Genomic DNA, 57,671 nt, shown 5'->3' with positions numbered 1-57,671 from the left:
GCCGTTTTATGGTACAACAGCTCGACCCACTGGCCAGTGAATTGCTTTATCAGGAACTACTCGACCGCGGTATAGATTGCTATTTCAATGATGAGGTCACTACTTTCACCGGATCGGATACCGTAGAAGGGATCAGGCTAAAATCGGGGCGGAAGATCGACTGCCAGGTGGTTGTACTGGCAATCGGCACCGTCCCGACCATCGATCTCGCCAAAGATGCCGGACTGGAATGCAAGCGCGGCGTGGTGGTGAACGACTATATGCAAACCTCCGACCCGGATATTTACACCGCAGGCGAAATCGCCGAGTGGAACGGCCAGATGTGGGGCATTACGCTCGCGGCCGAGCAACAGGCCGAGGTGATTGCCAATTACCTTGCGGGCGATATTTCGCAACCCTACAAAGGCAGCACCTCGATGAACATCCTGAAAATGGATGGCTTGCATCTTTGCAGCATCGGCATGACCGACGCCCCGGCCAACGACCCGACTTACGAGCAGATCGTATTTATCGATAAATCAAAGCGTTATTACAAAAAATGCATCGTGCACCGGGATAAACTCGTGGGCGCGATCCTGATCGGCGACAAAAACGAATTCCTAGAATTCCGCGACCTGATCGCGGGCGGCGTGGAGCTTTCCGAAAAGCGACTGCAACTCTTGCGAGCCAGTCAGAAAGCGGAGCCTATGATGGGAAAACTCGTATGCTCCTGCAACAATGTAGGCCAGGGAAACCTCGAAAAGGCCATTACCGGCGGCTGCAACGACTTTCAGAAGCTCTGCCAAACGACGGGCGCGGGAACCGGTTGCGGCTCGTGCAGGCCGGAAGTGAGGTCGATACTTGAAAACGCGTTGGAAGCAAGTTTGGTAACGAATTGAAATTAAGTCAGGGTGTGGTCAAGTATGGTCAGGTGTGGCCAGGTGTGGTCAAGTATAGTCAGGTGAGGTCTGGTGTGGTCAAGTATTAATTACCGTACCTGACTACACCTCACAAATCCTGACCAATCCTGACAACTCTTAACAATACCCGGCCACACCTGACAAATCCTGACCACAAAACCGTAACTACCATGCGCGATTATTACCACATCAAAATCAACCTGCCGGGCGGGATCGCTTCGCCGGGGTACCTGAAAGACATCCTTTCGGCGGCGTGGAATGCGAATGTCCGCAAGGTACGGTTCGGATCGCGGCAGCAGCTGCTCATGACCGTGCATTACGAGGATATGCGGTTTCTGGAAAGCGATTTTAAAAATCTCGGCATTTTTTACGAGATCAATACCGACCGCCGGCCGAACATTGTCAGTTCTTATTGCGGCGAGGAAGTTTTCAGGACCGGGCAATGGCTCAATGCAACCGAGTACCATTCCGTACTCGATAGTTTTGACTTCGAGCCGGGCTTAAAAGTCAATATTTCAGATTCCAATCAGAGTTTTACCCCTTTTTTTACAGGTAACCTCAATTTCATATCCTCGCCTGAGCCGCATTTCTGGTATTTATATGTGCGTTTAAAGCAAACCAACACGGTTTTCAAATGGGATGACCTCATTTATACCAATGAAATCGGGCGGTTGTCGAAAGTGGTGGAGGAATGCATGCTGGATGAAGGACTTAATGATGAAAACGCATTGAAAGCCGCCGTGAGCGAGCGCATTCGCTACGTTTTCCAGCCCTCGCAGCAGGAGCTCGAACTGCCTTCTTTCTCCCTGCCCTATTACGAAGGTTTCAACCGCTATGAATCGCGTACCTGGCTGGGACTGTACCGCCGCGACGAAGAGTTTACCATCGAATTCCTGCTCGACGTGTGCACCCTTTGCCTCAACACGCGGGTCGGGGAAATTTGCACCACACCCTGGAAATCACTGGTTATCAAAGGTATCGAGGATCAGTACCGCGAAGCATGGAGCAATATTCTCGGGAAACACAATATCAACGTCCGCCATGCCGCCAACGAACTTGCCTGGCAGACCGAGGACCACAATGGCGACGGGGCAGAATTGAAAAACGATCTGATCCGCCACTTTTCCAAGAACGATACCCGCACTTTCGGGCTATGCTTCGGCATTCAGACCCGCCCGAAATCGGAAGTTTTCGGCTCGGTGCTCATCCGGAAACGGCCGTTACTGCGGATCGGACAGCTGCCGTTATTCAGCGTTTACGACCTTTATTATACCGAAAATTTCAACCCCAACAGCCGCGCGCTCGTGCCGTTTGAAAAGGGTTTATTCAAAATACATTTGCCTGCCCAGCTGGAACGTCTTTGCAGGCGGTTTAACAATCAGCGATCGAGGGATACTCTGAAAACTATGCTGTCCGAGCCCGACGAAGCCAAAACGGCCGTCAAACCGGTGAAGACGGCGCACCAATGCCCCGATTGCATGACCATTTATGATCCCGAGTTTGGCGACATCCTCGGCGATATCCCACCCGGGACCGCCTTCGAAGACCTTCCGGCCGACTATTGCTGCCCTACCTGCGACAATAGCAAGGCCGTTTTCACGACCGTCGAATTCTCCCGGTCATCACACCTCGAACCAGCCTGATTATGACGACCCTATCCGCCATCGAAACCCGTTTTTTCGCATTTGAAAGCGATTTTGTAGATAGCCTGCGCTGCATTCCGATGATCGTCCGGTACAAGCTCGATACCTGCCGTGTAAAACTCCAACTATCGGAGTGGGCCAAATTCAATTTCGACGAAAAGGATTTCCTCGCTGAAATGCCTTGCCACACGGACCGGGAGGTTGAAATGTATGGGGATTACGTGCATGAACTGGTATGGAAATATACCAGCAAAGTGCCCAGCCTGCTCAAAACTCTCGACCCCGCGTGGGTACATACGCACGTACCCGCGGAGGTATGCGAGAAGGCGCAGGAATGGAAATGCCCGGTCATTTCGGCCAGCCAATGGATGGGGCTCGACGTGCTCGAACGGTTTGCATTGGTAAAACTCAGCCGCTCCGGGCATGAAGGACGGAATTTCCCACGGGCAATGGCGGAGTTTGGACTGGCGGTGGCTTGCTAGTTTTGCGCTAATTTATTGGTAACCAGCAACCTTTTAAGTTCGTCTGCTACATTGCCGGAAGACGGTCGTTCGGCATTTGCGGACACCATTCGTCCTTGCGCGTCGATCAGCAGATAGCGCGGGATTCCCGAAACATTGTACAAATTCCAGATGGAGCCAGAAGTACTGTTGCTGTTGAGCATGTGAAGCCCGGCAGGCACTTTTTTGGCCGCCATCATCTTCTTCCAGGCCAGCGTATCCTGGTCCACAGACACATACAGAAAAGCGACCCGATCATCTGCTTTAAACTCCGCCTGTAATTTTTTGGAATCCGGAAACTCGTCGATACAGTAACCGCACCAGGTCGCCCAGATATCTACGTAAACAACTTTCCCGCGCAAGTCGGACAGGGCCAGCTTCTTACCCTCGGGCGTCATCCCTGCAAAGTCCGGCGCAGGTTTACCCGGTCCGATTTTCTCCCAGCGGTCCACGTCCTCCCGGATCACTTTTCTAAAATCCTCGGAAGCTATTTCCTTTTCGAGCGTGCCGGCAATTTTTAGCCCGCTGGGCGTAAGGCCACCCGACCCGATGTGAATGTGAGCGCTCATAGCCCGAACCAGGTCTTCAACCGGCTTCGGATAACCAGCGGCTTTTATTTTCTTTTCTACCAAAAATGGAAAAATAGATTCCAGGCTATCCCCATCCATCTCTTCATGCGCTTCGTAAACCGCGTTGTTAATCTGTTGCCGGCAAAAATAGGACGCAAGCAAAGCATAATGAAACATCCCTGTTTGCACAGCAATTGTATCAACCGGCAATTTCTTAACCGCTTCCCAAATCGAAGCCGGAATTTCGGATGAATCTTTCCCTGCCGCATAATTGTATTGATAAAAGGCAACCTGCATATCGGTTTGCCGCTTTACCACATCTAATCTTTCGGCGGATTCTTTGCTATCTGGTTTCGCCCGGGCGAATAATTGATCGTAAGATTTTTGGAGAGAATCTTTTGCTTTGATGAATTTGTCTGGCTCCAATTGCAAATAGTGCTTACCATTCCATTTCTCAAAGCCTTGGTTCACCTGGTGCGCTTCATTGTAAATCTGATTGGCAGCCGCTCCATCTCCTTCAAACTGGATTGTAAACTTTGCGCCCTGTGGAGACGGCACGATAGCAACATTGTCGCCAGGATGAAGCAATACACCTGTTGCCAAATGATTGCCATTTACAAAGGCAAATACGGGACCTGCCACATCCACTTCCACAACCCCTTTTCCTGCGCTGTCGAGCAGAACTTTACCCAGCTCGATGGTTCCGAAATCGATCATACTCTCCCTTCCAACACGTATCGTATCACCGGCCGCCTTGGGGTAGTAAATGGATATTTTTACCGAATTATTTTTCTTCTTATCGCAGCCTGCCAGTTGAAAAACAATACCGGCAAACAGAAGATAAACGTAAATGGAATAGCGCATTGGATTTGAGTTTGGTAGGAAAATTAGCCGTTCAAACCAGTTTACGCTAATAAAATAACTTTTGTGGAGACTGGGATTATTCTTTTAAAAATTTATAATGTTTTAACTCTTTAAAACTTTCAGTACTAACAGATAGCACATATAACCCAGGAGGCAAATGCGAAACGTCAATCGAATTCACGGCCTTCGATTTAACTATTTCATTTTCATTTAATTGATATTTTCTTCCGGAAATATCTGTAATGAAAACTGGTTTAATATCGAAACCTCGACTTGCATTTTGTATTTGTAAAACAGATTGGACGGGGTTAGGTGCCAGTACCAAAACACCGGCTTCATTGCCGCATTGTGCAGTTACCACCCTCGTTTCCTGCGTCTTTCCATCTTTATCATATTCTTTAATGCGGTAATAACCCTGGTTATATGCATTTTCCACATTAAAGTAATAATCATTCGTTTGCTTCGAATCACCAACCGCCGGCACCGTACCAACCGCATTCCAATGCCGGGCGTTGTTGCCGGCAAGTATTTCAAAATAAACGGCATTCACTTCTTCCGTCGTCTGCCACGTCAGCCGCGCACTTGTACCGCTGCATGCTACATCAAACTTGCTGAACGTCACCGGCAACGGCCCCGACGTTTTGGTAAGCGTGTTATTGCGTGTGATCAGCCATACGTCCGGGTCGAATATCACTTCCGTGGCCTCAAAACCAAGGTTATCTAAGAACAGCTGGCCATTAGAAGTATTGTTGAGCACCACCAGCTTTTGCTGATTGGTAATTGCATTACGGAAAAGCAACGGAACCGGCAGCTGAAAAAAACTCACCGAAGCATGTGACTGCGTCTGGCTCAATTTTACCTGTACCGAATTTCCCGACGGATACCATTCCACCTGGTACGACGGGTAGCCCTGGCCCGTATACCACTGGTTGAAAAAATAGGTCAGATCCTTTCCGCTTGCCGTTTCCAGGTGACTTTTGAGGTTCGCCGTAGTTACGTATCCGTATGCCAGCGCCGGGTCATTGATGTAATTGCTGGCCCCCGCAAAAAAAGTAGCATCGGTAAGTATCCAACGCAACATATAAAGCAAATGCGACCCTTTGAGGTAGCTCAGGCGGTTGCTGAAAATCCGGTTTACATCATTTACATTATCCACCCAAACCGACCCGTCGGGTAGCGAAGTAATGGTATTGATTTCATTGGTACGCGTCGTCTTCGTATTGCCCGGGTATTTCGCCTCCGTGTAAATACTTGCCAGGTGCGTCGCGAAGCCTTCGTTCAGCCAGATATCCTGCCAGCTCGCACACGTCACCTTATCACCAAACCACTGATGACCAAGCTCATGCGCGATCAGCGTCTCCGCCATACTGCCCATGAACGAACAGGTTTGATGCTCCATTCCCCCACCCCAGCCAAACTGCACATGGCCATACTTTTCGTTTTTGAAAGGGTAATCGCCAAACAGGTTGCTGAATTGCACCATCGCATTCAATGTATTCTGCACGCCGTTCTGAAACGTAAACTGGCTCTCCGGATAGCAGTAGGTCTTGAAAGGCACGTTGGTAGCGCCTATCATCACACTGTTGTCCAGCACATTATAGTTGGTAACCGCAAATGCCACGAGGTAGCTCGCAATCGAGTAGCGGTGCTTCCAATGCGTACGGGTTTGCGTGCCCCCTATTGCCGTTTCGCTTTTCAGCAGGCCATTGGAAGCGGCCTTGTAGATCGCAGGATGCGTAATGTAAATATCGATCGAATCGGCCTTGTCGTCGAGACCGTTTTTGCAGGGCCACCAGTCGCGGCTGCCGTAAGGTTCGCTTAATGTCCACATCACGGGCGTGGAGGCAGGCCCGTGCGTGCCCACGATGAACGCGGCGTTCACACTCGTCGGTGCCCCGCCATAGCTGATCGTCACGGAATCCTTCGTCCCTTCCGCCAACGGGTTTTGCAATGTGATCGTCAGCGCATCGCCGGCATGCGAAAAAGGGACATTGCTACCGCGTTGCTGCACAGCGGAAACCGCCAATGCGCTCGACAGGTCCAGGGTAATGCTGTTACCGGCACTGGTCATCACGAAATGTGAAGTCACATTCCCCTGGATATTGTACGATGCAGGGTTCACTTCCCATTCACAACGATAGTATTTCACATCGAAGTTGTTGGAAGCCAGCACGCGCATTGCAGGTCCGTTGATCCGCAACCCGGCGCGCCGGCTTTCGAACGCAGCAATGTCGGAAGTGGACAGATCGGCGGCTGGTTCCTGGGCAAACGCCCAACCGGCAAGTAGTAAAAGGAATAGCAGAAAAGGTGTTTTCATAGCGCGCAATTAGCGGTAAGCACATCATCGTCAATGCGCTAACTTAACCAATTGCGGACAATTCCAGCCCGTTTTCCGGACAAATGTTCAAACGGTGGATTTCAGCTAAAACGTGGTAAGCCCTGCACAAAATCCGATCAGCTTTCGGAGGTCGTCCGAATTCTCGAAATCGATCCGGCTCTCCCGCATGTAACGCACGAGCTGGCGCCTGTTGCGCCCGTACACGTGCAGGAATGCGCGCCGCGACGCGGGGTGCGCGATCTTGTTCTTATCGATCAGGAAATAGCTGGTTTTGACCTTCCAGCTGTGACCGGACGCATTGTTCTCCCATTGAAAATTCCCGTTCTGGTTACTCACCATCGATGCATGGGAAGCGCTGCCCTCTGATGCCGAAAAGTGCTGTCCCGAATGGCTGAGGCTATTTCCCACCGCCTCGGGCTGCGTCCTGGCCGCCAATAAAACTGGCCCCGCATCGCCTACTACCTCCATATCCGAATGGGTATCGGTGAGGACAAACCGGCGCTCGCCAATTTCGACGTGATCGATCAGGTACTTGCCCGTAAATTCAAGCGTGTCCGCCCTCGGGTTCAGAAACTGCATCTGCCCTACCTGATAATGGTAATTCACCAACGCATCGCGTTTCGTCCCATTCCGGAAATAAATGGTCCCTTTAACGAACGACGGAAACAGGTAACTGGCAGGAAGCTTCCCCTGCGCATTGACGTTTTCAGATACGAGCGGTTCAGGTACTACCGGGCGCGATGCAACGTTTAAAGGCACGTTCACAAGGTCGGTTTGACGCAGGAGAAGCGTAGCGAGCAGCAGCGTTTTCATAACGGGTTCAGGAAAATCATGGAAGATATAAACACCGTTATAAGGATGTTAGCATCTCATTCTCATACTCTTATATTCTCCCGAATTTTTACAAAAATTTCACGGTATAAGTCCGTAAAACTTATTATAATGAAACACTGTGCAGAATTTTTCTACAACATAGTATCCGAAAAACAGTCAGTTTCTAATTTTTTCGTAATACTACTACTACATTTCGATTTTAAAACGTATATATTGCCGTTCAAACGGTGCAATACCGCCAACCAACGTTATTTAATATTCAAATAGGGCACATCGGCATAATTTTGGTGCTCGATCTGTCCTACATCAAAGGGAACTCATGATGGAAATCGGAACGATCAAGGCGGTACATATATATACCCACCGGCGATTATATGTTACGGCCGAGCTGGAATTGAACCTGAAAGGAGTAAAATATACATTTGGCGGGCGCGACGTTTTTGTATCCGGCATGAATGGCGGCGGGTCCGCGGACGCCCCGTATCTCGGCCGGTTTCTTTTCAGATGCATGGAAATCTGTCACGTCGATAACTGGGATCAGCTAAAAAGCTCTAAGGTCCTGGTCGAAATACAGCACGGCAAGGTGGTTGCCATCGCCAACGTTTCGGGCAGCAACTGGTTTAACCCTGCGAAAGAATTCGAGGCGATGGAGCAGGAAAAAGAGCAGATCGAATCTGCATTCAGGGATAACCCCAAGTCTTAATAGCGCTAACACCCGGTATTCCACACAAAACCGGTAACCTCTTGCCCGCCCCCTATTCCAGCCGCACCTCATAAGTACCATTCTCGCATTTCTCCGGCACCGCCAGTTCGAGATGCTCTTTCTGGTTCACACGAAGAAAATTCTCGATCGCAAGTACCGCATCATTTTCCGACTCCGTCCCCGACACCGTCAGAACCACTCCCGGTTCCAGCCGGCCCGTCTCATCACGATTTGTTATGCTTGGCATGTTTTGGTTTGGTTTTTAGGTTGAGAAGTGGTTTTAAAATTATGCCAGGGTTCACCGAAAGAACGAAGTTTTACATATATTTAACCCGGAAACCCGCTGTAACCAAGCATTTCCGGAACGTTTCTCCATCGTTAGCCGAAATTCGGCATCTAAATCTAACTTTTATGAAGAAACCAGCCGTCATCCCGCAGGCACCCACTGCATTCGAAAAAAAGATCAATTTTCAGCGAATCATCCAGAAAATGAGGGATGATAAGGAGGCTGTAAACCGGTTCTTTGACGGCGAAATATCCGGAGAACAATTACATGCACGAGGGATTAAATTCGTTAAGGCCTTATAGCTATCGGGAAACCGGATTCAATGAAGAGGTTTCCTACCAATTTCCCAGAAGATCGATACTGGTTATGTTCGGATACCCGGGATCGCAGGCCGCGTCATCGAAAAGTCATTTTCAGCAAGTGGTTTAAAGAGTTTTGCGAGATTTTCCGACTGCATGTTACGAGGATGTCATTGAGCATTCCTTCGGAAGATGAATCTGCAAGCGTTTATGTCTGTATGTTTGTCCCACCCACTTCACCTGATATTGTAACTATCAAAGATGCATTTGTTGATATACGCGACGAGCTTATATCCAAAGGCCATCCTCCTACGACAACAGAATTTGAATGCCATGAATAAAGCCGGACATCCAAAAATGCCCGGCTCTCTTCTATCCTTTTACTATTAACATTCTACTTTCGAAACCACCTCATGGAATCCTTCCCGGTGTGGTGGAGCTACCTGGCACGGTCGACGACGGTACGGTCGTACTTTGCGGCACTTGTGACGGACTGGTTGTTGCGCCCGGAATGGTGCTTCTTGGTACGTTGCTATTGTTCGGGTTTGTGCCTTGTTGCAGATTGCCCGGAGTGGTTGTGCGCGGAACGGCGTTCGGGTCGGTCGGGGTTACGGGAACTGTCGATGGCTGCGTGGTAGAGCCTGGCGTCGTTACGCTGCCTGGGACGGTGCTGGATGGCACGGTCGATGGCTGCGTGGTGCTGCTTGGGACGGTGCTATTGGGCACGGTCGATGGTTGCGTGGTACCACTCGGCGACGTAGTGGTGCTGCCGGGCCTCACTCCTCCGGGGAGTTGCGACGGCTGAACGGTGGCACCGGGAACGGTTTTCGGTTGCGTGGTATTGCCCGGGTAGGTCGATGGCTGTGTTGTGCTTGGAACCGTAGCGGGCTGTGTGCTCGAAGGCGTGGTCGCGGGTGTGGTTGTCTGCGCAAAAGCGGCACCGGTGCCCAATGCGGCACTGCCTAAAATAGCTAACGCAATGATATTCAACTTCAAAGGCTTCATGACAATGTATGTTTGGTTGATGAATATTTCAATTATGTGGTCAGATTAGAAAAGAATCGTACCAGAAACGAATATGTCTCAAACACCCCCTTAAATAGACGTTTTTACACGCGTTGTTTCCCTGTTTTTTTCGGGAGTTTTGTATAAACTAAATCCAGACACCAATGGAAAAACAATTGGAAAGCATGGCCGGCCGCTTGGAAGAAAGCCTCGCAACGCACCGGGTCGTATCGGAGGAAGAATGGACCAAAGCGCGGAAAGACCTGCTCAAAAAGGAAAAGGAGCTCACCCGGCTGAACGACGAACTCGCCCGTCAGCGGCGCGCATTGCCGTGGGTAAAGGTCGATAAATCCTACGTTTTTGAAAGCACGGAGGGAAAAGCCTGGCTATCAGACCTTTTCTATGGCAAGAGCCAGCTCATCGTTTACCACTTCATGTTTGCCCCGGAATGGGAAGAAGGTTGCCCGGGCTGTTCGTTCCTGGCCGACCATATCGACGGCGCCAATCTCCATTTGCAGCACCACGATGTGTCGGTGGTAGTGGTATCCCGGGCGCCCCTGGAAAAGCTGCTGGCATTCAAAAAGCGAATGGGATGGAAATTCAACTGGGTGTCGTCGAATGGCAGCGATTTCAACTATGATTACCACGTTTCATTTACCGCCGAGCAGCTCAAAAACGGCACGATCTACTACAATTTCGAATATGCCCAGCACGATGAAGGCACCGAATCGCCGGGGACCAGCGTGTTCTACAAAGACCGGACAGGTAACATTTTCCACACTTATTCCAGCTATTCACGCGGCGGCGACATCCTCATCGGCGCGCACAATTACCTGGATCTAACGCCCAAAGGCAGAAATGAAGACGGTATCATGGATTGGATGCGCCATCATGACAAATACGAAAATTTCAAAGACGATGCGGGCAGTTGCTGCCATTAGCAGCAGCATTCCGCGCCTGTTCAGATATTTTGCATTTATCTTTTTTCGTATTATTATATTCGGCCTGATCAAGATTTATAATTTTTTTATTCGCAACATAGGGAAAAGTAGTCTTTAATTGTCTGGTGGGGGTAATTCTAAGTCAGCCCTTTTGACGCCCGACTGATGACTGCTTTTCCGCTTAACCCACTGGAAGAAGATTTTCCCGGTCAGCACCCGGAAAACCGCGACCACGCCAAGTCAGAGGCCATCGTTCCCGATGACGAATGGCTCTTGCGCAGGCAATTTGCCGAAGATCCGGAGAAAGGCTGCGAGCTGCTTTTCCGGCGTTATTATGTGAACCTGTGCAACCACACGATCCGCTTCGTCCATTCCAGGGAAGTAGCCGAAGACATTGTCTCGGAAATTTTCACCACCTTCTGGCAAAACCAAACCTACCGGCAGGTAACTACTTCCTACCGGGCATATCTCTACAAATCGGTTCGTCACCGGGCTTATAATTACCTCAAATGGCAGGTACGCTTTCAGCATTCCGCCGAAGAGCCCGTTCACCTTTCCGAAAGCCCTAGCCCGCACGAGGTACTGCAATACTCCGAGCTCCACCAGAAAATCGAGCTCATCATCCGCGAACTGCCTGCGCAATGCCGCCGCGCCTACATTCTGAAGCGTGTCGAAGGAAAAAAATACGACGAGATAGCGCAGGAAATGAAGATCAGCGCCAAGGCGGTGGAAGCACTCGTCAGCCGGGCGCTCAGCCGCCTGCGCAAGGAATTGTCCGCGCATTGGGTCCTGTTCATTATGCTCTTTTTCTGCTGATACACACCATGAAGGAATCTGTGATCCGATTACTGCTATTTGACTTTTTTGAGGGAAAAACAACGTCCATTCAGCGAAAAATGATCGAGGAATGGCTGACGGAGGAGCCTAACCAGGAGCTTTTCTACCGATACCTCGACGAATGGGAAAGTGAACGTCCGCAATTCGGCCCCGATAAGGAAACCGCGCTCGAAAGTTTCCGCTCGGTACTGGCGGGAGCCGACAAAACGGACGCGTACACCCCCGAAACGGAGCAAGAAAGGCCGTTACGGAAGCGCCAATGGCTCTGGCTGGCGGCCGTAATATCGCTGGTGGCTGTTGGTCTCGCATTTCAGAAGCAAATCCTCTACAAATCACTGGATTCGGGCCCGGGGAAGCGGGTAACCCATCGCCTTAGCGAAGGGACCGAAGTGCTTTTGAATGCCAATTCGAGATTGCTTGTACCCCGGTTCACGTTTTTGGGTAATGCGCGGGAAGTTTTTCTGGACGGCGAAGCGCAGTTCAAAGTGACGCACACCCGCAACAACGACCGTTTCGTCGTCAAAATGGGCGACCGTTACCGGATCGAAGTACTCGGTACCGAGTTCGTCGCATTCTCGCGGGCACGCGGGAAGCGGGTATTTCTCAAAGAAGGCAAGGTAAAACTCGGCCTACCCGAGGGCCGGCAGATCTACATGAAACCCGGAAATCTGTTTGTTTCCGGTAAAAATGGTTCTTACAAAATGACGGCCCCGGCCGACACCCGGCCTTATACAGCCTGGAAAGAGCAGACTTTCTATTTCAACAACACATTACTGTCGGACGTGGCGCTGCAAATCAGCGAGCAGTTCGGTATGCAGGTACGTATAGCGGACACGTTACTGGCGCAGCGAAGGATCGGCGGTATTTACAAGGCCGATCAGGTGGACGATTTGTTGCAGATTTTGTCCGAACTCATGCAAATAGAGGTCATCCAGAAAGAAGACCACATTGAGCTAGCTATTCCTAAACCTTAATAATATGTCGAATCAATTACTTACCAAATCAGGGCTGGCACTAATCGCGCTGCTGATGGGCAGGGAGGCAATTGCACAAAATGTCGCTTTTGTGCAGCCTGCCCGCCTCTATCAGGACCGGCAAACCGGCCCCGAGACCCAAAAGCTGAAAGAAGCACTCCTCGAACTGGGCAAAAAGTATCAGGTCAACATTGTATTCGAAGAATCCACCGTGCAAGGCATTTCGATCGCGGTGGTACCCGAAGCGGGGAATGTCAAATTCGAGAAAAAGCTGGAATCGCTGCTGAGTCCCAACAACCTGGAATTCAGGAAGTCGAGGAAAGGCACCTACCTGATTATCAGGAAACAAGCCCGCAAATCGCCTGCCGAACAATCCCACACCAGCGAAGTAATGCAGCTGACGCCCCTGGCCGGGACATCCGCGTCTACCAGCGCGCAGCCCTCGGTAACGGGAGTGCAAATCGCGGCTATTTCGGTGAAAGGCAGGGTATTCGACGCCAAGGGAGATGGCTTGCCCGGCGTGAGCATTGTCGTAAAAGGTACCAACCGGGGCGTCACCACCGACGCTTCCGGGGATTACCAGGTGACCGTGGACGACGCCAGCTCGGCATTGATTTTCAGCTTTGTGGGTTTCGCCAGCCAGGAAGTAGTGGTGGGTAACCGCACTACCCTGGACATTGTAATGGTCGAAAATGTGAATGCGCTGGACGAGCTTGTGGTGGTAGGTTACGGCGAGCAATCGCGAAAGGACCTCGTCGGGTCGGTGGGCGTGCTGAGCCGGAAAAACTTCGGGGATGTGGGCGTGAGCAATACTTCCCAGCTGTTACAGGGTAAGATTGCAGGCGTGCAGGTGGTCAACAACAGCGGCGTGCCCGGTGCCGGTGCGCAGATCGTCGTGCGCGGGACCGGCTCTTTCACCAGCGCCGCCCCGCTCTACGTCATCGACGGTATCCAGAGCGACGCCACGATGTTCAACTCGCTCAGTCCCTACGACATCGAGTACATCAGCGTGCTGAAAGACGCTTCTTCCGTAGCCATTTACGGTGCGCAGGGAGCCAACGGCGTAGTAGTAGTGACCACCCGTTTGCCCAAAACCGGCAAGCCGCGGGTCACCTACAATGGCTATGTGGGCATTTCCAAACCGTGGAAACAGTTCGATATGCTCAATGCGCAGCAGTACACCGACCTCGTGAAAGAATGGTACACCAATTACGGTCAGCCACTCCCGCCACGCCTGGCCACACCGGAAGCCAACATCACCAAGACCGACTGGCAAAAGGAAATGTTCCGCACCGCGAAAATGACCGAGCACCATATCAACATCGGCGGCGGCACCGAGCATGTTACTTACAGTTTTTCAACCGGTTATACCAAACAGGAAAGCCAGGTCGTGGACCTCAATTTCACAAGGGCCAACTTTCGTTTCAATCTCGAAGAATTTATCGGCAAACGCATTAAACTGGGCCAGCAGCTCAATATCCGCTACCAGGTATCCGACGGCAATACCGCCAACATCCTGAACGGCCTTCGCATGCCGCCCTACATTTCGGTTTACGACCCTACCAACCTCCTCGGCGGCTACGGCATCGCCACCAGCGCCAAGGATGGCAACGACTCTCAGAATCCGCTGATTATTCCTAACCTTTACGACACCAAGAACCGCAACCTGAACAACTACCTGCAACTCTACGGCGAGCTCGATATCATCGAAGGCCTGCGGTTCCGCACGCAGTTCGGGGGCACTTACAATTTTAACCAGAACTACTCTTATAACCCCACCTACGCCGGCAACCAGCTGGTTACGCAAAGCCAGATTTCGGAGGGTTACGGGTACAACCTGAGCTACATTCTTGAAAATTATTTTACCTACAACAAACAATTCAAAAACCACGGGCTGACCCTCACGGCCGGTAATTCCTACCGCGACGGCTATTTGTCGAGGTCGGTGAACCTGGTGGGGAGCAATTTCGCCAATACCGAAATCCACCAGATCGGCGTGGCTAAAACGGTGAATTTCAGCTCGGGGGCCGCCAATTCCAACTCGCGCTTTATCTCCTATTTCGCCCGTGTGAATTATAATTTCAAAGAAAAATACATTCTCACGCTCACCGGACGCCGGGATGCCACTTCGCTTTTCAGCAAGGACAACCGCGTCGGCTACTTTCCATCGGCCGGTTTGGGATGGCGCATTTCGGACGAGGCATTCATGAAAAACATCCCGTTCATTTCCGACCTGAAACTGCGGACCAGCTGGGGTAAAACCGGCAATTCGAACATCGCAGGCTTCTCCTATCAATCGACCGTCTGGACGGGCTCCGGCAACAGCGTGGTGTACCCGCTCGGACCGAATGAAACGCTGGTAAACGGCGCCACGGTGACGGTACCCTCGACGCCTAACCTCAAATGGGAAGAAACATCCACCATCGACGTCGGCCTCGACGCGACATTTTTTCACAACCATTTCAGTGTGAGCGCGGGTTATTACAACCGCAAGAACAAGGATCTGCTCGTGGAAGTACCGGTAGCATTATCGACTGGCTACGGCGGCGTGAGCGGCGCTTCGGCCAGCCAACTGATCAACGCGGCATCCGCATTCAACAAGGGGTTTGAATTGACATTGGGCTACAATGGCACCAGTAAAGACCTCCGTTACAGCATTAATGTCAATGGCGCTTACAACAAAAACCAGGTTACCTCATTGGGTACCCAGGGTGCCGTTCCCATCATTGCAGGGGCATTCTACTCCGTCCCGGCCATGTCGCGCACCGAAGTAGGCAATCCGATCGGCGCTTTTTACGGCTATAAATACGACCACGTGGCGATCGACAATGCGGATATCGAAAAGTACAATGCCCTGGCGCGGCAAAAAACCGGTGACCCGAATGCCGTGTATCAGGCCGGCTTGCTTCCAGGTGACCGCATTTTCCAGGATGTCGACGGCGACGGGCAGGTTACCCTCACCGACCAGACTTTCCTCGGCAGCCCTATTCCCAAACTGACTTACGGCGTGGACGTCAACCTGAATTATAAGAATTTCGACTTCATGGCGACATTGCAGGGCGTAGCCGGCATCGACATTATCAATGGTACCAAATACTACCTGGAAGGCGTAGCCCTGCCATTCAATACCAAAACCACCGTGCTGAACCGCTGGCAAAAACCGGGCGACATTACCGACATCGCCCGCGCGGGACAGAACTACGGTACGGCCGCCAATCTCCGCAACTCATCATGGTATGTCGAAAATGGTGCCTACGCACGTGTACGTAACGTGACGCTCGGGTACACCGTCCCGGGCGCGAAGATCAAACCGGCGACGGCCAGCATTGTTTCCAGCCTCCGCGTGTACCTCACCGCGCAGAACCTGTTCACATTCACCAACTACTCGGGTTACGACCCCGAGGTGACCGGCAGCGGCAGCTTCATTTTCGGAAGGGGCATCGATACCGGCCAGGTACCGCAGCCACGCACATTCATGCTCGGCTTGCAACTCGGGTTCTAGACAAACATTCAAAGCTTCTTTAAACAGAAAGACATGAAAAGGATTAAGCTATTTCTGTGCACAGCAATGCTTCTTACCGCTTGCAGCGACAGCCTGCTCGACGTCAAGAACGAGAATACCTATACCGACGAAACCTATTTCAAGACCAAAACGCAGTTCAACGAGGCCATCATCGCCACCTACACGGTGTTCAGCCACATGGGCATGATGTCGCGGGAATGGTATTTTATTTTCGACCTGCTGGCCAATGAAGCCGAGCGTTCCAGCGCATTGGTGGGTACAGAGCTGCAACTCACCGATTACAGTTTTACCAATAATAATGAGGACATCGTAGGCCTCTGGTCATCGCTTTACCGGATGGTTTTCCGGGCCAATCTTGCATTGAAAGTCATGGAAACCTGGCAGCCCGCCGACGCTTCGGAAGAAACTTTGAAGAAACAATACATTGCCGAAGCGCATTGGCTGCGTGGTTTCGCCTATTTCAACCTCGTAACCAACTGGGGCCGCGTGCCGCTGAAAATGACTTATGATGATTCCAAAACGAATTCCAGTCCGCGGGCTTCCGTGGAAGAGCTCTGGAAAGTGGTAGAAAGCGAATTTAGCCTTGCCGCCCCGGATCTGCCGGTAGAATATCCCGCCGATCAGAAGGGACGCGCTACCAAAGGCGCCGCAATCGGCTTCCTCGGCCGGACCTATTTGTTCCAGAAAAAATACGACCAGGCCATTACCGAGCTGACCAAACTCACCGCCGCGCCATTTACCTACGCATTGGACCCCAGCTATGACCATTTGTTTGGGGAAGATAATATCAATACACCCGAGGTGCTGTTTGCCGTAAACCATACTTATACCACTTCCAACACCCAATACTATATGTTTGGCGGCTGGGAAGGCGAAGACGGCAAGACTTTCCACACCGGCCGTGCGCAAGAATACGGTTTCAACGACTGGGAAAACGTGACCATTTCCAATGCGCTCGTAGCCGCCCACAAATACAACGAACCTGCAACGGGCGCCGCAGGCTACCTTGACCCGCGGGCAGCCCTGACCTTCTACGGCAGCAAAGCCAACGGAGGCGACACCGAATACTGCGACCATTGCTCAGCCGGCGCGATCCCGTTCCCGTTTGATTTTTACAGCAACCGGTACCGCAAATACGAGCCCTACGAGTTTCAGAAATACACGGAGGCGCCCATGAGCGGCATCAACACGCACGTCATGCGCTATGCGGATGTGCTCCTTATGCTCGCGGAAAGCCATATTGAAAAAGCCTCGCGCGACATCGCCAAAGGCACTTCGTATATCAACCAGGTGCGCAACCGGCCGAGCGTGAAGGCGAAAAACTACCCGTCGTCGCTGAGCCAGGCCGACGCGCGCACCGCATTACGCCGTGAACGCCGGATCGAGCTGGCGGGTGAACAATCGCGCTGGTTTGACCTCATTCGCTGGGGCATTGCCAAGGAAACGCTCAATACCGAACACCCGGCGGGGCCCGGCCAGGAGCCGTTCCTCGACAAGCACGTGCTGCTGCCCATTCCGATTGCGGAAAGGAATTCCAATCAGGCGCTCGCCGCGGATGTCGCTAACGACTGGAACTAGCCGGTGATGACAGCATTCAAAATTGGTTTCATGGCGGCATGCTACTGTTTGGCGGCATGCCTGGCATCTTTTGGACAAAAAAGTGTGGTACCTGAAACTGCCAACGGGCGGTATTCCGTCACTTTGAATGGGCAGGTGATGAAAATCGACCCGGCGAAAGGTGGACGCATTACTTCGCTGACAATGGACGGAACGGACTTTCTGACCGACAGCACCGTGAACGATTTCAACTGGGGATCGACATTCTGGCTGAGTCCGCAGAGCGACTGGAACTGGCCGCCCTCGCCGGAAATCGACAACAAGCCGTACCAGGCGAAAGTACAGGGTAATGCGGTAGTGCTCACAAGTATGAAGGACCGGAAAAGCGGAATAGTTGTGATCAAGGAAATTTCCAGCAATGCGGATAACCAGTCATTCAACCTGAAATTCACCATTCGGAACGAGTCGGATCGCGAGCAGCGCGTCGCGCCCTGGGAAGTCACGCGTGTACATACAGGCGGGACCGCATTTTTTCCAAAAGGAAAAGACAATGCCCGTGGCGGTTTGCTAAGTTCGACGTCCGTTAGCGATGGTATTTTTTGGTATGTGTATCAAAAAGAAAAATTACCTGTAAAAGGCGACCGGCAGATTTACGCCGACGGCGCCGAAGGCTGGCTTGCGCAACTGAATGGCGACCGGATACTGATCAAAAAGTTTCCGGACATTACACCGGAGCAAACCGCGCCCAAAGAAGGTGAAGTTGAGCTCTTCGCCAGCGAAGTGACCGCGACCAATCCGGGATATGTCGAAATAGAACATCAGGGCGCATATACCGCGCTGAAACCCGGTGCCTCATTCGGTTGGATTACGACCTGGTTTCTGAGAAAACTACCCGCCGGCATCGACCCGTCGCCTGGCAGCCGCAGCCTGGTCGACTACGTCCGTAAAGTAGTAAAATAACTCGTTCGGTTACTTTATCTGACATTCGCAGCCATGCTGCAAACGATCCCTAATCCCTTATTCGAGAAGCAGAACCTCAACTTTTTATGATTGGAATTAACCAATTTCTAAAACCACCTTTTCAAAAGAAAACCGTCCTGATCCCCGTCGTCGCTGCCTTTCTGGGGCTTGTCGCCTACCAGACCCGCGAGGGCGACGACCGTTCGTGGAGCATTTACAAGGCCGATGCCGAGAGCACCAGCTATTCGCGGCTCGATCAGATCAATACCACCAATGTGCGCAATTTGCAGCTTGCCTGGACGCATTCCTACTCGGATATGAAGGCCGGCAGCCGCGGCGGAAGCAGCGAATGCAACCCGATCATCGTCGACGGCGTGATGTATACCACCTCAGCCAAGCATTGGGCCTACGCCATCGATGCCGAAACCGGCGAGCAACTCTGGCAGTTCGACCCGTTTGACGGCGCGGAAGGCGGAGGTGTGAGCCGCGGGGTTACCTATTGGGAAAATGGATCGGACAAACGCATTCTCTTCACCGGCGGCGATAACCTCTTCGCACTCGATGCGCGGACCGGCAAACCAATTCCCGGATTCGGAGAAAACGGGCGCGTAAGTATGAATGTAGGCCTTCGCGACGACCCTGCGACGATTTCGGTAATACCTACTTCACCCGGCATCGTGTTCAAAGACCTGCTCATAATGGGTGCCGAAGTTTCCGAACTGTACGGCGCACAGCCCGGCTATATCCGCGCCTACAATTGCAAAACCGGCAAGCTCGAATGGACTTTCCACACCATTCCGCTACCCGGTGAGCCCGGCTACGAAAGCTGGCCGAAAGATGCCTACAAATATGCCGGCGGCGTGAACGACTGGGCCGGAATGAGCCTGGACACCCGTCGCGGCATTGTGTTCCTGGCACTGGGCTCGCCTTCCTACGACTTCTACGGGGCCGACCGTAAGGGTGATAACCTCTATGGCAACAGCGTGGTAGCGCTGGATGCCGCCACGGGCAAGTATATCTGGCATTACCAGCTCGTGCACCACGATCTTTGGGATTACGACCTGCCCGCACCGCCTAACCTGGTGACTGTCAGGCGTGACGACAAAAACATCGACGCCGTAGCGCAGGTTACGAAGCATGGGTTTGTGTTTGTTTTCAACCGCGAAACCGGCGAGCCGCTATTCCCGATAGAGGAACGGAAAGTGCCCGCTTCCAATATCCCCGGCGAGTATGCCTCTCCTACCCAGCCTTTCCCATTGAAACCCAAGCCATTTGCCCGGCAATGGATGACCGAAGCCGACCTTACGCATTACACCGACGCGGGGCATGATTCGATCGTGAAGAAATTCCGTTCGATGCGGTATGAAGGGCTCTTTACCCCACCGGATCTCAAGGGCACATTGATGCTCCCGGGCACACGCGGCGGTGCCGAATGGGGCGGTGCGGCCTACGACCCTGCTTCCACGGTGCTTTTTGTTAAATCCAATGATTCCCCTGAAATCCAGTCGATGAAGAAGGTCGATTTGGACCAGGAAGCGAAAGACCAGACTGTTTTCGACCAGGGAAAAACTTTGTATATGACCTACTGCGTGGCCTGCCATGGTAAGGATAAAAACGGCGACGAACCAAACTATCCTTCGCTGATCGGCCTGCGCAACCGCATGACGCGCGAGGCCGCGCTCGACAAGATCAAAAAAGGCGGCGGCAAAATGCCTGCATTCGCTTCGGCCATTAAGGGGAAAGAAAAAGGCATCATCGCATTCCTCTACGACCGCCCGCAAAATTCCGACAAAGTAACCAAGCAGGAAACCGGCCAGACCCTAAAAGGAGCCGATAAATACTTGAACCTTACCGCTTACGGCCATTTCCGCGACCCGCAGGGCAACCCCGCATTGCGCCCGCCGTGGGGAACGCTCAATGCGATCAACCTCAGCACCGGCGACTACGAATGGCAAGTAACGCTCGGAAACGATGAGAAACGCCAGGAAAACGACGCTCCCGAAACCGGCCAGGAAGGTTCCGCAGGCCCGATCGTCACCGCCGGAGGCCTCATTTTCATTAGCGGCACCCAAGACCGCAAACTTCGCGCATTCGAAAAAAAGACCGGCAAACTGATCTGGCACACCACCCTCCCGGGCGTCGCCAACGCCACCGCCTGCACCTACATGAGCGGCGGCAAGCAATATGTGGCGCTGTCGGTGGGCGGCACGAAAGAGAACCCGTCGGGATCGGTGATGGCGTTCAGGTTGCCTTGATAATGATAAGGCCCCGGGGCTATCCGGGGCGTTACAAAAATGGATTTCTGATCAGAAGCTGGTCGTCTATCACCTGGCCGTCCTGCATATCTTCGGTGAAAAGAATCCCGCAGCCGCATTGCAGCGCAGCGGAGACAATCAGGCTGTCATAAAACGAAAATTTGTACCGAGCGGCAATTTCGCAAGCCTGTAAAACCGTTTCTCTCTGAATAGTAAAAAGCGAATTGTTAGTGCAATTTTCCTCAACGGCATGCTTCGCTTCGAGTTGCCCATAACCGAATTTCTTCAAAAGAATGTTGCAAAGCTCATTCAAGACCTGTGTGCTGATAAAAGATTCGTTCTCGGCCACCAGCATTCTCGCCGCGTTTTGCTTTTTCAATTCAGTACTCGAATAGGAGTAAATCAGAATATTGCTATCCAAAAATACCCGTTCATTCATTGGCCTCGTCCCGGTTAAACTTGTAGCCGCGCGTATCGATCGAAACCGCATCAAACGTAACAATCTCCCTTTTAGGACGTTGCACGTTCGCAGCCTCATCTTTTTCAAATGCAATCACTTCGATCTCCTTCCCGATATATTTTTCGGGAATATCAAATGAAATCGAAGGTTTGTCAGGTCTGACAGTCGTCCTTACCATGGTGTGATAGTATTTGTTTAAAACAACTATCTCAAATTTAACCAATAAAATCCACTCCTGTTCGAGTTCTACACCCGTTTCAAGCCACTAATGTGCAAAGTAACCGGATCAGTTATCAACGGTTGTTGTGCGAATCAAAACTACAAATGCATCATTCAGTAATGCGACGATCGGCTTTTTGATTCCTTGTTGTTTGAATTCTTGCTAAAACTACCTACTTTTACTATACAAATGATAGTAATACACAAAAGGTTAGTAATAGCCTTTTGGTTAGCAAACATCAACATGGCATTTACTAATCACAACGGCCCCAGGCCCAGTCGCGCGCAATGCATGAGCAAGCTGAATGCGGCGGGCGATGCATTATATGTAATCGGCGGCAAATGGAGGTTGCGCATCATCATCGCGCTTTCGGAAGGGCATAAACGTTTCAACGACCTTCAACGGGCCATTAGCGGGATATCCGCAAGGGTTCTTTCCAATGAGCTGAAAGAACTGGAAATCAATGGCTTTGTCATAAGAAAGGTGTACACCGATTTTCCAGTATCCATCGAATACGAGCTGACGCCTTACAGTGATACCTTGTCGCCCGTGATCGAATCGCTGATCAACTGGGGCGAAATGCACCGCCAGCGGATCATGCACATGGAAAAACCGGAGGAAGAAGCGGCTATTGTTCTGGAAGAGATACTGTGAGGTGCCACATATCGCCCGAGTTACTCACTTTTTCGGTTCCCCACACGCCAGGGCCCCCATCGGGCCGCAGGTAGACGTTGAATACCAGCGTACTGATCTGTGAGCCTTTGATGAGCACGCTACCGCAGGCAGCACCATTGTCGCAATTGCCGGTAATGGGCGTTTTGGAATGCAGGATCTTCGTTTTCGTCATATCGATCTGCATTTCGTCGTTGCCCGATAGCTTCGTCACTGCCAGCGACGGCGTTTGCAGTTCGAGTTCTGTGGCGAAACCGAGGCGCTTGTCGCTGAAATTAGTGGTAGCGCCGAGGCCGATGAACGAAATAACCGGGTCGTTAACGGGCTTATTGAATTTCATCCGCAATTTCCCATAATAGTACCGGCTGGTATCGCTTTTGGCGGCATTGGTAGTAAGCAAAGGCTTCGCTGAAAGAAATACCTGTAAACCGGCATTCATAAACAGGTTCACACCCCTTCCTACCGGCCCCTCAGGATGCGCCGTAAAGATCTTACGGGCGGTATCCGCATAATAGTAATTGGTATTGATCACCGGTACAGACCGCACATGCGTGCTGCTCGCGCCGGACGCCGCGCCGAAAGTCATTCCCGTGACGTGCTGGGGCACATTAATGTACGTCTGGTCGTCGAAACTAAACGTCACCGAAAGCCCCGATTTCAGTTTCTGGAAATAAATCCCCTCGTCGGTGCTCCCGTTTTTGTTGTAAAAAAAAGCCAGGGTCTGAGGAATGGAAGTAGGCCCTTTGGGTACCGGTTGCTGGTAGCTGTTGTTGACGCCATCCTGAACCAGCTCATAAGTGCTCAGGGCATTTGCACCCTGGGAACGGGCAGCGCCGGTCGAGGCGGCGATCATAGCGAAGAAAAACACCACCCTTAGTGATGATAATGAGTATGTTAGCATGTGTAAAAAATTATGAAGCGTTGAGTTAACTGCTGGCAATATATCATTTATGAATGAAGGTGTCCACCTATCGGGCTTTGTCATTTTCATTTTAGCAGGATAATTCAAGTTAATCTCCGCATGTTACCATTCATTCTGCCTTTACCCGGAGATTCAAACTAAGTAATTGATTATTAATTAAATGTAACGCTATCGTTATTTCTCCCCCGAGAAGACTAGTTAAAGGCAGAAGTTGCTTTTTTTGCGGTATGCGGACTACGCAAGCACTAAAAACTTTACAGCTATACTCCGTATCGCTCCTGAGATGTGAAAGTTTTTGTAAGGTCAATCCAAATGGGCGCTGGTAACGTATGTGGTTTATCAAACCACATAACTCAATGACGTTCCTATGAAATCACTCGACGCTCGCCTGCGGCCGTTTGTTGCTGCCTTAGCTTTCATCCTTTCCCTTTCGATTTACTCCTGCGAAGACCACCGCGTGCCGCCTTCCGGGCCATCGCTTCCCGACCGGGTTTTCTACGCGCTGTCCGACAACAACCAGCTCCACGAGATCAATATCAAAAACACAGCCGCGCCATTGCGTTCATTTGCCATCACCGGGCTCGAACAGGGCGAAATGCTCACAGGCATCGATTTCCGCCCGGCAACCGGGCAGCTGTATGGGATCGGTTCGATGAACAACCTTTACCATGTGAATGTCAAAACCGGCGACCAGGAAGGCAAAGCGACCCGCATCGGGAACATGCCCATCGCAGCCACGTTGAGCGGCCATGTCGGTTTTGACTTTAACCCGACCGTCGACCGTATACGCGTTGTAACGAGTACCGCGCAAAACCTCCGTCTCCATCCCGAAACCGGCGCCATTGTTCCGGGCGACTCTCCATTGAACGGCTATGCCAACCCCATGATCGGCGCGGTGGCTTATACCAACAGCCGTGCGGGCGTTACAGCCGCCCCCGCGGGCGCAGGAACGACGCTTTACGACATCGATCCATCTACCGATATGCTATACATACAAAATCCGCCCAACCCCGGCGGTTTGGTACCAGTGGGCCCGCTGGGACTGAACATCCAGGAAGTAGGCGGTTTCGATATTTCCCCTGACGTGAACCCGTCCGACGTTTATCCGATTGCCTCTGTCAAATTCGGCGACAAATGGGAGCTGGATTTTGTGGACCTTGCTACCGGGAAACTCCAAAAGCTGGGCGATTTCCCCGCCAATGTAAACATCACCGGCATCGCCATTCCACCGCTCCCTGTCGCCTACGCATTGACCGATGGGGGAATGCTGAAAATTTTCAATCCTGAAAACGGCATGGAATACGGCACCAAAAACATCCCGCCTATTCCGGGCGTAACATTGCAGGGCATCGACATCCGCCCGGCCAACGGCAGGCTCCACGCATTGGGCAGCGACAGCAAAATTTACGGCATCGACCTCGGCAATGGGACTGCCACCGAACTGGTAAGCCTGAAACTGGGCGACAACACGCCGGTAATGCTCAGCGGCACCTATTTCGGCGTCGATTTCAACCCCGTAGCCGACCGCCTGCGCGTCGTGAGCGACAATGGACAAAACCTGCGCATCGACGTTAGTAACGGTGTTACGACGATAGATCAACCGCTTAAAATTGGTATGGCAGGCCCTACTCCGTTCATCACGGCGGTAGCCTATACCAACAGCTACCCAGGCACCACTGCCACCACACTATTCGACATCGACAGCCAATCCAACACGCTCTACATACAAACCCCGCCGAACAACGGCGTACAAACCGACCCGAAACCGCTCGGCATCGACGTAAATCCCGGCATCGGCTTCGATATCGGCAGCATTTCCGGCAAAGGCTACGCCATTTTCACCGTCGGAGCCAACACCAGTTTTTACACGGTCAATCTGGCCACCGGAGCTACTACCCATCAATTTCCATACAGCGGCCCCGTAAAAGGGCTGGCAGTAGGATTTGGGTTGTGATGTTTTTGAGGTATTTCAAAGTCAGCCGTCCGGGCATTGCCGGGCGGCTGACTTTGCTTTAAGGAACTCCCCTCTTTCACTGCACTTTTTCCCGCAAAATCCGGGCTACATTCTCCTGCAATGGTGGGTGCAGATCGGACAGCAGCCACCAGGTGTGGATTTTGGCTCCGGCGTCGACGAGCTTTTGGACTACTTCCAGATGATGCGGCCGGGCGCCTTCATGGGCGGTGGCCCAGAGCGTCTGGTCGAGTACGGTGCCGCCGAATTCGTTGCGGGCTTCGAGCGGTGCTTTGCGAGCGAGCAGCAAATCCACGATTTCCGGGTGGCCAAAGTATCCGGCCCAATGCAATGCGGTCCAGTCCCGGTGGTCTTTGGAAGCCGGGCTTACGCCTTTTTCGAGCAGGAAACGAACGGTTTCGGCGCGGTTAAGCATGGCAGCCCACACAAATGCAAGCGCCAGATTCGCTTCTGGTGTGTTGGCGATTTTCAGCCATTCCACATGCACCAGGGGCGCCTCGGGTTTCAGCTTTGCGTCGTCGTTAATGTACCCGGCGAGCTGCGCGGTTTTACCCATTGCACCGGCAGTAACTACATTATCCACCCTGGCGCCTCTTGCGACAAGCGCTTCGGCAGTTTTGGGATAATGGAAGTAAATGGCCGTTAGCAGCGGCCCACCGTTGTTTCTGACGCCGTTTATGGCTGCTCCGTAATCGAGCAGCTTTTCGGCCAGCGCCGTTTGCACGCCTGCCTGATTTGGCGGAAAGCTCGATACGAGCAGTTCGAGCGTTGTGCCCCATTTGGTGTCGTACGTATCCGCCAGGGCGTCGGGAACAGCACCGGCAGCGAGTAAAGTCTCGGCTATTTCAAGCGCATTCGGCGGGGTAACCTGCCTGAAATTCTCGGTGCCGTTGGCGGCAATGTAATGCAGCAGCGTAGCCCTGTGCGCCCGTGACGAGCGCTCATATACGATGTCCGGATTTTCCTGTAAAAGCGATTTCAACAGGGGCAGATCTCCCTGCACGACGGCGTCCACCGCTTGTTCGAATTTCGCAACCGGCGAGGCGGGGTCATTCAGGTCGGCGATGTGTTGCAGGAACGTCGGCCAGTCTACGAAACCGTGCTCTCTGGCCACCACTGCACGGGCGTCGTCGAGGCTGAAATTGGCATCGGGCCGATTAAGCTGCGTAAGCCTTTCGGGTTCAGGGTGATATGTTTGAATATGCTTGACAGAGTCCGTATCAACGGACCGGCAGGAATCCGCCAGCGCAGCGGCCTTTTTTTCGTAGTATTCAGGGGTCGGATCGGATGTGAGAGGGATAATATCGGTAGTGTTCATAAGTTCGGTTTGGTAGCAGCTGAAACATAAGACAAGTAGTATGTTTTTGAATAGAATACAAAATCCAGGTTCGTGATCGTAGCCGGCCGGGATGACCGGACTACGGGGTTGCTATTCCAGCCGTGCCCTGAACCAGCGATAGCCGTAAGCTTCCAGTGTAATCGTGTGCCTGCCTTTATGATCGAGCACGCTTTCGATATTGTTCATCAGGTCGATCAGCCGCCCGGTACCCGCCTGACGCTCGGGCACAACCAGTTCCAGTGATTTTTCACTGAAATTATGCCAGATCATCAACACCCGGCTCTTCCACGAATACCGCATTCCCAGGATTTCCGGATACCCGGTTTCCATGATTTCCCAGTCGCCGTAGCCGATCTCCGGGCATTCCTTCCGAAGCCGGATGAGCGTCGTCATCCAGTTCAGCAGCGAGTTCGCATCACGCCGCTGGCGCTCGACGTTGACGTGCTCGTAGGCATAGTACCCGTCCTCGATCACGGGATTGATCAGTTTCTTAGCCTTTGAAAACCCGCCCTGCATTTCGGCCGTCCACTGCATCGGCGTACGCACAGCGTCGCGCTCTTTCAGGTCCAGGTTATCGCCCATCCCGATTTCGTCGCCGTAACGGATCACCGGCGTTCCGGGAAACGAGAACATCAGGCTGTAAGCGAGCTCGGTTTGCTGCCGGTTGCCGAGCATGGGTGAGAGCCGTCGCCGGATACCGCGATCGTAGAGTTGCATATGCTTTTCCGGCCCGAATCGGTCAAAAACGACCTGCCGCTCCTCGGGGGTGAGCCTGCCCAGGTCCAGTTCGTCATGATTACGGAGAAAAAAGGCCCATTGGCTACCCGGCGATTTTTCGCGCGTGGCTTCGAGCGCACGTATGAGAGGGCGCGTGTCGGCAGTCGCGAGCGCGTAGAAGGTATATTGGTTTACAAAAAAATTAAACATCAGGTGAATGCCGTCCCCTTCGTCGCCGAAATACTGCTTGCTTTCGTCGGGAAGTACATTGGCTTCGCCCAGCAACACGGCATCCCCCCGCCGCCATTGCAGGAACCGCCGCATTTCTTTGAGGTATTCAAAATGAAGGGGAGACTGCTTCCCGTCGGGCGCGGGAGATTCGAGGATAAACGGCACGGCATCCACGCGAAAGCCTGCTATACCCAGTTCCAGCCAGTAACCCATAATGCGGTTGATTTCCGCCCTTACCTCGGGATTATCGGTGTTCAGATCGGGCTGAAATTCATAAAAACGGTGAAAGTAATAGGCGCCGGATTGCTTGTCGCGGGTCCAGGTCGCCTTTTGCACGCCCGGGAAAACCATTCCCTTGTTCCATCCCTTCGGTCGCTTGTCGGACCAGACGTACCAGTCTCTTTTGGGATCGTCTTTGGAACTTCTTGACTCTTTGAACCATCGATGCTCGTCGGAAGTGTGGTTCACGACGAGATCGATGATTACTTTAATGCCCAGTTTGCGCGCTTTATGAATGAAATCCACAAAATCGCCGCTGGAACCATGCCGCGGGTCGACGCCGTAAAAATCACTGATATCATAGCCATTATCACGATTCGGGGTCGGCTGAAATGGCGCCAGCCAGATCGTGTCCAATCCCAATGCGTGCAAATAGTCGAGCCGGTTGCAAAGCCCTTCGAAATCGCCCGTACCATCATTGTTACCGTCCATGAAAGTCTCTAAATCGAGGCTGTAAATGACGGCATTCTTATACCAAAGTTCTTCCAGCATATTCCCCAGGTTGATAATGCTCTTGATCTTAACAAAAGCAATGCCAACCGTGGGGTTCTTGCCCAAAGTCCCTATCCCCCGTACATATTGAATGCGAGCAGGTGTTTCTTGAAGATCGCTTCGAAACGGTCGGCTTCCTTGTCCTGCTTCGCGCGGCGGCATTCCCGGACGATATTTTGCAGGATAAAAAGGTCGGTGTTCACATCGCGCCGATTCCTCGCTCCTTCCTTGTCCTTGATCCAAGAGAGATTTTCGTCCGAACGGATAGCCATTGTACGCGCGGAATCGAGCGCCTTTTTGTTTTCGCCTACATCAAACAATGTGCCGATGAACCCCGCGGAAATCTGGTCGTACGGAATGGTATCGTCCGGCATTACCGCCATCGCCTTATCGACCACTTTCCGGGCTTTATCAATCCTGTTCTCGGCGATCAGCTGCTGGGCGAGGCGCAGGAAAGAAAGCCGGGCCGAAACCACCGGCGAGCCGAGGTAGGTATCGTCATAATACACATTTGGGTTGTTCATTTCCCGCCATTGCATTTTGTTCATCATATTGTCGTACATGATGTCCGAATTGACGTAACCATCCGACGCGCCCGGCACCCGCACGGGCAGCAGGCGGTAGGCGTAACCTTCGAGTTGAAGATATTCCTGCAAGCCCAGGTTGTGCGAAGAACCCATGGTCGACGAAAAATACACCGGCCGCTTCCAGTTGTTGCTCGAAATAATGTCCAGCATCACCAGATCACCTTTCAGCAGGTCGGTTTCGCCTATTTTCCAGCTCATCGAATCGCTCAGGTAAGGCGTCAGCTCGCTTTTGACGATGTTCATCTTCTTCACCTCGCGCGTATCCACGGGCAGGAACAGCGTTGCCGACGGCAGTATGGAAGTCAGATCGCCGCTCGTGAGCGGTACCTGAATGGCCTTATTGTCCTGATGGATCAGTTCGAGGTATTCTTTCAGGTTAATGCCGCCTTTTACCGACGGTATTTCGTAAAACGGCAGGTATTCGTTTTTGCCCAATTGATAATTATTCGAATCGAGCGACAGCGGCAATGCCTCCGACTGGTTAATCTTCCTTTTTAATTGCTGGATATACCAATCCGCACCGAGGAATGTTTGCACGCACACCCGCACGTCGGTACGGAAGCCCTCTACCTCCTGTACATACCAGAGCGGGAAAGTGTCGTTATCACCACCTGTGAACAGGATTGCATTAGGCGCACAGGACGCGAGCAGGTTGCGTGCGAAATCCACCGAGTGGTAGCGGTCGGCCCTGTCGTGGTTGTCCCAGCCTTTGGCCACCATGATCGCGGGCACCGAAAAGCAGGCCAGGCCGGCGATTCCAGCACGCAATGCAGGTTTTTGAATAACTTTTTCAAGAAATTTCGCCGTCGCCATGACGCCGAATCCGATCCAGATAGAAAAAATATAGAAGGACCCCACGTAAATGTAGTCGCGCTCTCGCGGTTCGGTGGGCGGCGAATTGAGGTAAATCACCAGCGCGACGCCCGTTAATACAAACAGGAAACCCAGAATGAGCAGGTCTCTCCGCCGGTAGTAGTACATATAAATAATCCCAGCTATACCTAGCAGGAACGGCAGCATGAGAAAGTTGTTGTGCCCGCGGTTATGGCTGATGCTCTTCGGGAACGACTGGCTCGTCTGCCACGGAAGCAGTATGCCCGCCCCCTCCCGGTCGCTCTCCCGCCCGACAAAATTCCAAAGGAAATAGCGCCAGTACATATGCCCGAGCTGATGGGAGAACAGGTAGGTCAGGTTGTGCTTCAAGGTGGGCTTCTGGCCCTGCGCCACGCCGGTCATTTGCTGGTAAAGCTGCGGATGCCCGGGCTGCGAACTGTACATCCTCGGCAACAGCATATTACTACCCGGTTCGTATTCATATATCGGTTTGTAGTCGATCAGCACGTATTTTCCATCCTTTTTGGCATATATCGGCGCGCCGCGCTTTTGACTAACGGGCCTGGATACAAAAGACGGGCCGTAAAGCAGGGGACGGCTCTCATATTGTTCTCTTTTGAGATAATACACAAACCGCAGGACATCGCTGGGATTGTTCTCATTGATAGGCGTATTGTAGCCCGACCGCACGAGCACCAGCGCGTAGGAAGCGTAACCTATAAGGATAAACGCAAGCGAAAGCAGACCGGTATTAAGCAACGCCCGGTTGGTCCGATGCGAATACCGGATCCCCCAAACCAGCCCGCCCAGAAAGAGGACCGTGAAGAATGCAATACCCGTGTTGTAAGGCAGTCCCAGCGAGTTCACGAAGAATATCTCGAATTTCCCCGCGAGTTCCGGCAAACCAGGGATAATGCCGGCATTGATGATCCCGAGAATCAAAAGCCCTGTCAGAAAGGCGATCGATGCGCCGAGAAAGCCAGGTTTCGGGTATTTTTTGAAATAATATACCAGCGCCAATGCCGGTATCGTAACGAGGTTCAGGAGGTGAACACCGATAGACAGACCTACCAGGTAGGCAGTAAGTATCAGCCAGCGGTTGCCCGCAGCGGGATCGTCAATGGCCTCCCATTTAAATACCGCCCAAATCACAATGGCCGTAAAAAACGACGACAATCCGTACACCTCAGCCTCCACAGCCGAAAACCAGAACGAATCGGACCACGCGTACGCGAGCGCACCCACGACCGCGGCGCCGGTCACGAGCAATACATCCGTACCATTACCCTCCTCCGGCTTTTTGCCTACCAGCTTCCATCCGAGCAGGCTGATCGTTTTGAATAGGAAATAAATGGTGAATGCGCTGCTCAGCACAGAAACCATGTTGACCCAATAGGCCACTTTCAGGAGGTCGCCGAGGGCGAGTAATGCGAAAAGCCGCCCGATAAGCAGGAAAAGCGGTGCGCCCGGCGGGTGCGGTACCTGCAATTTGAATGCACAGGCAATAAACTCCCCGCAATCCCAGAAGCTGGCGGTCCGCTCCATGGTGAGGACGTAGGTAATCAGGCTGGCGGCCAATACGGCCCACCCTGCCAGATCGTTCCATTTCTTGAAGGATATCATGTTTTGAAGGTGTTTTGGATGAAGCACCAAAACTATTCAACACGACACCGCAACGGGCACCCGTCATCTTAAAAAAAGTTAACAAAAGCCCCTGATAATGAGACTTTAACTTTATTTAACAAGCGGGTTACCTGTTTCAGAAAAGCAAGGAAATGCCATAAATAAGAGAACTCCACAATGCCGCGCCCGCGGTGATTGTAATCATCACACCACACAGAAACGGCAATTCAGCTGATTTTGAAAGTTTTACCGATCTTTCCATTCTTGATAATAACTTTTATGATAGAGGTCTAACGGAACGCGGCATCGCTGCTACAATTCCGCAAGTAAAAATAGATATCAGAAATGAAATGTGAAGTAGTCTGACTTTATTTGAAGTTTACTAATATATCGACGGCATTTAGTAGCAATTCTACGCAATTATAGTACAACTTCAATCGAATGATTTTTCAACTAAACCCGGCTTTGCGTCGCTTGTAGATTTCCACCTTCTTGAACAGTTCGAGGATGTTGGTCACTTCCAGTTTCTCGAAGATGCGCGCTTTGTAGGTCGACACCGTGCTTTCCTTGATATGGAGATCGATCGCGATGTCTTTCGTCCATTTACCGGTAAGCAGCATGTCCATGATTTCCAGCTCGCGGTTGGAGAGGATTTCCAGCGGGCTTTCCTTGCTTTCCCGTTCGAGAAGGGTATTATTGACGAGCTGATCCTGGATCACATTACTGATATAAGTGCCACCGGCGAGTACCGATGTGATCGCTTTTTCCAGCTCTTCGTTCGAAGTGTCTTTGGGCAAATAGCCGTTTGCACCGGCTTTTACGTAGTGGATGGCATATAATTCTTCATCCTGCGACGAGAAAATCAGGATTTTCACTTTGCTCTGAATGTCGCGGATCTTACCGATCATATTGAAAGCCTCGCCACCGGGGATTTTGATATCCAGTATGACAAGATCGAAGAATCTCGATTGAAGAAGTTTGAGTGTTTCACTAAAAGTTGCAGCCTCGATGACCGTCACCGAGGGTAAAAAATCTTCTATTAGCAATTTAACGCCCATTCGCACAATGGAATGGTCTTCTACCAGCAAAACTGTTTTCATTCAATATACCGTTACTTCAAATCAGTTTTAAAAGTAGTTTAATATAAATGAAATATTGTGTAGAAAATTGACTACACCCATATTTATTTTGAAAATATAATGTGAACGGAAGTTCCGATGGGCTCGTTGGGCCTCACGAGCAGGCGGGCGCGTATGAGCGAGCTGATTTCCTTGACGATCAATAACCCCATTCCGAAGTTCTGGGAAGCACTTCCGCTCTGGGGAAGCTGCCTCGCCTCGCTGTTGATCCAGTCGCTAACGGTGCTTTCCATACCGGGTCCGGTATCGTTGACGATCAGGTGCAGCTCTTCCCGGAAATCCTGGTGGGTAACGCTGATCGTCCCGCTGTTGGTAGCTTTGTTGGCATTGTCGATGAGGTTATGCAGGACAATGCTGACCAGCTGTGCGTTATTCTTGATGATCACTCCCGGCGCGACGCTATTCACAAACCGGTTCGCGTTCACTTCCGCGTCCTGGGTAAAAATGGCAAACTTCTGCTCCACCATTTCATTCAGGTCGAGGTAGCTGAACTGGACGTCGGAGTTCTTGTAACGGAACTCGGTATATTCCAGCAGGTTTTTCATAAAATGGTAAAGCCGGTAGCTCGACTGGCTGATGGCCCGCACCGTCGACAGGTCGGGGTGGTTACGTGCCAGACGCCCGGTGGTCGTCATCAGGAAACGCAGCGGACTTTTGATATCATGCGAAATGCTCGCGATCAGGTGTTTCTGGTGCGTGTATTCCTTTTCGAGTTTATACCGGGAATCTTCGAGGTATTGCAGGCTCGACCGCAGCTCCACCGTCTTGGCGTCGAGGTCGTTGATCGTGTCGTAAAACGAGCTGAAAAAGAAATAATTGATCAGCACGATCAGTGTGAAATTCTGAAACAGCTGGATTGCGATCGTAATCCTTCCCGAGCCCTGCGGCCCCCAGGATATGTAGCCCGAGAGATGATGACCCGCCAGTACATACGCAATGAACGGTACCACCGCGAACGTCGAATAGATCACGCCCCATCGGTTGCCGAGGCCGTAGAACGCCGCAACACTCACTACCACAAGGTATTGCAATGTCACAAGGTCGAAGCCCTTCTGGAAAAAATACAGATTGCTCCAAATGATGGCCATAAAAATAGCCATGGCCGCGTGAACCGCTTTCCGCCATTGAAAACCAATCGAAACAGCAAGGTAATATATAATGATAATGCCCAGCAAAACCGCTGCCCTGACCGCCTGCACGTCGTAATTTTCCAACTTGTAAAAAATCAGCAGGAGCGTTGTGGTAAGAAGTTTCAGGTTAAGTGCATAGGAAAGTACTTTGATGCGGGCCCGGTTAAGGATACTCGTTTCACCCTCTAACTGCTTTCTGACAGGCCATTCCAGAATCGATCGGATCATGTATTCGCTTTTTCTAAATCGCTGTTCGCCATCGGGGGCTGGCGGTGCGAGAAGAGCCAAATCTACCCAAAAAACCCAACAGATGGTGTAGAGAAATTGCCACAAGCAAAACAATAGCAAACTACAATGGCTTTCTGGGGCTGATGCTAAATTTGTAAAATCCTGCAAATGAAGGATTGTGGAGAGGAATTGCAGGTACCCGGACTTGAACGTAGAAGTACGTTAATAAACGTTGAGTATAACTTACACCTTCCGGTATTACCGAGAAGGTGTTTTGTTTTACAATGCTTTGATGAGTAATCTGGCTGGCCGGCGGCCCCGAGTGATGATGAAAGAGGAACGTTGTAAATAACGATGTAGGGTAGTGTGTGTACCAGGATTTATTTTCCCGGTTTGTCCTGCATTTGCTTCTTGGACTTTTTCACTTCGCCCGGCGTAAAATCACCGTTGATCCATCTTACAAAATTTTTGGATTGTACCTGATAAACCTGTGCTGACAACGGTTTAAGGTCCGACTTTTCGATTTCGAGAAGATAATCAGCCAGAAGCCTGTTGATCTCTTCCAAATATTTGCTTTGCGTCTTCATGAGAGGAGTTTGTGTTTTTACAAAGAAATAACTATTCTGATACTCAATCAAGTGCGCGATTTCTGTATCACTATGCAAACATAATCCTTTCCCGCTGTTCCGTTTTTGGTTTTGGGGTGAGAACGCTGAATTTTAGGGTGTAACGAGCCCTTAATGGGGGGAGGAAACCGCCCTATCAAATCCCTTCAGTGGCCACTAAATTTTTACTACAAAGCCCTGCCCAAAGCCCGCTACCCATTGAATATGAGATTTATGATGGGTTGACGACGAATGCTTCTACTGCTGCTTTTTACCAATACCTGGCCTGCCGAAACGGCAAATCGGGAGATGGGGCACCTCCTGTCCGATGGGTATATACGAAAAACAAACGGGCGCGACCGGAATCCGGCCGCGCCCCTTGCTTGCATTCCGATGCGCGATTAATCCTTCTTGCGGAGGTACACGTTGTTGCTGATCGATTCCAGTTTCACTTCCGGCCCACCGCCGTTGAACTTGCCTTCGAGGAGGTAACCCACAATTGGATTTTTCTGCTTTTTGTCACCGAAATCGATGTCGAGATCCGAGTACACTTCGCCGGTGATGGTTTTCACAGCCACATTCGCGCCTTTCGATTTCGGCCACGTCATGTCCACGAACCCGCTAATCGTTTTGGCAGCCACGGCGGCAGTAGCGCCCTGAATATCGATATTCCCGTTGATGGTTTCGAGTTTCAGCACGGCCTGGCGCGGCAACGTTACCTGGTAGTTGATCTCGCTGCACACGTAGTAGCTGTTCTTGCCGTCGTCGGTGCGCCATGTGCTCTTTTGCCCCGGACAGTCCTCCCCCTTCCCCTCCTTTATTTTTTCCTTGTCAATATCGGTTTTGAGTATGATCTCGTCGGAAGTAGTGTTGCTGGTGACCATGAATGCCTCATTCAGTTTGTTCTGATTAATTTTCACGGACATATGCACGGAGACCTCCGGCTTGTCCCAGTACCGCACCTGGATGCTGTCGCCGAAGCGCAGGTTCAGGTTCACGGTCTTGCCGGATTCGTACGGCAGTTTTTTGTCGATGATTTTCTGGGCAAAAGCGGGCGCGCATACGGCGCCCAGGATGGCTAGTAACAATATCTTTTTCATGGTAACAGATGCAGGTTTAGGTTCTTATTTCTGCTTGCGGATGTAAATGTTGCTGCTGATCGTGTTGAGCGTCATCTCCACGCCGCCGCCGTTGATCGACCCGTCGACATTGGCCATACCGCCCACTTTCGACATGCCGTCTTTGCTGTTTTTCACCCCCAGGTCGAAGTCCGTATACATTTCCCCGTTGATCGACCGCAGTTTCAGGTTCGATTTCGCAGTTGCGGGTAGGGTAATGTCAACATCCCCGCTGATCGACGAAATGGCTGTGGGCTTGCCTTGCGCGAGGTTTGTAAACGTAGCCGTTACCTCACCGCTGGTGGTATTGGCCACCACCGGCCCGGTAATGTTATTGAGGACGATGTTCGTATTATTGGTTTTGATTTCCAGGTCGCCATCCATATTGGAGATCGAAAGCGCCGAGCCGCCCTGCCAGTTTGTCTCCACGAATTTCACAGCCACCTGCCGGGGCAGTTTGACGGTATATTTGATCGATTTGCGCGTTGCCTTCTCGATTTTCAGCCCCGACGCGTCGGGCGTTACCGACAGTCCGATCCCCGAATTGTCGACCGCCGTATAATACAGCGGTTTTAGCCCCTTCGCTCGGTCCGGCGGTGCTTCGAGGCCCGAAGATGCCTGGATCACGACCTCGTCCCCATTATACCCTTCGATTTTGACCGAGCTGGCCGAGAGTTCGAACACCACCTTCTTATCTTTCGAATTGGCCAGTTTGGCCTTGTATTCGTGATTTTGGGCGCACGCAATGCTCAGGCTCCAAAGGAAACCCGCACTGATTAACAGTACTTTTTTCATGGTTTTTTTATTAGGATTTATTTGCTTAGTTGGGACCAGGGGTTGAAACCCATGGTTAAAAATCGGAGGGCCATAGGCCCGACTTATCTCCGCCAGCCCCAGGGGTTCAAACCCCTGGTCAAAATCGACATCCAAAGAGAGCCAGAGGCTCGCACCATCTTTCGCCAGGGAATTAATTCCCTGGAAAAGGGGCTCGTCAGACGTCGGTAGTCAGGCGATTCATTCCTTCGGTTGCTTTGAGGCGCACCACGTCGAGGACTTCCTGATCCCGGGCGAGTTGCTGAAACTGATCCAGGGCCCGCTTCTCCTTGATCGCCACGAGTGCCTCGATGAGTGAAATCTGAATGTTAGGGTCCGTCTGGATTGCCAGCGACTGGATGAGCGCTTCCTTCACCTCTGCTTCGTCCGCAAAGTGCGTCAATGCCTGGCACGCAGCGAGTCGCACATTCACATTCGGGTCAAAATTGAGGGTATTGATCAGCAGCTGCGTAATGTCGCGGTCGGCGTCGGGGATTGTATAACTATGGTTTACAGCCTGGATACGCTCACTCGCCGAGGTGCTATTCATTTGTTCAAATGCGAGCACTTTTTTCATTTCCGCAACCTGCCCTGCTTCTTTCTCTTCCAAAGCTGCCAGCAGCGCCCCATTTTCAGATCTGGACTGCACCAACCATCCCGCACCAAAACCGACGATCAGCAGCGCCAGCCCGGCTGCTACGCGCAGCATCCATCTGCCTCCCCCCAACCCAGGGTTTAAACCCTGGGTTCCCTGGGCTCCCTGGGCTACGGCCGGCCGGTCGGCCCGCGCCGCCCGCGGATCAAGCCTCATCGCCAGCTCATGATTGAAGTTCAGGGAAGGCTGCTCCTTCCGCGCATTGGCGAAATAGCCGAACTGCGCCGCGTGGCTCTGCAAATGCTCCGGCACCTGTCCGCTTTGGAAAAACTGCTTCAATGCACGCTCCTCTTCCAGCGACGTCTCACCGTCGTAATATTTTTCTAGTAGCTTCTCAATATCCGGTTCCATAATTCTCTGCTTTTAAATAATTCTCGCGCAACTTCTGCCTGGCCCGCGAAAGGATCGTACGGATATTCGCATTGCTCAGCCCGGTTACCTCTTCGATCTCCTCCAAAGTGTATTCCTCGACGTCGCGCAGGTGCAGTACCAGCTTCTGTTGTTCGGGCAGCTCGCCGATGAGCCGGTGCATAAGTCCCGCGCTGTCGCTGTTCTCGACCTGCCGGTAAGGCGATACATCCGCTGCCTGCATCGCAACCATATCCGTTTCGTTACTCGTTTTTTGTTTATGATGGGATTTCAGCCGGTCCAGACAAAGGTTTTTCGTCATCTGCACCGCCAGCGCCTCCACGCTCTGGTAACTTTCCAGCTGCTTCCGGTTCGTCCAAAGCCTCAGGAACACGTCCTGAATGGCATCCTCGGCCTCCTCGCGGTTGCGAAGAAACATCTGCGCCAGTCGGAACAGGCGCCCCTGAACGGGAAGGATGCGTTGGTTGAAGGCTTTTAAATCCATATTCAATGGCATAGACGACCGGCTTCCGGAAACGTTACAGGATTTACGAAAAAATTTTCATCCGCGTCCAGCCCCGAACAAAACTGTTCGCTTTCGGACAAGCAGCATGCATCAAAAAGGGCCTTAAACAGCCCAAAACAGCATTGCCACCTTTTGGCAAAGTATTTGTTTTGCATTATTACAACTAATAAGCCGATGGGTTATGAAAAGAACTTTCCTGGGGGAATTTGAAGAAATCGTCCTGCTGGTCGTCGCCGGTTGTACCGAAGAAGCCTATGGCGTCACCATCTGGGAGCGGGTACAGGAATACACGGGCCGATCGGTTTCGTTGAGCGCCGTGCATGCCACTTTGTACCGATTGGAAGAAAAAGGGTTCCTTACCTCCGAAATGGGCGGTGCCACAGCCGAGCGCGGCGGACGGCGGAAGCGGTTTTTCAGCATTACCAATTACGGCAACCGGGCATTGCAGGAGATCAACGAGATCCGCCAGCAACTCTGGCAAGCCATTCCAGCCGAAAAGCTGCAACCCAAACTCAGCTTTTCGTGATATGGAAAAAGCTCCGCAACATCACGCCCCGCCCCGCTGGGTCGACAAACTGCTGACGACGCTCATCGCCCCGCATTTCCTGGAAGACATCCTGGGCGACCTGCACGAAGTGTACGCGCAACAAACCCGGCACGGGAGCATTCGCACCGCGCGCCTGCGGTACCTGCTCGCATCCGTGCGCTACATACGCCCGTACTTTATGAAACGTAAACCCCGCCCCTATTCACCCACCTATATTTTCAGTCCTGCCATGATCAGAAACTATCTCAAAATCTCGCTTCGCACGCTGGGCAAAAACAAGGCTTACAGCTTCATCAACATCAGCGGCCTGGCCATGGGAATGGCCGTCGCCATCCTGATCGGCCTGTGGATCTACGACGAGCTCTCGTTCGACAAGCATTTCGAAAACCACGACCGTATTGCCCAGGTATGGCAGCACCAGACGTTCAACGGTGAGATTGGCACGCAAACTTCCCTGCCCTTCCCCATCGGCGACGAAATCAGGCGCAACTATGGGGCCGATTTCAAATATGTGATCATGGCTTCCTGGAACAGCAAGCACATCCTGGCCGCAGGTGACCGGAAATTCAATAAAAACGGCACCTACATTGAGCCCGACGCACCCGAAATGCTCAGTCTGCGCATGGTCCACGGTACCAGGGCCGGGCTGAAAGACCCTTATTCGGTTATGCTTTCCCAATCGGTGGCAAAAGCGTATTTCGGCGATGCCGATCCCACGGACAAAACGATGAAGATCGACAACAACCTGAATGTGAAGGTTACCGGCGTGTATGAAGATTTTCCAAACAACACCACGTTCCGCGATGTTTCGTTCCTGATGCCCTGGCAACTGATGATCATCACCAGTCCGTGGCTCAAAACCATGGAAGATCCGTGGCGGCCCAATGCCTACATGACATTCGTGCAGCTGATCGACAACGCAGACATAGACCAGGCCACCGCGCGCATTAAAGACATTAAAAAGAGGAACATTAATAAGGAGCAGCTCAAATACAAACCCGACGTGTTCCTGAACCCTATGAGCGAATGGCACCTCTTCTCGGAGTTTAAAGGAGGTCACCGCGTGGGCGGGCGCATCGAATTTGTATGGCTCTTCGGTACGATCGGCGTGTTCGTGCTACTCCTGGCTTGCATTAACTTCATGAACCTGAGCACGGCTCGTTCGGAAAAACGCGCGAAGGAAGTAGGTATCCGCAAGGCCGTCGGATCGGTGCGCAGGCAGCTCATCACGCAATTTTTCACTGAATCCTTCCTGATAGTAAGCTTCGCATTCGCGCTTTCGATCCTGCTGGTAATGCTTTGCCTGCCGTTTTTTAACGAGGTGGCCGACAAAAAGATCGTTATGCCATGGCCCCGGCCCGAATTCTGGCTCGCAGGCATTGGTTTCAGTATTATTACGGCCATTATCGCGGGCAGTTATCCTGCATTTTACCTTTCCTCGTTCCAACCTGTGAAAGTGTTAAAAGGTACATTCCGCACGGGCCGCTTTGCCGCGGTACCACGAAAAGTATTGGTGGTTGTGCAGTTTGCCGTATCAATTGTCCTGATTATCGGAACGGCGGTGGTATTCCGGCAGATCCAGTTTGCCAAAAACCGCCCGGTAGGTTACAGCCGCGACGGGCTCATCTCTATTTTCACTTCGACAGCCGATGTCCACAAGCATTTCGAAGCCGTGCGCCAGGACCTGAAAAGCAATGGCGCCATTGTGGAAATGGCCGAATCGGGCAGTCCTGCCACCGAAACATGGTCGTCTACGAGCGGATTTGAATGGAAAGGCAAAGATCCGGAGCAGTCGGTCGATTTCTGGTTTGACGAAGTTTCCTATGATTACGGCAAAACCGTCGGCTGGCAGTTTGTGCAGGGCCGCGACTTCTCACGCGAGTTCGCGACGGACTCGGTAGCATTGGTTGTGAACGAAACGGCAGTGAAATTCATGGGTTTGCAAAACCCCGTCGATGAGCCGATGACCTGGTTCAAAAAACCTTACAAAATCGTCGGCGTGATCAAGGACATTGTCGTAAACTCGCCCTACGCGCCTTCCCGGCCGCAATTCTTCTGTCTTTCACCTGGGCAGGGCAATGTGATCAACATTCGCCTGAACCCGGCAGCCGGCTCATCCGCCTCCATTGAAAAGATTAAAACCATTTTTGAAAAATACGACCCGGGCTCCCCTTTCGAATATGAATTTGTCGACGAAGTATACGCCCGCAAATTCTTCGACGAAGTGCGCATCGGCAAGCTGACGACCTTCTTTTCGATACTCGCGGTACTCATCAGTTGCCTCGGCCTGTTTGGTGTGGCGTCGTTCATCGCGGAACAGCGTACCAAGGAAATCGGCGTCAGAAAAGTATTGGGAGCAACGGTGATGAGCGTTTGGGGACTGCTTTCACGCGATTTCGTGATGCTTGTTTGCATTGCATTCCTCATCGCCACCCCCGGCGCCTACTATTTCCTGAATGCCTGGTTGCAGAAATACGACTACCACACGACCATTTCGTGGTGGATATTCGCCCTCACCGGCTTCGGTACCTTGCTGATCACCCTGCTTACGGTGAGCTTCCAGGCCATCAAAGCCGCGACGATGAACCCTATCCGCAGCCTGCGGTCGGAGTAAGAGTGCATTACCGCCGCTAACCATTGGATCATTTCAAAATGAATTAAGAAATGCCTGAACACCGTCCGCCCCGCTGGGCAGATTACCTGCTCGAAAAGTTTGTGAACCCACGTTTTCTGGAAGACATTCAGGGCAACCTGGAAGAAGTCTTCACGCGCCGCGTGCGTGAGGTAGGTGCCAGGCGGGCGAGGCGCGGATACGCGTGGGGTGCAATACGCCATCTCACACCCTATTTCACCCGAAAAAGCCCTGAACAATACCCAACCGTTTCCAACCTGAGCCCTGCAATGCTGAACCATTACCTCACCTACGCCTGGCGGCATTTTGCCAAAAACCGGCAGTTTACATTCCTGAATGCCGTCGGACTCACCACCGGGCTCATTTGCACATTGCTTATCTACCTTTGGATAAACGACGAGCTGGGTTTCGACAAGTTCCACGACAAGGATGCACGCCTCTACCAGGTGACCGTGCACGAAAAAGGTGGTGGCAAACTGGTAACGTCCGAAGGAACCGGGGGCATGTTGAAGGAAATGCTGGCGAAGGATATGCCCGAAGTCGAAATGGTGGTTTGTACCACGCCGCCCGTCTGGTTTCAGAAATTCAGCCTTTCGAGCGGCAGCGGCACGTCCGGCAGAACGGTGAGTGCGGCAGGGAATTTCGTAAGCGCCGACTATTTCAAGGCATTTTCCTTTCCATTGATACAAGGCAATCCGCATTCGGTACTTAGCGGTAAGAATACGGTCGCGATTTCGAAACAAATGGCCGCAAAGCTTTTTGGTTCTCCTGAAAAAGCGATGAACCAGGTAGTGGAATGGAAGTGGCAGGCATTTTCGCGCAAATGCCAGGTAACCGGTATCTTTGATGATCAACCGCACAATTCCAGTGAGCAATCGGAACTGCTGATTCCGCTCAGCGCCTGGGATGATATGATGCCGTCGGGAGGCGTGCCCAATACCGCTACCGGCCCCTTCCATAATTACCTCGTAATAAGACCCGGCGCCGACGCGCATTTACTGGAAGCAAAGCTGGCCGACTATGCCAAAAAGCGCTTCAACGACCCGAATGCGACATTATCCATCCGCAAATACTCCGACGGCTACCTCTACGGCAACTATGAAAACGGCGTGCAGTCCGGCGGACGCATTGAGTATGTGAGGCTGTTCGGGGCCATTGCGGTGTTTATCCTTCTCATTGCCTGCATCAATTTCATGAACCTCTCTACGGCCAAAGCATCGGTAAGGGTCAAGGAAGTGGGTGTCAAAAAAGCATTGGGCGCAGGCCGGGCGACGCTCGTCTTCCAGTTTTTGGGCGAATCGGTACTGATGAGTTTTGTCACATTGGTAGTCGCGCTGGGCGTCGTGTGGCTTGCGTTACCTTATTTTAATACTATTACAAATAAACAGCTGACGCTCCATTTCAGCGGACAATTCATTCTTGCCCTCGGTGCTATTCTGCTTTTCACCGGCTTGCTTGCCGGCAGCTACCCCGCATTGTACCTCTCCCGCTCCAATCCCGCTCTTACATTGAAAGGCAAACTATTGCACGGAATGGGCGAGCTCTGGGTACGAAAAGGGCTGGTCGTGTTCCAGTTCGCGGTTTCGGTGATCTTCATCATTTCGGTGGTGGTCGTCTACCGGCAGATCGATTATGTCCAGACCAAAAACCCGGGTTATGAAAAGGATAATATCGTGTATTTTGAAATGGAAGGGCGTGCCGCAACACAAATGCAGGCATTTCTTGAAAGGCTCAAAACCGTGCCCGGTGTCGTGAATGCGTCGAGTATCCAGCAGCGGATTATCCTCCCGACGGTACTGCCTTCCGCAGGTGTGCGTTGGGACGGAAAAAACGAAAAAGATGAGATCCGTTTCTACAAAATGCCCGTCAATTACGGCCTTACCGAAACGTTGGGCATCCGGATGGTCGCAGGCAGGAGCTTTTCAAAAGATTTCGGATCGGACTCGGCCTCGGTGATTTTAAATGAAACAGCCATACGGGAAATGGGCATTACCGACCCGATCGGTAAACAGATCATGATCGACGGCTGGAAAACCCAGATCGTCGGCGTGGCGCAGGACTTTCATTTCAATTCCCTCCACGAAACCATTAAACCATTCATTTTCAGACTATCACCGCAGGAGACCATGCTTGCAGTAGTGAAAGTACAGGCCGGCGAGGTACCCGCTACCATTGCCCGGATGCAAGCGCTGTACGCCAGCTTCAATCCCGGCTACGCATTCGATTACGAATTCCTCGACCGCGACTATCAGATTCAATATGCCTCCGAGCGGCTCGTGGCGCAGCTGGCGAGGTATTTCGCCGTTCTGGCGATTCTGATATCCTGCCTCGGCTTGTTCGGCCTGGCCGCATTCACCGCCGAGCGCCGCCGGAAGGAAATCGGGGTACGAAAAGTGCTGGGCGCCAGCACCGGAAGCGTGGTAGCAATGCTCTCCCGTGAGTTTCTCGTGCTCGTGGCGGTCGCTATTGCCCTGGGTTGCCCGCTGGCATGGTGGCTCACGCAGCGCTGGCTCGATGGTTTCGCCTACCGCGCCACGATCGGCGCGGGCATTTTCGTGAGTGCGGGGCTGGTTACGATCGTGATCACGCTCGCTACCATCGGCTTCCAGTCAGTCCGGGCGGCGCTCACCAACCCGACACAATCGTTGAAATCCGAGTGATTTTCAGGTTATTTTGAAATACAATCCACAACTATGACCCGCATTCTGCTACTACCGATTTTACTGATCGCCACGTTCACAAGCGCTTGGGCGCAACCCGATTGCGCCTCACCGCGTGTACAGGACAGCCTTTTCCAGGTGTATGCCCACAAGGCCCATGCCTTAGGCATAGATAACCCTGGCTGGGACGCTACTTTCGACACGCTCCTCGCCATTTGCCCCAACGTTCCCGAGGCGTACCAGGAAAAAGGCATCCGGCAAATGTACCTGGGCGACTACACAAAAATGATCGCCTATATCGACACCGCCGTAGCGCTCGATCCGAAGCGCTGGCTGGCGTACCGCGGCTATTTGCATTGTATGCACATGCAGGATTATCCAAAGGCCATCGCCGACCTCTCAGCGGCTGAACAGCTCACGCCCAATGCATTCACGATGGACCATACCTTTTCGTTTTTCATCGCGCTAAGTCACATGGAATCGGGCAATTATGCGGAAGCCGAAAAGTATTTTCTCAAAGACATTGCCCAGCAAAAACGCGGCGAGGGGCGCAACGACATTCACTTCAATTCCCTGCTCTATTTCGGCGTTTTGTATTACCTGATGAATGAGTTCGATCAGGCGGAGCGGCGACTCAACGAATGCCTGCAACTCTACGAAATGCATCCAATGGCCAACTACTATATGGCCATGACCATGAAAATCACGGGAAACGAACGCCAGAACGTCTATTTCGACAAGGCACGGCAAGCATTGCAGGATGGCTACGCGATCAACGAGCCCAATATGCTGCATGCCAGATTCCCGCGCCAGGTCACGATGGAAGACGTCGAAAAGCGTTGATCATCACAGCTTCGGCTCGATCCACAATGCGGCAAGGCAGAGCATCAGCCACGTGAACCAGGCCCAGCCGGGTAACTTTCGAGTGGGACCGCCGCTGTATTTCGGGCTGGTTATGGGTGTTATGTCTTGTGTAGATTGAATAAAATGCTGCATCCGCGCGGCATAGCGCAGCGGTGAATAGTCCTGTACATACAGTTCGGTTTGCAGCGAGTCGTGAAGCGATAGCCAGCCATTTTGTACCGGTAAAAAATCAGCACGGGCCGAAAGATTATTCAATGCCAAAGTCACTGTCGAAACGGTATCCTCCCCCAAGATCAAAAACCGGGGAATCGGCTGGAAGCTGTTCAAATGCAATGTTGCGGGTACATTCCGAAAAACCGGGGCGTCACATGCAAGCACGGACGCATGCGCGGGGCGCACATATGCGAGGATTTCGTTCCAGACTTTTCCATAAACAATGCTGTCGCCCGACAATTGCATCGGAAATGTCTCATTCAGCAAACTTACGACCACTTTCCCCGTCGTTTTTTCAGTTGCTACTGGATAATGCGGCGCGTGCGTCTGAAAACTACGCGACTCAAAACGAAATGGCAGGGCCGTCAGCGAAGCGGTGACGGATACTGATTCTTCATTGGTCGTTTTCACCGTTTGAAAGCTGGTACCCAATGCATTGTTAATCTCCCGAAACTCAGCCGCCGGGTCGGACAATTGCACAAAAAGCACACTTTTGCCCACATTCACAGCCTTTTTCACCACGGCATTACCTGCATTGGACGCGGTTGTAATGATCACATCGGGCTCGGCCGCGCGGTTGATATTCAGCTTGCTACGGATGTTTTTGGACAGTGAGGCGTCATACAGGACGCTGTGGCCCTGCTTTCCGAGCCAGGTAGCGAGGTTGCGCGTTTCGAAATCCGGGTTATCGAGGAAAAAACGGATGGTTAGTTTGTGTTCAGGCTGTGTAAAAAAGCGCAGCGTATCGATCGTCTTGCCGTCCAGATCGAGCGTTGTGGTTGTACGGCCTTCGCCGAATGCTGGAAATGCAAGCTCGAAACGGTTTTCGCCGGCATTCAGCACCGCGCTGTCGAGGATCTGGCCGGAAGACTGGGCACCTGCCTCCGGGTCAGCGGCGTATCGTACCCGTAATGTGGCTTTTTCCCTAGATTGGATACTGCCTTCGACCCGCTGCATTTCGCCTTTCCGCAATATGCCTTTCCAATGTAAATCGTGCAGCGCTCCCGGCGCGAAATAGGGCTTCCAATGCAATGCAGGGGCATTTTTCAACTGCCGGATCGACGCAAAAACCTGTTCATCAAACTCCTGTCCGACAACCACCAGCGAATCCACAGGCTTGTTTGCAATGTCATCCGCACGGATCAATTCTGCTTTTGCCAGACGATCGCGAATGCACCCGGCAACCCCGGAAGGCACATTTTCAGCGATCAGCAATCCCGTTTTCGAACCAGCATTTGACTTGAAATACGGGTCCAATATCCACGCTGCTACGCTTAGCCATAGCAACACATTCAAAAACAGCCGGATGCCCAACCGACCCGAATGCCTGTGCCGCGTGAAGAGCAACGTGCATTGCAGCGCCAGCAATGCCAATGCAGCCAACAGCAACAGTAAATTCAATGTCCCGGTCCAGTTGAAATCGGTATGGATCATTCCGTGTTTAATTCTTGCTAAAATCTTACAGAGGCTGGCGCATTGCCTTCCGGAATGCGGCCTCCAACTTTTTCTCACCCGACCACGACGGCCGGCTTTGCATGGCAGCGTCCGTGCGTTTGTACAAATCCCGCTTCAAACCAGCTAGTTCAACCCCATTCAATGCCCTGCCAACCGCCAGTTTTTGCAATGAGGCGATCATATTCCAGTTCTGTAATCCGCCGTTGAACGGGCCGCTTTCCGTAAGTCGCCGGGTCATTTCCGAACTTAATGCGGCGCGTTTTGCCTGCTCGCTTTTGGGCAACTTATCATTTTCCAGGTACCCCAGCAATGCAGCGGCCAGTGCGGCGGTTTGTTTCGCATTAAATGCCTTTTCATACTCCCATTGGGTGGAAAGGTCTTTGAGCTCGCCCGTCAGCCGCTTTTCCTTCTCCTTGATCGGCGGCGGGTCGTAGCCGCTTTTTTTCACGTAAGTTCGCGCTTTTTGCTGGGCTGTTTTGAGGTATTCCAATGCCTTATGCTCGAAAGGAAGCGCCTTTTCGGGCTCATAAGTACGCAAATGCAGCTCCGACTGCCACATTTGCTCCAAAGCCATTTTCAAAAGGCTGCGTGTGGATTGCTCGTAAAAAGTATTCGTTTCCGCATCGTCGTGCGCATGTGTGTACTGCTCCATCAATGCCGCGAGCGGGTCCTTTTCTCCCGCAGGCTCATGCTTATGCTCGTGCGCATGTCCCTCCGCGTGCGCCGGCTCGCCCGCATCGGCCGAGCCGCGCTCGGCCGGGCTGGCACCTTCACCGTGACCATCGGAATGGTGCGTGAATGCGTCGATGACATTGCCGTTATCCGCCGCGGGATTGTCACCTCCGATTGCAGTCTCAAATTCTTCGCCTAAATACTGCCCGTAGCGCAGCCGAAGCACTTTCTGGTCAAAGCCGATCTCGTTGGAAGTTGCATTGAAGTCTTTGGTACCAAGCTTTTTTCGCTTCGCAATGAGTTTTTCCGTATCGATAATGATTTGTCGCTGGCTGCGGAAATATTCAGGCATCACATTCACAGCCATCGTCGCAAGCTCGGCCTCCTCGATTTTGGCAGTATCCTTATACACAACGAAATACGTATCCGACTTACTGAAATTTGCTTCCGGCTGGCGATTGTCGGTGGCCGCCCAATAGTAGTACAGCTCGTCGCCCGGCGCAAATTGCAATGCATTCAGGTCAATGGTTTTACGAATATTCGCCTCCTTGAAATCCGACGGACCCAGCGGCATGCGAACTTCCCGGAACTTGACATTCTCACCGGAGCCACGCGCCACGGTAGCCACGATAAACGCCTGTTTGACCTGGAAATCGTCCGATATTTTCGCTGAAATGCTGATACTCTTCGGATCTTTCAGCAAATGATAGCGGTACAGTTCCTTCGACGCCGGCTCGATGCGCGGGGCCAGGTCAGGCAATGCCTCCATTTTGTAAAAATCCGATTGATAAATGAGAGAGTCCTTCCAATAACCTTTGATGGAATATAAACCCGAGCCGGCAATGCGGTCGCGAAGCGTAAATGCGCCATTCGATTCTTTGAGCGCCACTTCCTCGCCACGACTATTGACCATTCGAACGCTGAGTCCGGCAGGACGGTCAAACTCCACCGACCATTCCACCGCCGAACCCGACAACGCACTGATATTCAAATCCGCAGACGTTTTCGCGGGAAGCCCGGTGTACGCAGGCGGGGTTACTTTCACATGCGCATCCACATAGCGCGGGGCTTTGGGCGGGCTGTTTTGGTTCAAAATGGATGGCTGCTTCGCTGCATTTGCGGGCGCCTCCGGATGGCTGCTCCAAAGGTAAACGCCGTGATTAATGGCCCAGCCGAGTAAAAAAATCCCGAAGTAAGCCCACAGGCCCCGGTACACTTCCCGGCGGGGAGCCGACGCATCCCTCGCCGCGATCCGTTCAAGCTGCATTTGCTCGGCCAGGTTCAGATCGGGCTTATCGAGCAGGTCAAGGCTATATTCCAGCCCGGGATTATGGCTGTGAAGCAGCGCGATCGCTTTGCGCTTGCGATCGGTAAATGCTTTGGTCCGGAAAATGCCAATTAACGTACCCACCGAGCCAATCATCGATTCCAAAAACAGGTGTTCGCCGGGAAGCGAAATCGCCACCAATCGAAAAGCCAGCCCGAGCAAAAGGCATTTACCAATAGCTACCCACTGGATCTGCGTATTCACCGATTTGATCAGTTTCTGTAAATCAGCCATTGCCTCCCGCCGTTTTGCGCAACGCCAGCCAGCGTTCCGCAGTGAGTACCATCATCAAACCCAGCAACAGCCACGGCCGCAACACCGCTTCCATCCGGGCGTCCGCAGCATCCGCACGCTGAAACAAAGCCGCCAACTGCCTGTTACTCAAAATACCCGCCGGTTGAAGCTTCAAATCTTTCACCAGCAAATCCCCGAGCCACTCGGGAAACCGGCCGCTTTCCACCAGTTCGGAACCCGCGATCTTCAATGAATCCGGCAGAAACGTCACCGATGCCGACGCATTCCATTCCGGTGAATTTCCCGATACAATGTACCTCGTTCTAGGATCGGCTTCTTGCATCAGTTTATTGGTAAAAACCCAGTCGTAATGCTTTCCAGTACCGTTTTTGTTTGCTATTTCAAACACAAAACCATAAACCTCCGCCAATGCCGCAAGTCCGGCTTGAATGGTTTGCCGTTCGGCAGCATCGCCATTTTCTACCAGGATATGGACAGGTTTCTCGTAAACCGGCTTTTTATCCGAAAGCGAAACCGGCCGTTGACGAGAAGAATCGACGGCCGAAAAGAGTTGATATGAACCGGGAATGTAAACCTTTTGAAAACCAGGCAATGCAATGTCATTTCGAAGATAGAGCCTGAAAGAGTGCGCGCTGCCATTTGATAATACATTGATATTCCGCTGAATAACTGACAAATCAACCATAACGGAGGGCATTTTGGCAAGATCGCTCATCCGTTCCGGCGCATGACCGAGCCAGTACACCTGTCCGCCTTCGCGCAATGCCTTTTCGAGCTCGAAGCGGTAGGTGTCGGTTATCAGTTGATCGGGCTGCACAAGGTGAATGGTCGCCGATCCATTGGTATTTTTCAACCATTCGATAACCGGTTTGCTCAAAATCAATGCAAGTAATGCCACCACCAGGCAACGCAAAATCATCAGCCACACCTCGTTCAGGCGGAGCCCTCGGTGTTGCAGCGTAGTTTGCCCGCCGAGCCAGCGCATAGCTGCCCATTTAATGGTTTTGCCCCTTTTTTGATACCAAAAATGGATAGCCACCGGTACCGCTACGGCCAGCATTCCCCAGAGCATATAGGATTGCAGGAAAGTCATCAGCCTTTTCGTCGGGTTAAAAATGCCTTCAATACCATTCCGATCGGCTCGTGCATGTGCGCTCGGACAAGGCGCACGTGCGGGATTTGCAACGCAGCCTTCAAACCGGACAAATAGGCCTGCATCGAAGTCCTGAATTCCGCCGCAACCGATTGTGCATCCAACTCCAGATCCCGGCCGCTTTCGAGATCATGGAAACGGTAGAAGCCGGTCAGGTCAAAATCCGTTTCCTGGCTGCCTAATATTTGAAATACAATGATCTCCCGGTAAGGCCCGGCTAGCGATCGGATCCAGGAAATCCATTCATCGCCTACCTGTAACAAGTCGCTTACGAAAATGAGTTGTTCCTTCTTTTTGGACTGAAATTCGGCCACAACGCGTCCGGGTTGCCCCGCCGAATTTGGCGCAGACATTGCCCACGGGCCTGCCGCACTTGCTTTTTCCAGCCCTACCAGTATCTTTTGAAATGCCTGCCGGGCCGACGACGCCGACCCAATGCCGCTGATCGTTTCCACAATACCCGCTTTCAACCCGTACAAACTCATCTGGTCGTTCTGGATGTAGCACAGGTACGCGAGCGACGCCAACAGAATCTGCGCATATTGCAGCCGGCTCACACCATTTTCAGTATAATTCATCGATCCCGACAGGTCCAGCACGAACCGGATCTGCCGATCGCTTTCTGTCGACGACTCGCGGACGAGGTGTTTGTCGGTTCTCGCAAACAGCTTCCAATCAATGCGTTTCGGGTCATCACCGGGCTCGTAGTGCCGGTATTGTTCAAATTCAATGCCTATCCCCGACCGTTTACTGGAATGAATGCCCAGCATCAGCTCCTCACTCACCAGTTTTCCGGTCAGTTGCAGGTTTTTGAGCTTGATCAGGCTGGACGCCAGTAGGCCGGTTGTTTTTTGCATTGGTGTTATGTCAGATACTTAGGTCATTTGTTTTGTTGTTGCATGCCTAACGGCATTGATTAACGTAAATTAGCAATGCCACGCTACACCGTCGCTTGCGTTCAGGCGACTCCTCTGGAGTCTTTTTCATAAATTTTCCGTACCGTGCTACAAACAGGTTGCCCTCCGTGGCAGGCACCGCGCCAATCGCGTTAGCGATGTAATATTGGTAGCGTTTGGCATTCCTCATCTTCCAAAAATCCCGTCAGGGATGCAACAACAAATCGATCTTTCCAACGATCGTTTCCGCCGTGCTATAAACAGATAGCCACTCCGTGGCAGGCACCGCGCCAATCGCGTCAGCGATGTAATACTGGTAGCAATCTGGCATTCCGCATCTTCCAAAAATCCCGTCAGGGATGTAACAACAATGCGAAGGCAACGTCACGGCAACCCATTCAATAACTCCTGAATGGCATGATCGCTCGTGATACCTTCGGCTTCGGCACGGAAATTCATGGCGATGCGGTGCCGCAACACCGGGAATGCCAATGTACGAATGTCCTCTGGAATGACGGAAAACCGCTCGTGCAGCACCGCACGCGCCTTCGCACATAATACGAGCGCCTGACCCGCGCGCGGGCCTGCGCCCCAGTCGCACCATTCCTTCACGAAGTCGGAGGTAGTGGTTTCGGGTCTCGTGGAGCGGACGAGATTGTTGATTTTCACCAATAACTCATCGGCAATGTGTACCTGGCGCGTCAGCTTTTGCAGATCAGCCATTTCCGTATCCGATAATATCCGTCCGATTTCAGGCCGTGCGGTGCCGGTGGTGGTCCGTAACACGTCCAATTCTTCCTCTTCGCTCGGGTAGCTCAGTTTGATATACAACAAAAAACGGTCGAGCTGCGCCTCGGGAAGCGGGTAAGTACCGGCCTGCTCGATCGGGTTTTGCGTGGCGATGATCAGGAACGGATTGGGTAATGCATAGTTCTCGCCGCCGTAGGTCACGCTTTTTTCCTGCATGGCTTCGAGCAATGCGGCCTGCGTTTTGGGCGGCGTCCGGTTGATTTCGTCGGCCAGTACCACATTCGCAAACAGCGGCCCGCGGTTGAATTTGAAAAACTTCTTACCCGTTTCATGGTCTTCCTCCAATATCTCCGTACCCACAATGTCGCCGGGCATCAGGTCGGGCGTGAACTGGATCCGCCGGAAACTCATATCCAACGCCTCCGACATCGTTTTGACCATCAGCGTCTTAGCCAGACCCGGAACACCTTCCAAAAGGCTATGCCCCGACGCCAGCAATGCGATCAGAATTTCTTCAATAGCATCCTGCTGCCCGACGATTACCTTGCCGATTTCGGCTTTGAGCAGCGGTAGCTTTGCAATCAGTGAGCGGTAGTGAGTTGTTTGGGTTTCCAATTTGTGTTGACTTCGTTTTTGACCACCGACCGTTGACCGCCGACGGCCGATCGCATATTTACAATCATTTACATTAATTCACTTACCCGCTATTCCACCCAAACTCCCCCATCCCGCAATCAGCGGTCAGCGGTCGGCCGTCAGCGGTCGCACCGCAGGCGCTTCACCCCGTCAGCGCATACACCACAATATTCACCCCAAACCTCGTATTGTCAACAGCCAGGAAGCGTTTGTTGCGGAAATCGTAGTCCCATTCGCAGCCGTAATCCTTGTTGCTGTACAGGACGCCGATTTTACCGTTAATGACAATGGCTTTGAGGTAGTCGTGCACGAGGTCGTCGCCCCAGCCGTTCAGCTCGAAAGAGGTGGTCGGCGGGCCGTCGTTGAATTTGAAAAAACTGTGGTAGATAGGATGGTTGTTCGGGATTTTCTGCAAGGCTTTCGGGCCGAACGTGCGGGCCATTTCCTGCTCGAACGATTTGGCAAAAAGCCCGTCGATATCGTGGTTACAATCGTCGACGAACACGAAGCCCCCGTTTTGCACGTACCGTTTGAAATGGTCGCGCTCCTGGGCCGAAAATTCCACCAGCTTGTGCCCGCTCAGGTAGCAGAACGGGCTTTTGAATATTTCGTTACTGCTCAATTGAACCACTTTTTCCTTCTCGTCGACCGGAATCGTGGTGTACTCGACCAGCGAATGCAGCAAATTGGACGGCATGCGCTGGTCGGTATCCCAGTTACCGGAAGTGTATTGGATTCTGGTGAAGAAAAAAGGTTTCAATACTAAACTGCGTCAGATAACGATGAGAATGTGAACTCGCGGATTTTCATCGGCGGGATCAGGTAATTGCTGTTGGTTTCGGTGCTCACCACGCGTTCGGGTTTGCCGAGCGTTTCGAGGTTGTTGAGCATGATTACCGGGCTTTCATTAAAACGGAAGTTTTTGATCGGATGTTTGATCACCCCGTTTTCGATGAAGAAAGTACCGTCGCGCGTCAGGCCCGTGAGCAGGAGCGTCTGCGGATCGACCTCGCGGATGTACCACAGTTTGGTAACCAAAATCCCCCGCTGGGTAGATTTAATCAGCTCTTCCATGCTCGCCGTACCACCGGCCATGATGATGTTCGTCGGGAATGGTACCGGCTTCACATTGTTCTTTTGGGCCCAGAAACGCGAATAAACGAGATTTTTCACCACCCCATTCTCGATCCAGTTGATTTTGTTGGCTGCCTGGCCGTCACCAGCCCAGGGCGATGCGGGCAAATCCGGGTGGGTCGGGTCAGAATAGATATGCACCCGCTCGTCGACGATCTTCTCGTTCAGCTTGCTTTTGCCGCCGGCTTTGCTCAGAAACGAGCGGCCTTCGTCGGCGCTTCTCGCGTCGAAATTGAAGAATATGTTTTCTAAAAGTACCGCTGCGGCCGTCGGTTCGAGGATCACGGTGTATTTACCGGGCTCCAATGCTTTCGCATCCACCGATCCTTTCGATTTCTGAATGGCGATTTTGGTCGCGGCCGCGGTATCCAGCTTGGTCACATCGCTGTAACCTTTTGCCACATAACCGGAACCCTTGCCGTCGGGTGTACGCACGGTGAGCGAGAAGTTTACGCTCGTGCTGGGGTAGTAAGCAAAAAGCCCTTTGGAATTCATCATGGCCGAATAGCCTTTCTGGTTTTCAAGGAAACCGGCGGCGGTCATATTTTGGGAGCGCGTAAGATCGAGGCTTTTGGCCACGGCGTCGGCGCGGTATGCCGGGTTAACGCCCGCCGTCGATTCGAAGAACCCATTCGATTTCAAATAGGTCTGCGGTTCCAAAACGCTCACGTATTCAGGATTTTCCGGAGCGAGCCGTGCCAGCTCTTCGGCCCTTCTGACCACTTTTTCAATGGATTCGTCGCTGAATTCATCGATCGTGGCAACGCCTACTTTCTTCCCGAATGCGGATTGCACCTGCAAATTCTGGTTGATGAGCGATCCGCTCGTCGACACTTCGTTGCGGGCATAGCGCAGGTTTCCCCGCTCCTCGCCCAATATATTTACCTCGCATTCATCTGCTTTGGAATAGCTCAGCACTTTCTGACAAAGCGCCTTTGCTTCTGCTTCTGTTAGTATGATGGCCATATGCGTAATGCTTTTTTATGATCGTTTGTGATTGGGGGGAGGAAGGATGATTCCTCCCCTTCCTCCTTCCTCCCTTTCCTCCCTTGTTAAATTTTCCTCGCCGTATTGATAACATTCACCCCATTAAACCGCGCTGTCGAACTTCCGTGTGAGACGGCGCTGGATTGCATAGGCTGTCCTTTGCCGTCGAAGAACGAGCCGCCGAGGCGGTAGTCGCGCTCGTCGCATACCTGCACGCACGAGTTCCAGAATTCCTGGGTGTTCGACTGGTAGGCCACATCTTTCAGCATTCCGGCGATTTTGCCGTCTTTGATTTCATAATACAGCTGGCCGCCAAACTGGAAGTTATAACGTTGCTGATCGATCGAGAAAGAGCCGTCGCCGATGATGTAAATACCCTTTTTGACATCCTTGATCATCTCATCCACCGATAATGGTGTCTTACCCGCCGCCAGCGACACATTTGGCATGCGCTGGAATTGTACAGAACTCCAACTGTCGGCATAGCAGCAGCCGTGCGACTCTTTCGCACCAATAATGTGCGCCTGGTCACGGATCGCCTGATAGTTCACCAGCACACCGTCCTTCACGAGGTCCCATTGTTTGGTATTCACCCCTTCATCATCCCAACCCACGGCACCGAGCGAGCCGGGCTGCAACTTGTCGGCCACGAGGTTGACCTGCTTGCTGCCGTACTGAAAGTTCTTGGATTGCCATTTATCTAGCGTCGCGAACGAGGTTCCCGCGAAATTGGCCTCATAACCAAGCACACGGTCGAGTTCCAGCGGGTGACCGACGGATTCGTGAATGGTAAGCCACAAATGCGAGGGATCGAGCACGAGGTCATATTTGCCAGCCTCCACCGATTTGGCCGAAAGCTTTTCCTTAGCCTGTTGCGCGGCGGCTGTGGCGTCTTCGAGCATGTCGTAACCCTTGTTATAACGGGTCGTGACGCCGGTAACCTTATCTGCCGGGTTCGATTGCAAATAGTCGTACCCCATTCCCATCGGCGCGCTCAGCGAGCGGCGCGTTTCGAATTTGCCGGTTTTGGGATCGATGGCCGTCACATTGAAAAGCGGCCATATCCGGTGAATGTCCTGATCGATGTAGGAGCCGTCGGTAGAAGCGAAATATTTCTGCTCATTCACCTGGAAAAGGATCGAATTCACATAATTGGCGCCGTTTTTCATCGCCGCGTCGTTCACCGAAAGCAGCAGGTCCGCCTTTTCCTTAATAGGTATTTCAAATGCGTTCTTTTTGAACGGTGCTTTCCAGCTCACTTCGCCGAAGCCTTTTTGCGCCGCGAGTTGTACCGGCTCTTTCATGAGCTTCGCATTCGCTTTGGCAATCGCGACCGCCTCTTCCGCTGCTTTGGCCAGCTGCGCTTCGCTTTTGGCATCCACTACCGCCGCGAAACCCCAGCAGCCATTGGCGATCACCCGCACACCTACGCCATAGGATTCGGTATTGACAATGTTTTCGACCTTGTCCTCGCGGGTAGTCACATATTGATTGAGGTACCTGCCAATGCGGACGTCGGCATAGGATGCGCCTTTGGATTTGGCCGCATTGAGGGCGGCATCGGCGAGCCGCTTTTTAACCTCCACATCATCGCCCGGCATCAGCAATGCCTCAGGCGAGACCGGACGGCCCGTTGCAAAGCCCGGCAACATGAACGCTCCCGTTCCGAGCCCGGCCATTTGAATAAAATCTCGTCGTTTCAAAGTGTAGATGTTTAGCTAATAGAATTGAATGGGTGAGTTAAAAAAGTGCAATTCATAAGTTAATGAATGGCTGCACTTGTTTCAACTCACCTGTTATGGATGGCAGGATAGTAGTTTAAATGGATTACGCTTGCTCCTAAACAGCGTCCGAAAGGCTTGTAAACGTAAAATCGCGGATTTTCAACGGCGGTATCAGGCTGCCGTTGGTGCGGACCGGCTTCCCGATCGCCTCCACGTTGTTGAGCATGATCACCGGGCTTTCATTGAACCGGAAGTTCTTGACGGGATACTTGATCTGCCCGTTTTCAATGTAAAATGTGCCGTCGCGCGTGAGACCCGTATAGAGCAGCGTCTGCGGGTCCACCGAGCGAATATACCAGAAACGGGTCACGAGAATGCCCTTTTCAGTGCCTTTGATGAGGTCGGCGAGCGACTCGTTACCTCCCTCGAAAACAAAGCCTTCCGGCGGAGGTATCGCTTTTACGCCTTTTTTCTCAGCCCAGAAACGCGAATTGGACATATTTTTCACCACACCCTTTTCAAACCACACCACTTTCTCCTGCGGACGGCCGTCGACAAAAAACGGCGATCCCGGCACTTCGGCATTGGTAGGGTCCGAATAAATCGTGACCCGCTCGTCGAGCAGCTTCTCGCCCAGGCGTGTCTGCCCTCCCTTTTTGCCCAGAAAACTGCGCCCCTCGTCGGCACTGCGACCGTCCATACTGCGCATCATATTCATAATGAGATCATTCGCAGCCGTAGGTTCGAGAATGACCGTGTATTTGCCCGGCTCCAAGGCCTTCGCATTCACCGATGCCAATGCTTTTTGCATCGCGATTTCCGTCGCGGTGCTGGTATTCAGTTTGGAGGCGTCGTTGTAATCGCGCAGCACAAAGCCTGACCCCGTACCGTCGGCCGTTCTAACAGTGACTGAAAAATTGACAGAAGTGGCTTTATTATAAGCAAAAAGGCCTTTGTTGTTCCCCAGCGCCATAAATCCGCTCCTATCTTCCATGTAGCCGGCGGCCGTCAGGTTCTTTTTGGAACATGGCTCGATGCTCCCGAAGGCCGCTTTGGCACGGTACTCCGGGTCTATGCCCGCCGTGCTGTCCGCAAATGCATTGCTACTCACATATTGCTGCGCCCCGAGCATCGGTACATATTCGGGATTGTCCGGCGCGAGCTTCGCGATCTCCTCCGCGCGACGCACAGTCTTTTCGAGTGAGGCGTCGTCGAACTCATTAATCGTAGCCGTTCCCGATTTTTTGCCAAAAACAGCAGTAACGGAAAGCGACAAATCGTTGGTTTCGCCACTGGTCGACACCGAGTTGCGGGCGTAACGAATATTACCTGTCCGGTTCCCCGAAAGCGACGCGCTGATCTCATCAGCCTTCGAAAACGCCAGGACTTTATCTATGATTTTCTTTGCTTCTTCTTTTGATAGTATGGCCATTGCGTGATGCAGTTTTTTGATCGGTGAAATTTTGGGAGGAAAGGGAGGATGGAGAAAGGGAGGAAGTATTGTCTTGTCCTGAAAAAAGTGGACAGGTTATTACTAATTTCCTTCCTTCTTTTTCCTTTCATGCCACACTGAGTTTGTGCACGTTCGAAGGCGTTTTCAAGTTCAGCGACCAGTGAGGCCTCTTCTCGTTGTACAGGTGAATTGCCTCCTTGACCGATTGCAAGCACAGTGTCTTGGTTTTGAATGTGGTGTTTAATAAAAATTCATGCTTTAAAATTCCATTGACGCGTTCGGCAAGGCCGTTCTCATAACAGTGGTTGGCTTCGGTCATGCTAATGGTAACCGCATGCTTTCGTAACAAACTCACGTAGCTTTTACTGCAATATTGAATGCCACGATCAGACCGGGCCGCCGGAGCGGTGGTGGAC

The 57,671-nt window shown here is 52.2% G+C and carries 45 protein-coding genes (1 of these 45 running past the window's edge); 17 read left to right on the top strand and 28 right to left on the bottom strand.

Translation table 11 applies throughout. From position 1 onward, the window contains the following. The 3 genes from BLQ88_RS27590 to BLQ88_RS27580 form a co-directional block, all read left to right on the top strand. A protein-coding gene (locus BLQ88_RS27590) for a nitrate reductase (RefSeq protein WP_090156244.1) crosses the window boundary here: on the top strand, positions 1–878 show its end. It extends 2,665 nt beyond the left edge of the window; the window shows 878 of its 3,543 coding nt (coding positions 2,666–3,543); its start codon lies beyond the left edge, outside the window; it ends in the stop codon at positions 876–878. A gap of 191 nt (positions 879–1,069) precedes the next feature. After that, entirely contained in the window at positions 1,070–2,542 is a 1,473-nt protein-coding gene (locus BLQ88_RS27585) for a rubredoxin (RefSeq protein WP_090156243.1), read from the top strand. 2 nt (positions 2,543–2,544) lie between these two features. Next, positions 2,545–3,024, top strand: coding sequence for a nitrate reductase associated protein (locus BLQ88_RS27580; protein WP_090156242.1), 480 nt, complete (start codon positions 2,545–2,547; stop codon positions 3,022–3,024). Here the strand turns inward: BLQ88_RS27580 and BLQ88_RS27575 are convergent. The 3 genes from BLQ88_RS27575 to BLQ88_RS27565 all read right to left on the bottom strand — a co-directional run bounded on the left by BLQ88_RS27575 (position 3,021) and on the right by BLQ88_RS27565 (position 7,626). After that, the gene (locus BLQ88_RS27575) at positions 3,021–4,475 is read right to left on the bottom strand and encodes a TlpA family protein disulfide reductase (protein WP_090156241.1); all 1,455 of its coding nucleotides are present in this window, start codon (positions 4,473–4,475) and stop codon (positions 3,021–3,023) included. The two genes, BLQ88_RS27580 and BLQ88_RS27575, sit on opposite strands and share 4 nt — an antisense overlap. 76 nt (positions 4,476–4,551) lie before the next feature. Then, on the bottom strand, positions 4,552–6,792 hold the full coding sequence (locus tag BLQ88_RS27570; RefSeq protein WP_090156240.1) for a M1 family aminopeptidase: 2,241 nt from the start codon (positions 6,790–6,792) through the stop codon (positions 4,552–4,554). A gap of 105 nt (positions 6,793–6,897) precedes the next feature. Beyond that, positions 6,898–7,626: a hypothetical protein gene (locus BLQ88_RS27565; protein WP_229212895.1), complete on the bottom strand. Its 729-nt coding sequence runs from the start codon at positions 7,624–7,626 to the stop codon at positions 6,898–6,900. Between the two features lie 340 nt (positions 7,627–7,966). Here BLQ88_RS27565 and BLQ88_RS27560 point away from each other — a divergent pair, with 340 nt between their 5' ends. Further along, positions 7,967–8,350, top strand: a complete 384-nt coding sequence (locus BLQ88_RS27560) for a hypothetical protein (protein ID WP_090156239.1) — start codon at positions 7,967–7,969, stop codon at positions 8,348–8,350. A gap of 52 nt (positions 8,351–8,402) precedes the next feature. Here the strand turns inward: BLQ88_RS27560 and BLQ88_RS27555 are convergent, their stop codons facing one another. Together BLQ88_RS27555 and BLQ88_RS36870 are read right to left on the bottom strand one after the other, a co-directional pair. Continuing rightward, a complete protein-coding gene (locus BLQ88_RS27555) occupies positions 8,403–8,597 on the bottom strand; it encodes a hypothetical protein (protein WP_090156238.1) in 195 nt (64 codons plus the stop codon). 749 nt (positions 8,598–9,346) lie between these two features. Then, the gene (locus tag BLQ88_RS36870; RefSeq protein WP_176885129.1) at positions 9,347–9,940 is read right to left on the bottom strand and encodes a hypothetical protein; all 594 of its coding nucleotides are present in this window, start codon (positions 9,938–9,940) and stop codon (positions 9,347–9,349) included. A gap of 164 nt (positions 9,941–10,104) precedes the next feature. Here BLQ88_RS36870 and BLQ88_RS27535 point away from each other — a divergent pair, with 164 nt between their 5' ends. From BLQ88_RS27535 to BLQ88_RS27505, 7 genes are all read left to right on the top strand, one after another. Next, complete coding sequence (locus tag BLQ88_RS27535; protein WP_090156234.1) at positions 10,105–10,881, top strand: DUF899 domain-containing protein; 777 nt, start codon at positions 10,105–10,107, stop codon at positions 10,879–10,881. Positions 10,882–11,046: 165 nt separating this feature from the next. Further along, the gene (locus BLQ88_RS27530; RefSeq protein WP_090156233.1) at positions 11,047–11,697 is read left to right on the top strand and encodes an RNA polymerase sigma-70 factor; all 651 of its coding nucleotides are present in this window, start codon (positions 11,047–11,049) and stop codon (positions 11,695–11,697) included. Positions 11,698–11,705: 8 nt separating this feature from the next. Next, complete coding sequence (locus tag BLQ88_RS27525) at positions 11,706–12,692, top strand: FecR family protein (RefSeq protein ID WP_090156232.1); 987 nt, start codon at positions 11,706–11,708, stop codon at positions 12,690–12,692. A gap of 4 nt (positions 12,693–12,696) precedes the next feature. Further along, positions 12,697–16,194 (top strand): SusC/RagA family TonB-linked outer membrane protein, encoded by a 3,498-nt coding sequence (locus BLQ88_RS27520; protein ID WP_090156231.1) that lies wholly within the window; start codon positions 12,697–12,699, stop codon positions 16,192–16,194. 33 nt (positions 16,195–16,227) lie between these two features. Next, positions 16,228–17,793, top strand: a complete 1,566-nt coding sequence (locus tag BLQ88_RS27515; RefSeq protein WP_090156230.1) for a RagB/SusD family nutrient uptake outer membrane protein — start codon at positions 16,228–16,230, stop codon at positions 17,791–17,793. 6 nt (positions 17,794–17,799) lie between these two features. Further along, positions 17,800–18,732: a DUF4380 domain-containing protein gene (locus BLQ88_RS27510; RefSeq protein ID WP_090156229.1), complete on the top strand. Its 933-nt coding sequence runs from the start codon at positions 17,800–17,802 to the stop codon at positions 18,730–18,732. 86 nt (positions 18,733–18,818) lie between these two features. Continuing rightward, entirely contained in the window at positions 18,819–20,987 is a 2,169-nt protein-coding gene (locus BLQ88_RS27505) for an outer membrane protein assembly factor BamB family protein (protein WP_090156228.1), read from the top strand. Between the two features lie 31 nt (positions 20,988–21,018). On the opposite strand, the gene BLQ88_RS27500 is transcribed toward BLQ88_RS27505, so the two are convergent. Then, complete coding sequence (locus tag BLQ88_RS27500; RefSeq protein ID WP_176885128.1) at positions 21,019–21,426, bottom strand: PIN domain-containing protein; 408 nt, start codon at positions 21,424–21,426, stop codon at positions 21,019–21,021. Continuing rightward, positions 21,419–21,625, bottom strand: coding sequence for a hypothetical protein (locus BLQ88_RS36865; RefSeq protein ID WP_176885127.1), 207 nt, complete (start codon positions 21,623–21,625; stop codon positions 21,419–21,421). Before BLQ88_RS36865 ends, BLQ88_RS27500 begins: the two co-directional genes overlap by 8 nt. A gap of 285 nt (positions 21,626–21,910) precedes the next feature. Between BLQ88_RS36865 and BLQ88_RS27495 the strand changes: the two genes are divergently transcribed. Continuing rightward, a complete protein-coding gene (locus BLQ88_RS27495) occupies positions 21,911–22,321 on the top strand; it encodes a winged helix-turn-helix transcriptional regulator (protein WP_090156226.1) in 411 nt (136 codons plus the stop codon). On the opposite strand, the gene BLQ88_RS27490 is transcribed toward BLQ88_RS27495, so the two are convergent. Continuing rightward, on the bottom strand, positions 22,296–23,240 hold the full coding sequence (locus BLQ88_RS27490; RefSeq protein ID WP_090156225.1) for a hypothetical protein: 945 nt from the start codon (positions 23,238–23,240) through the stop codon (positions 22,296–22,298). The genes BLQ88_RS27495 and BLQ88_RS27490 overlap by 26 nt on opposite strands. A 388-nt stretch (positions 23,241–23,628) precedes the next feature. Between BLQ88_RS27490 and BLQ88_RS27485 the strand changes: the two genes are divergently transcribed. Beyond that, the gene (locus BLQ88_RS27485; RefSeq protein WP_090156224.1) at positions 23,629–25,215 is read left to right on the top strand and encodes a DUF4394 domain-containing protein; all 1,587 of its coding nucleotides are present in this window, start codon (positions 23,629–23,631) and stop codon (positions 25,213–25,215) included. Between the two features lie 76 nt (positions 25,216–25,291). Here BLQ88_RS27485 and BLQ88_RS27480 read toward each other — a convergent pair whose 3' ends face one another. From BLQ88_RS27480 to BLQ88_RS27435, 10 genes are all read right to left on the bottom strand, one after another. Beyond that, positions 25,292–26,551 (bottom strand): ankyrin repeat domain-containing protein, encoded by a 1,260-nt coding sequence (locus BLQ88_RS27480; protein ID WP_090156223.1) that lies wholly within the window; start codon positions 26,549–26,551, stop codon positions 25,292–25,294. Positions 26,552–26,662: 111 nt separating this feature from the next. Continuing rightward, positions 26,663–28,453 (bottom strand): alpha-amylase family protein, encoded by a 1,791-nt coding sequence (locus tag BLQ88_RS27475; RefSeq protein WP_229212894.1) that lies wholly within the window; start codon positions 28,451–28,453, stop codon positions 26,663–26,665. Further along, positions 28,363–31,335, bottom strand: a complete 2,973-nt coding sequence (locus tag BLQ88_RS27470; RefSeq protein ID WP_090156222.1) for a glycosyltransferase family 117 protein — start codon at positions 31,333–31,335, stop codon at positions 28,363–28,365. The genes BLQ88_RS27475 and BLQ88_RS27470 overlap by 91 nt, the downstream gene beginning before the upstream one ends. Before the next feature lie 449 nt (positions 31,336–31,784). Further along, positions 31,785–32,435: a response regulator gene (locus BLQ88_RS27465; RefSeq protein ID WP_090156221.1), complete on the bottom strand. Its 651-nt coding sequence runs from the start codon at positions 32,433–32,435 to the stop codon at positions 31,785–31,787. An 83-nt stretch (positions 32,436–32,518) separates the two neighbouring features. Further along, positions 32,519–33,832, bottom strand: a complete 1,314-nt coding sequence (locus tag BLQ88_RS27460; protein WP_090156220.1) for a sensor histidine kinase — start codon at positions 33,830–33,832, stop codon at positions 32,519–32,521. Between the two features lie 380 nt (positions 33,833–34,212). Further along, complete coding sequence (locus BLQ88_RS27455; RefSeq protein ID WP_090156219.1) at positions 34,213–34,419, bottom strand: hypothetical protein; 207 nt, start codon at positions 34,417–34,419, stop codon at positions 34,213–34,215. A 419-nt stretch (positions 34,420–34,838) separates the two neighbouring features. Next, positions 34,839–35,537, bottom strand: coding sequence for a DUF4097 family beta strand repeat-containing protein (locus BLQ88_RS27450; protein ID WP_090156218.1), 699 nt, complete (start codon positions 35,535–35,537; stop codon positions 34,839–34,841). A 24-nt stretch (positions 35,538–35,561) separates the two neighbouring features. Next, complete coding sequence (locus tag BLQ88_RS27445) at positions 35,562–36,350, bottom strand: DUF4097 family beta strand repeat-containing protein (RefSeq protein ID WP_090156217.1); 789 nt, start codon at positions 36,348–36,350, stop codon at positions 35,562–35,564. A 196-nt stretch (positions 36,351–36,546) separates the two neighbouring features. Next, a complete protein-coding gene (locus tag BLQ88_RS27440) occupies positions 36,547–37,374 on the bottom strand; it encodes a HEAT repeat domain-containing protein (protein WP_090156216.1) in 828 nt (275 codons plus the stop codon). Further along, the gene (locus BLQ88_RS27435) at positions 37,358–37,876 is read right to left on the bottom strand and encodes a GFO_1088 family ECF-type sigma factor (protein WP_090156367.1); all 519 of its coding nucleotides are present in this window, start codon (positions 37,874–37,876) and stop codon (positions 37,358–37,360) included. Before BLQ88_RS27435 ends, BLQ88_RS27440 begins: the two co-directional genes overlap by 17 nt. Positions 37,877–38,078: 202 nt before the next feature. Here BLQ88_RS27435 and BLQ88_RS27430 point away from each other — a divergent pair, with 202 nt between their 5' ends. From BLQ88_RS27430 to BLQ88_RS27415, 4 genes are read left to right on the top strand one after another with little or no spacing between them, the layout of a single operon-like run. Continuing rightward, positions 38,079–38,423, top strand: a complete 345-nt coding sequence (locus tag BLQ88_RS27430; RefSeq protein ID WP_090156215.1) for a PadR family transcriptional regulator — start codon at positions 38,079–38,081, stop codon at positions 38,421–38,423. Position 38,424: 1 nt separating this feature from the next. Then, positions 38,425–41,058 (top strand): ABC transporter permease, encoded by a 2,634-nt coding sequence (locus BLQ88_RS27425; RefSeq protein ID WP_218132959.1) that lies wholly within the window; start codon positions 38,425–38,427, stop codon positions 41,056–41,058. Positions 41,059–41,108: 50 nt separating this feature from the next. Beyond that, a complete protein-coding gene (locus BLQ88_RS27420) occupies positions 41,109–43,736 on the top strand; it encodes an ABC transporter permease (RefSeq protein ID WP_090156214.1) in 2,628 nt (875 codons plus the stop codon). Between the two features lie 33 nt (positions 43,737–43,769). Then, positions 43,770–44,579, top strand: a complete 810-nt coding sequence (locus tag BLQ88_RS27415) for a tetratricopeptide repeat protein (RefSeq protein WP_090156213.1) — start codon at positions 43,770–43,772, stop codon at positions 44,577–44,579. A gap of 3 nt (positions 44,580–44,582) precedes the next feature. Here the strand turns inward: BLQ88_RS27415 and BLQ88_RS27410 are convergent, their stop codons facing one another. From BLQ88_RS27410 to BLQ88_RS27360, 10 genes are all read right to left on the bottom strand, one after another. Further along, entirely contained in the window at positions 44,583–46,247 is a 1,665-nt protein-coding gene (locus BLQ88_RS27410; RefSeq protein ID WP_090156212.1) for a hypothetical protein, read from the bottom strand. A 25-nt stretch (positions 46,248–46,272) separates the two neighbouring features. Beyond that, the gene (locus tag BLQ88_RS27405; protein ID WP_090156211.1) at positions 46,273–48,501 is read right to left on the bottom strand and encodes a hypothetical protein; all 2,229 of its coding nucleotides are present in this window, start codon (positions 48,499–48,501) and stop codon (positions 46,273–46,275) included. After that, positions 48,494–49,615: a BatA domain-containing protein gene (locus BLQ88_RS27400; RefSeq protein ID WP_090156210.1), complete on the bottom strand. Its 1,122-nt coding sequence runs from the start codon at positions 49,613–49,615 to the stop codon at positions 48,494–48,496. The genes BLQ88_RS27405 and BLQ88_RS27400 overlap by 8 nt, the downstream gene beginning before the upstream one ends. After that, positions 49,615–50,532 carry a DUF58 domain-containing protein gene (locus BLQ88_RS27395; protein ID WP_090156209.1) on the bottom strand — a complete coding sequence of 306 codons (918 nt, stop codon included), beginning with the start codon at positions 50,530–50,532 and terminating at the stop codon, positions 49,615–49,617. The genes BLQ88_RS27400 and BLQ88_RS27395 overlap by 1 nt, the downstream gene beginning before the upstream one ends. A 423-nt stretch (positions 50,533–50,955) precedes the next feature. Further along, the gene (locus BLQ88_RS27385) at positions 50,956–51,936 is read right to left on the bottom strand and encodes an AAA family ATPase (RefSeq protein WP_090156207.1); all 981 of its coding nucleotides are present in this window, start codon (positions 51,934–51,936) and stop codon (positions 50,956–50,958) included. Between the two features lie 163 nt (positions 51,937–52,099). Beyond that, on the bottom strand, positions 52,100–52,717 hold the full coding sequence (locus BLQ88_RS27380; RefSeq protein ID WP_090156206.1) for a DUF4159 domain-containing protein: 618 nt from the start codon (positions 52,715–52,717) through the stop codon (positions 52,100–52,102). A 2-nt stretch (positions 52,718–52,719) separates the two neighbouring features. Continuing rightward, the gene (locus BLQ88_RS27375) at positions 52,720–54,057 is read right to left on the bottom strand and encodes a TldD/PmbA family protein (RefSeq protein WP_090156205.1); all 1,338 of its coding nucleotides are present in this window, start codon (positions 54,055–54,057) and stop codon (positions 52,720–52,722) included. A gap of 86 nt (positions 54,058–54,143) precedes the next feature. Continuing rightward, the gene (locus BLQ88_RS27370; protein ID WP_090156204.1) at positions 54,144–55,781 is read right to left on the bottom strand and encodes a TldD/PmbA family protein; all 1,638 of its coding nucleotides are present in this window, start codon (positions 55,779–55,781) and stop codon (positions 54,144–54,146) included. A gap of 136 nt (positions 55,782–55,917) precedes the next feature. After that, positions 55,918–57,234, bottom strand: coding sequence for a TldD/PmbA family protein (locus BLQ88_RS27365; protein ID WP_090156203.1), 1,317 nt, complete (start codon positions 57,232–57,234; stop codon positions 55,918–55,920). Between the two features lie 127 nt (positions 57,235–57,361). Beyond that, on the bottom strand, positions 57,362–57,671 hold a 310-nt coding region (locus BLQ88_RS27360; RefSeq protein WP_143016869.1), incomplete at its 5' end, for an integrase core domain-containing protein.

The sequence above is a fragment of the Dyadobacter soli genome, from assembly GCF_900101885.1.
In the GTDB taxonomy this organism is placed as follows: domain Bacteria; phylum Bacteroidota; class Bacteroidia; order Cytophagales; family Spirosomataceae; genus Dyadobacter; species Dyadobacter soli.
Note: the sequence above shows the minus strand (reverse complement) of the source record. Positions and strands in the feature narration are given on the sequence as shown.

What these genes read in the sequence shown, in the direction of transcription:
- BLQ88_RS27585 (WP_090156243.1), top strand. Translation starts at nt 1,070, where the DNA reads ATGCGCGATTATTACCACATCAAAATCAACCTGCCGGGCGGGATCGCT.
- BLQ88_RS27580 (WP_090156242.1), top strand. Translation starts at nt 2,545, where the DNA reads ATGACGACCCTATCCGCCATCGAAACCCGTTTTTTCGCATTTGAAAGC.
- BLQ88_RS27575 (WP_090156241.1), bottom strand. Translation starts at nt 4,475, where the DNA reads ATGCGCTATTCCATTTACGTTTATCTTCTGTTTGCCGGTATTGTTTTT.
- BLQ88_RS27570 (WP_090156240.1), bottom strand. Translation starts at nt 6,792, where the DNA reads ATGAAAACACCTTTTCTGCTATTCCTTTTACTACTTGCCGGTTGGGCG.
- BLQ88_RS27565 (WP_229212895.1), bottom strand. Translation starts at nt 7,626, where the DNA reads ATGAAAACGCTGCTGCTCGCTACGCTTCTCCTGCGTCAAACCGACCTT.
- BLQ88_RS27560 (WP_090156239.1), top strand. Translation starts at nt 7,967, where the DNA reads ATGATGGAAATCGGAACGATCAAGGCGGTACATATATATACCCACCGG.
- BLQ88_RS27555 (WP_090156238.1), bottom strand. Translation starts at nt 8,597, where the DNA reads ATGCCAAGCATAACAAATCGTGATGAGACGGGCCGGCTGGAACCGGGA.
- BLQ88_RS36870 (WP_176885129.1), bottom strand. Translation starts at nt 9,940, where the DNA reads ATGAAGCCTTTGAAGTTGAATATCATTGCGTTAGCTATTTTAGGCAGT.
- BLQ88_RS27535 (WP_090156234.1), top strand. Translation starts at nt 10,105, where the DNA reads ATGGAAAAACAATTGGAAAGCATGGCCGGCCGCTTGGAAGAAAGCCTC.
- BLQ88_RS27530 (WP_090156233.1), top strand. Translation starts at nt 11,047, where the DNA reads ATGACTGCTTTTCCGCTTAACCCACTGGAAGAAGATTTTCCCGGTCAG.
- BLQ88_RS27525 (WP_090156232.1), top strand. Translation starts at nt 11,706, where the DNA reads ATGAAGGAATCTGTGATCCGATTACTGCTATTTGACTTTTTTGAGGGA.
- BLQ88_RS27520 (WP_090156231.1), top strand. Translation starts at nt 12,697, where the DNA reads ATGTCGAATCAATTACTTACCAAATCAGGGCTGGCACTAATCGCGCTG.
- BLQ88_RS27515 (WP_090156230.1), top strand. Translation starts at nt 16,228, where the DNA reads ATGAAAAGGATTAAGCTATTTCTGTGCACAGCAATGCTTCTTACCGCT.
- BLQ88_RS27510 (WP_090156229.1), top strand. Translation starts at nt 17,800, where the DNA reads ATGACAGCATTCAAAATTGGTTTCATGGCGGCATGCTACTGTTTGGCG.
- BLQ88_RS27505 (WP_090156228.1), top strand. Translation starts at nt 18,819, where the DNA reads ATGATTGGAATTAACCAATTTCTAAAACCACCTTTTCAAAAGAAAACC.
- BLQ88_RS27500 (WP_176885128.1), bottom strand. Translation starts at nt 21,426, where the DNA reads ATGAATGAACGGGTATTTTTGGATAGCAATATTCTGATTTACTCCTAT.
- BLQ88_RS36865 (WP_176885127.1), bottom strand. Translation starts at nt 21,625, where the DNA reads ATGGTAAGGACGACTGTCAGACCTGACAAACCTTCGATTTCATTTGAT.
- BLQ88_RS27495 (WP_090156226.1), top strand. Translation starts at nt 21,911, where the DNA reads ATGGCATTTACTAATCACAACGGCCCCAGGCCCAGTCGCGCGCAATGC.
- BLQ88_RS27490 (WP_090156225.1), bottom strand. Translation starts at nt 23,240, where the DNA reads ATGCTAACATACTCATTATCATCACTAAGGGTGGTGTTTTTCTTCGCT.
- BLQ88_RS27485 (WP_090156224.1), top strand. Translation starts at nt 23,629, where the DNA reads ATGAAATCACTCGACGCTCGCCTGCGGCCGTTTGTTGCTGCCTTAGCT.
- BLQ88_RS27480 (WP_090156223.1), bottom strand. Translation starts at nt 26,551, where the DNA reads ATGAACACTACCGATATTATCCCTCTCACATCCGATCCGACCCCTGAA.
- BLQ88_RS27475 (WP_229212894.1), bottom strand. Translation starts at nt 28,453, where the DNA reads ATGCCGCCGCGCGAAGCAGGACAAGGAAGCCGACCGTTTCGAAGCGAT.
- BLQ88_RS27470 (WP_090156222.1), bottom strand. Translation starts at nt 31,335, where the DNA reads ATGATATCCTTCAAGAAATGGAACGATCTGGCAGGGTGGGCCGTATTG.
- BLQ88_RS27465 (WP_090156221.1), bottom strand. Translation starts at nt 32,435, where the DNA reads ATGAAAACAGTTTTGCTGGTAGAAGACCATTCCATTGTGCGAATGGGC.
- BLQ88_RS27460 (WP_090156220.1), bottom strand. Translation starts at nt 33,832, where the DNA reads ATGATCCGATCGATTCTGGAATGGCCTGTCAGAAAGCAGTTAGAGGGT.
- BLQ88_RS27455 (WP_090156219.1), bottom strand. Translation starts at nt 34,419, where the DNA reads ATGAAGACGCAAAGCAAATATTTGGAAGAGATCAACAGGCTTCTGGCT.
- BLQ88_RS27450 (WP_090156218.1), bottom strand. Translation starts at nt 35,537, where the DNA reads ATGAAAAAGATATTGTTACTAGCCATCCTGGGCGCCGTATGCGCGCCC.
- BLQ88_RS27445 (WP_090156217.1), bottom strand. Translation starts at nt 36,350, where the DNA reads ATGAAAAAAGTACTGTTAATCAGTGCGGGTTTCCTTTGGAGCCTGAGC.
- BLQ88_RS27440 (WP_090156216.1), bottom strand. Translation starts at nt 37,374, where the DNA reads ATGGAACCGGATATTGAGAAGCTACTAGAAAAATATTACGACGGTGAG.
- BLQ88_RS27435 (WP_090156367.1), bottom strand. Translation starts at nt 37,876, where the DNA reads ATGGATTTAAAAGCCTTCAACCAACGCATCCTTCCCGTTCAGGGGCGC.
- BLQ88_RS27430 (WP_090156215.1), top strand. Translation starts at nt 38,079, where the DNA reads ATGAAAAGAACTTTCCTGGGGGAATTTGAAGAAATCGTCCTGCTGGTC.
- BLQ88_RS27425 (WP_218132959.1), top strand. Translation starts at nt 38,425, where the DNA reads ATGGAAAAAGCTCCGCAACATCACGCCCCGCCCCGCTGGGTCGACAAA.
- BLQ88_RS27420 (WP_090156214.1), top strand. Translation starts at nt 41,109, where the DNA reads ATGCCTGAACACCGTCCGCCCCGCTGGGCAGATTACCTGCTCGAAAAG.
- BLQ88_RS27415 (WP_090156213.1), top strand. Translation starts at nt 43,770, where the DNA reads ATGACCCGCATTCTGCTACTACCGATTTTACTGATCGCCACGTTCACA.
- BLQ88_RS27410 (WP_090156212.1), bottom strand. Translation starts at nt 46,247, where the DNA reads ATGATCCATACCGATTTCAACTGGACCGGGACATTGAATTTACTGTTG.
- BLQ88_RS27405 (WP_090156211.1), bottom strand. Translation starts at nt 48,501, where the DNA reads ATGGCTGATTTACAGAAACTGATCAAATCGGTGAATACGCAGATCCAG.
- BLQ88_RS27400 (WP_090156210.1), bottom strand. Translation starts at nt 49,615, where the DNA reads ATGACTTTCCTGCAATCCTATATGCTCTGGGGAATGCTGGCCGTAGCG.
- BLQ88_RS27395 (WP_090156209.1), bottom strand. Translation starts at nt 50,532, where the DNA reads ATGCAAAAAACAACCGGCCTACTGGCGTCCAGCCTGATCAAGCTCAAA.
- BLQ88_RS27375 (WP_090156205.1), bottom strand. Translation starts at nt 54,057, where the DNA reads ATGGCCATCATACTAACAGAAGCAGAAGCAAAGGCGCTTTGTCAGAAA.
- BLQ88_RS27365 (WP_090156203.1), bottom strand. Translation starts at nt 57,234, where the DNA reads ATGGCCATACTATCAAAAGAAGAAGCAAAGAAAATCATAGATAAAGTC.